This is a genomic window from uncultured Bacteroides sp., from assembly GCF_958445495.1.
In the GTDB taxonomy this organism is placed as follows: Bacteria; Bacteroidota; Bacteroidia; order Bacteroidales; family Bacteroidaceae; genus Bacteroides.
This window is the reverse complement of sequence record NZ_CAUCSQ010000037.1, coordinates 1-45,203: the sequence shown is the minus strand read 5'-3', so window position 1 is coordinate 45,203 and position 45,203 is coordinate 1. Positions and strand designations below refer to the sequence as shown.

Sequence of the window (45,203 nt, the reverse complement as noted above, 5' to 3'; positions counted from 1 at the left end):
CTTTCAAGAATGAAAATCTTGCGTCCTAACCGATAGACGAACGGGCCATCCTTTTATTGCATTTCTGCGGTTTGCTTTCTTGAATCAGTGTTTGTTTCTCGATTGCGGATGCAAAGGTAGTAACTTTTTTGAAATTGGCAAACATTTGGGCAAAGAAAATTCGATTTTTTACAAAATATTTTTCTCCGTTCTTCGCTATGTATTGATTTCCAGAAATATATGTTCTTTGAAATTTTGCGTTTCATTTCCGTTTCCGGGCGACGGCATAAACAGTTTTTCTTATACCTTATTATATTAGGAACTGGATTCGGACGGGAGGATATTTATATATCAGCCGGATATGACGCAGACAGGCGTCTTTTTTCTTCTCTCCGTTTGCAAGGCAATAAAAAAGTGCATCCGTTCCACGCCTGGAAAAGATGCACTCTACACAAACAAAACAAACAATTTTAATAAAACGCCTTTTTAAGGGAAATGTCGTTTTATAAAATCGACATGTAGTGGGAAACATTACATGTGTTAGGGGGGCCTTACAGCCCGCTAGGATACTTCACAGTAGCCTTTTTCAAACATCTCACCAAAATACCGTAAGAAGCCCTAGTATCGGGATTCCAGCTCGGAATTGTTCAGACGCACAATCCAACCGTTTACTTTCATTTTCGTACATATCTGCGGGACTCCTGTTGTCGACGGCTTGACGAAGAATAAAAGCGTATATGAGTCTTGGCGGTCAAGGTATTCCTGATCATCCATTTCACCGATGTAGTTGTTGGACAACAGTAAATATGAGGTAAGCGGGATGCTCAGGATGTCTTGTCCGCTGGGTATATGCTTTATCGACAACTTCGTCTGGTCTCCTTTCATGAGACGTAATGTACTGAGCCTGGCGTGAACGACAGGAGTCTGGTCGGATGCGATAGCTTCTTCCTGCCGGTAAGGGCGGTAATAAACCAAATCGTTACCGACCGGGGTGTTCGTGTAGTCTATCACACCGTTGGCGGATTCCAGAGTGAAGGCGAAGTCTTCCTGCCGGAGAGGTACATTCGTCTCATCTTGAAGTATGCATGAAAAATAATTGGTATTCTTTGTCAGGCTGGCGGTGAATACCCGGTACTCTTGGCTAATGGCAATATTTTCAAGGCTACCGTAGAAAAGAGCGTTCAGCCTTTTGCTTGACTGGTTCCCATTATCGCATATCAGTGACATATTCAGGGATTTCCGTTCCGTTTGTCCGGTCTTGAGATTCGGGAACCGATATGTACGGTCGGAAGCCCCTCCCCATACCAGTAAATGATAATTGCCTTCGGGAAACGGTAGTCTTACCATACAGTAGCCTTGATGTAATGTAACGCTATCCACGTCTAGCCGGTCCACATACTTGTCATTCTCGTCGAAGGCGAGAACGGTGATGTCTCCTACTTGTGTGGAGGCTGCATCCACATCCAGTATATTATAGGTATACGAAATCTTCAGCCAGGTCCCGGAAGGACAGTCTGATAAATCATCATTTACCCAATTACAGGATGAGAACAGGGTAATAACACAGATAGTATATAGTAAAAATGGACGCATCTATAATGGATTTAGTTCTGTCGTTTGTTATTCAAGCGCTACATCTTGATCACGTACGACCCAAGGAAGAACATTGATATCAATGTTCATTTCAGCTTTGTATTCGTCCGGTTGTTCCGGTTCGATGAAAGGATCACCGCTACCGAGTCCGGCGATTTTGTTAACGGACAGCCTGTATATGTTGTTACGCACAATACCGAATTCCATTACGCCCATCTCCGTCGGTTGCTGGTTGTCTTCGTGTTTAATCCAGTAATTATAGTAGCATGAGAAATTTTCCGATTTCATGAAACGTTTGATGTTGTAATTGGAAAGCTCTTCTGTCGTTGAATCGTCGTTGATTTCAGGAGGCAAGTTGTTGAGGGCATGCTTTCTGACCGCTTCTACGCTGGTATAGAAGTTATAGTTGAAATAGAACATTTTGTTCGGCCAGTTGGACGGATCGTCCACAACTTCTTTATCTTCGTTGAAAACACGGTCGGTTGCGATATTCATATTGGCTCTGAACATTACTCCCGTGCTGTATGCATTCAACTGGGCAGGACGGTACATACAGTTTTCCAGACAGTAGATATAAGACCAACTGTTAGCTTCTGCCATGCCGGCCCAATTACTGTCGTTTATGTTCAGATCTACCAATGCCTGCGTATAGAATCCATCACTGTTTGTAAAGTCAGCGGCGCCTTCTACGGTTTTCTTGAAGAAGTAAGGGTCGATGACATAACCGTTGGTCGGATTGATATCGCCGAAATTCACATCAGTATATGAACCGGGTTCCTGAAAATCATCCAATACGGCGGTGTGGCGGAAAGTATAAAATTTGGTTGCAAGGTTCAGCATTCTGAAATTATTGAGCTTGATTGTACAGTAAAGCTTTCCGTGGGGATCGAGCAACGGAAATGTTTCCTGTGTCTGTGTCAACTCAACCTTTGCAACGACACGTTCCAGGTTGATGAACACATTCGTTACTTTATCAGAACCTACAGGGTCTTTTACTTCGATATTCAGGTTGGCGGAACCGCGGTTGCTCATGACAAAACCACCGTCCGGCACGTTTGTGATTTTCCCTTGGCTGTAAGTAACGGCATCGATTGCACCCAGGAAATCATCCTGTGTAGTGATGTTGCTTGCGACAGCTTGTCCGTTGGCAATGGCAAAAATGTTGTAAGTACCCGGATTTACGACAATTCTATCGGCAGTGTACTGTATGGTCTGACCGTTGGAAACTGCTTGGCTGATGTTCTTCAAATCTTGTTTGTCTACAAATGTCTTGGTCTTGGCATCGAACAAATAAACCGTAAGGCTCTTCACTTTGTACTCATCCTTTGAGCCGGTTTCGGTAACGCCGGACGATTCGGCACTTCGCGTATTGCTTACGTTAGGTATTACGAAAGATAAAGCCAGATTCCCGTTAGAGTCCTCTGTCTGGGTTCCGGACATCACTGCGTCTACGTCAGTGTCATTGATACAACTGTACTGCGTAATTGTTGCAAGTAAAAGCAACGGCATCAATTTTTTTAATCTTTTCATTGTACATAAAGTTTTAGTTGAATAATTTATTTTAATTCCAGGATTTGTTTTAAGTTTATGTCTGCTTGCGGTAATCCCGCCTCTTTAGCTTGCTGGAATAATTTTTCCGCTTCTTCGTAATTGCGTTGAAGGAGATGTAAGACTCCTTTTGCCAATATTGTTTCCGGCATTTCCGGCGCTTTCTCCAGATAGACCGCCGCCGTTTGGGTGTCTTTTTGCATCAGGGCTATACATGCGGCATTCAGATTCGCTACGGGATTGTCCGGGAATAGCTGTACGGCAGTCAGGAAGATTCTGTTATAAGTCTCGCTTCCCGGTGTGCAGGTAAGCGCAAGGCGGAACATCTCTTCAAGGCTCAGGTTCTTGGGGTTGGTCTCGAATACTTTCCGCGATTCCTCCAGGGTGAACGGGCGTACACGATACTCGATTGTATAATCGGAATGTCTTAACAGGATAAACCAATGATCCAGTACGAAACGGTAAAATGCGGGAAATCTTTTTTTAAGCCTGTATTCTTTGCTGTCCGGATGGATGTTGCTTGTCACGATTTTCATGACAGCCTCTTTCTGCCGGAAAGCCGTGTCGGTGAGCAAAGCCTCAAATCCTTCCCAGTCTTCAGGCGTATGTGATGTATGAATATGCTCCTTGTCAAATGCGTATAATCGGCATACATATTCTTTCAAAGCCTGTGTGCGTTCGCGTGCCAGTCTTTCATTGAGCTTGTAGGGGCCGTCGGGCGACGCATAACCGTGTATGTTGATGTGTGTGATGCTTGCGTTAGTGTCATTCTTGATGGTGTTGATTGTCTCGATAATTTTATCCAATTCCGCAGTGTTGTTGCTGTATGCCGTGTCGATAACGGTTACATTTACGGGGAAATCGATAAACGCGCTTCCTTTTTCACTTCTGATTTTGGATGCTTCTACTTGCGGGGCCAGGAAGGCGAGTTGTGGAACCGCTATCGGTTGCGGGTGTAAGCGGGCGATGCATGTGAAATTTTCTTCGCCGGGGATTCCGCATCCGCAATCCTTCTCCGTGAGTGACAGTGCGGCGTTATTCATCCATTTCTCAAAAGGTATGGAATGTAGGTAATGCATCATCTGACGGCTTCCGTTTTTTCTTAACAATGCCCGTGCCTCCTTTTCTTTCCTGCCGGTTTCGCGGGCAAACATGATGTGCTGCTTCCGCCCGTTGATATAAATCAGCGGTAACTCCACTTGATGTCCGAGACTGTCGCTGACAACAGGCGCCAGTACCAGTGACTCATTGGGCAATAAGTCCCGGGTGATGTCCAGTGAAATGGAAATCACCAGTTCTTTCCCCGCCTTATACAGATTGGAAGAGGCGGCGCGCACGTTGCCAGAGTCTTCCATTATAGCTGTCTGGGCTTGTAGTGAAAGAGATAGGATGACTGCAATGATAAAAGCTCCTGTTTTCATCGTTATAATAAATTTAGTCTTTCTTCTTACCACGGATAAATCTGGGAGATGACTCCGCATTCTTGCAGTTCCTGCAATATTTTCACATCCTTTTTGGATTTAGCTATCCCTCCGTGCCCCAAACGATATACTTTCCATGGGGTAGTTCGGTATTGCCGTGCAATACGCATGTAAATATTTCTTCTTCTGGAGAACCAGACTTTCCACAAATTCTTCATCTTATTCCTTTTTAAAATAGATAAACTAAACTTATCGATATTTTATTGGGTCCTATATAATGATAATCACCTTCGTCACGCAAGCCTGCACATTTCTTAACGCAGTTGTACTGTTTATAGCGGATGAAGTCATATCCTATTCCTACTCCTGTTTCTATGTTCCAATGGTCGTTCAGCATCCAGTGGTAACCGCAACTGATACCGCCTCCTACCAGCCAACCTTCATACCGGTACTTTTTCAGTCCGGAGAAAAGACCGAAAGGAAGATGTTTCCCTCCGATGTTGAACTGCGCCCCGTTGAGATACCCTCCCCAGAAGAAACCATTGAACTTCTGGCAAGTCCAGTATTTATATTCCGGTTGTATTACCCAATAACGGTTTACATAGGTTTCCCTCCGTTTCCAGGGACGCAGGCTTCCCGTCAATTCGACAGTGCTCTTATTTCCCAGGCTATATGAGACTCCTCCCCCGAAAGCTCCGTCAATCGCCGGAAGCGCGTTAAGTCTGACCGCTACTTTTTGTGCGCGGCAGGTCAGGCAACCGAATACCAACAGAAGGAATATAAAGTATCTCATTGTATCATCTATCTGGATTAAGGACGTTTGCTATTCTCAAAAAATACATTCAGATTGTACGACGCTTCTTCGGAACCTTCCGCCTTGGCTGCTTTCAGCATCCGGATGCCTTCGTAAGTATTTCCGGTCATCAACTCGTACACACCCCGGCAGTTTTTGTAGGCAAGTCCTTCATGAAGAGCCATCGAAAGGAATTTGCCTACCGCTTTCGTATCTCCTTGTTCTATGGCTGCCGCCGCCGCATTCAAGTTGGCGATGGGATGTACCGGATATAACTTGACGCTGGTATTGATGATTTGGTAGAACTTGGCCTTGTCCTCCGCGTATGACAGTGCTACGGTGTAGAGTTCGCGCAGGGACAACATCTGCGGGTTGATATCCGCCATGATTTTAGCTTCTTCGAGGTTGAAGTTCAGTTCTTTCTGGTTACGGGTGTCTATGTCGTCTGTTGCGGGAGATACATAAGCACCTTTGTATTTCATTTTCGTAGCGCCCGGCATTGGAGAGGAAGAGGGAAGCCCGGCGTAGACAGGTTCCTTTTCTTGAACCGGTTTTTCATCGAAAAACGGCGTATAGCTGTTCTGTTGCTGCGTTATGATGAGCGTGTCTTTCAGGGAATGTTCTCCGTCAGGTTTGACAACGGTTCTCCTTAGATAAAGGGAAGCTTCGTTCATCCAGCTTTCTGCCGGCAGAGAAGTACGGTAAGCGATGTTCTGAGAATGGCCTTCCTCGACACCGAGAACCAAATAAGCCTTATTACCGTCATTGGTCCCGTTCTTTTTGCGCAGTATTTGGCTGCGTAAATATAATTTATGCTTTTGTTTACCGTTTAGCTGGACCGGCGGCAATAACACTCTCCGTTCCTGGCTGGTCAGCACAGGTGTCAGCATGACGGCGTTTTTAGACCCCATGTCTTCTACATTTACCAGCATGTCCATGGAAAGGAACAGAGAATCTGCCCGTACCTCCATGAAATGAGGTTTGATATCCAGTTTTATGTTTTGTGCCGGAAGCAAATTGCATATCAGTAAACTCAGAAATATGAATGCGTTCGTTTTCATTTTATAGGGTTATTAGTTTGATTTATCGGATAAAGTAGACGACTGATATTCCTATTTGGGTAGGTCCCCAATAGTTGCAATGAGATTTCTCCAGCAAAGCTGCCTTTTCAGGTTGTCCGTAGCGTTTGTAGTTGAGATGGGCATATCCCAATGCGATTCCTGCTTCTAAGTTCCATTGCGGGCTAATCAGCCATTGGTAACCATAAGAGATGCCGAAACCTGCCAGGTTCCCCTGATATCGGTTATTGATGATTTGTTTGTTCTCGATTCCGAACATTTTCCCATCGCTGAATCCCCAAGGAAGCATTCCTCCGAAGTTGAACGCGGCATAATGCAGTTGAAAGCCGATAAAGCTTCCTGCGAATGCTTCATTAAACCATTTGCGGTATTCCGGCTGTATCAGAAAATGTTTCATTTTCTTGTTCCCTCCGAACTCCCACGGGTTGTAACTGAGGGAAAGGTTAAATGTATGCGTATCGTCACACCGTATTTCTCCTCCTATGCTGATTGAGGTGGTGAGGTCATAAAGCAAGTTGCTTTTAAGGGCTATATTTTGTCCGCGAAGTTCCGAAACCGCCAAGCAGCACATAACAAGGAGAATGGCGACCGACCAAGTTCTAATCGCACATCCCTGCTTTTTGCCGGCAGGCAATTTCCTTTCGGGGGTGATATTCGGTTTGTGTGTCATAATTTCTTATTTATGAATATCCGTTACTTCTTAGGTAACGGAACTTCTGTCTTATGACTGTATTATGGAAAAAAAGTGGAAAAAGACGGCGGTCTTTTAATATCAAAATGTTTCTGAAAGCTTTCGGACGAAACTTAGTCCGATAATTGCGCCAATAGATGGTTGGAACATGAAATTCGCATCATTCATGTTCTTGCTTTCTATTTTATTTTTTCAAAAGAAAAAAATAAAATAAAGTCCGATTAATTTGGAATGTGATGTTATTTTTATATACCTTTGTGCAAAAATTATATCTGTTACCTAAGAAGTAATGGAAAAGTTAAATAGTTTATATTTAGATATTTATCTCTTGCGGTTTATTCGTGCTATAAGATTTTACGTAAAAACAATTTATCTTGTTAGCCTCCGTTCTTTTTTCCAATCCGAAGCCTTTTAAATAAGTTTGTGTCGTTTTAATTGATTTGTGTCCCAGAGATTCGCTAATCATTTCGATGGGGATACCGTGGTATTTGGCATTGGTAGCCCAAGAATGCCGTATGGTGTATGAACTGACGGGCGATTTCAAGTGCAGTTCTCTTGAGAGGCTTTTCAGTTGGTTGTTGAACCGCCGGAGAGCCGACTGGTATTCCTTGTATTCCCTTTCCTCTTTCCGTTTCTTGTCGCCTTTCAGGATGTCGAACAGGTAGTCCGGACAGTCTTCTGCCGGTGTTTTGCCGTTATACAACTCGTTCATCTCTTTTTGGGCGGCATCCAATATCTCGATACTCATCGGCGTGCCGGTTTTGATACGTTTATATCTGAGTATTCCGTTTTTCAGCGCCGACTTTTCCATATGTGCGAAATCGGAGAAAGGCATTCCACAGAACTGGAACATCAGCCGGGCAATCATTTGTGTCCGCCGGAGTTGCCGGGACTGGGGAACCTTGTAGAGAAGTGCGTGCAGTTCATCGATAGGCAACGCTTTTTTTTGCCGTACGTCCACTCCTGTGAATACGTCGCGGAACAGCCGCGGGATAAAACGGGCGATACCGGTTTCGACACCCCGGTTGTAGATGCTACGTAACATGCGCATATACGTCGATACGGTGTTGGGCTTTAATCCGCATTCGAAAAGATATTGCCCGTACCGCCGGAGGCTGTCGCGGTTAATCTGACCGAATGCGATGTCCGGCGTACCGCAGAACTTCGTAAATGAAAAGATTGCATTCTTATACACATGTGCCGTTGAATAGCGGCCTTCTTCCTGTAAATTCCGGATATACGCTTTGGCACATCCGGTGAATCCGTTTTTATTGCTTTTTCGTTTCATAAGTTTTGTTTATCTTTACTTGTTAGTCATGGACTATAACAAAAGTAGCCATCTTTTTTGTTGTTAATCCTCCTAAAAAGTGGCGGATTATCCCGTATTTTTGTAGTTTTGTTCCGGATTTGGAAATGAAGTGAACCGGTTATGCTGCAGAAAACGAAAGGAATAGTTCTTCATACGCTTAAATACAATGATACGTCTATCATTGTCGATATGTATACGGAGTTGTCCGGAAGGGCTTCTTTCTTGGTGTCGGTCCCCCGTTCACGGAAGGCGACGGTAAAGTCCGTCCTGTTCCAACCTTTGTCTTTTATCGAATTTGAGGCGGATTACCGGCCCAACACGTCTATTTACCGTATCCGGGATGCGAAATCTTTTTATCCCTTTTCCTCTATCCCTTATGATCCGTACAAGTCTTCGATGGCGCTTTTCCTTTCCGAATTTCTTTATCGGGCAGTTCGGGAAGAGGCTGAAAATCGTTCGTTGTTCGCTTATTTGCAGCACTCAATCGTCTGGCTGGACGAATGTCCGGAAGGGTTTTCCAATTTTCATCTGGTTTTCCTGATGCGGCTTTCCCGTTTCCTGGGTCTTTATCCTAATCTGGACGATTATCATACGGGTGATTATTTTGATATGCTGAATGCCTGTTTTACTTCCGTCCGCCCCCAGATGCATTCCTCTTATATCAATCCTGAAGAGGCGGGACGTCTCCGTCAATTGATGCGTATGAATTATGAAACGATGCATCTTTTCGCGATGAGCCGGGCGGAACGCGCCCGTTGTCTGACGATAATGAATGATTATTACCGTTTGCATCTGCCTGATTTTCCGGTATTGAAGTCGTTGGAAGTCTTGAAGGAGTTGTTCGATTAGGCTTATCGCCGAATGCAAAGAAGAAATTGTTTCAGCCTGGAGATTGAAAGTTGGAAATCTTATGGATTCAATTTTAAAAGGAGAAATCTCCGCTATTATAGCCTTCACTTGTTAGAAATACGAGGTAGGAATCGCGGAGATTCTTATGTTACAGTTTATAAATTATAAGGAAGGCTGTCCCATTTTTTATTTTAGGACAGCCTTTATAAATGTATTGCTGATGGTTAATCTCTTATCTCGATTTTACGAGTAATGAGAAATAAAAAACAAAAAATACTTCTGGTAGAAGAGAAAGACGTTTATCCCAAAAGTTCTTTTACTTTGGCGGAAATGGCACGGCCTTCGGCAAGTCCCGCCAGTTTTTTGGAAGCGACTCCCATTACTTTACCCATATCCTTACCGCTGGTGGCTCCCGTTTCGGCGATGATTTCCTTTAGTGCGGCTTCCAGTTCTTCGGCAGACATTTGTTTCGGCAGGTATTTTTCCATGACTACCACTTGCGCCAGTTCCGTATCCGCAAGGTCCTGACGTCCTTGTCCGACGTAAATTTCGGCTGCGTCTTTTCCTTGTTTAACCAGTTTCTGAATGATTTTCAGAGCTGCGTCATCCGTCAATGTATCGTTTACTCCCTGAGCGGTTTTGGCTTCGAGGAAAACCTTTTTCACATTTCTCAAAGTTTCGAGGGCTACTTTGTCTTTCGCCTTCATTGCGTTTTTAATGTCTTCGCTGACCCGGTCAAATAAATCCATACTTTTATAATTACAGGTTATACTAACTATAAATGATATTCTTTAGAAAATTTCAATTAGAATGTAATGACGCCGTTGTCGTCCATTGCCTCTTCCGCAGCCACTTCTTCTTCAAGAGCCGCCTTTGTCCTGATTTTGGTAAGGGTCGTCTTGTCACGCTGGTAAGTGGGCGAGTCTTCTACCATGGCGATGATGTCGTCGTTGTCCAAGTCTTCCGAGTTGAACAGGTAGATGTGGCGGCGTTTGCGGAAACTCTTGCTTCCGATGCCGCTGGCACTTTCTCCGTAGGCTTTCCGGATACGCTCTTTATTCTTTTCTTTTTCTTCTTCAAGTTGCAACTGGCGTTCTTCTTCTTCCTGACTGCGTGCTGCATGCAGGCTGTCCATGCCGGGCACGTCTTCTACGCCGAAACCGGTTGCCAGTACGGTAATCTTGACTTTCGTATCCAGTGTGTTGTCTATGGCTACGCCCCAGATTACTTCCACGCCTTCCCGGAATTTGCTCATGAACTCATGTATTTCGTTCATTTCTTCCATCATCAGTTCGGACGACGGGCAGAAAGAAACGTTCAACATGACTTTCTTGGCGTTAAAGATATCGTTGTTGTTGAGCAACGGAGAGTGCAAGGCATCGTCAATTGCTTTGGTTACCCGGTTTTCTCCTTCTCCGAATCCGGTACTCATGATGGCTACGCCACCGTCTTTCAGAATCGTTTTTACGTCGGCGAAGTCCAGGTTGACCGTGCCGCGCATGGTGATGATTTCAGCGATACTCTTGGCGGCGATGGAAAGCGTATCGTCGGCTTTACCAAAAGCGTTCATGAAGGTCAGGTCGGCATATATCTCACGCAGGCGCTCATTGTTGATAACTAATAAAGCGTCTACGTGCTGGGCGATACGTTCTACACCGTCCAATGCCTGGATGATTTTCTTTTCTCCTTCGAAGATGAATGGGATGGTGACAATACCGACAGTCAGGATATCCATTTCCTTCGCGATACGGGCAATGACAGGGGCGGCTCCGGTTCCGGTTCCTCCTCCCATTCCGGCAGTGATGAATACCATTTTAGTCCCGTCATTCAACTGGTTCCGGATGTCTTCTATACTTTCTTCAGCAGCCTCGCGCGCCCGTTCGGGACGGTTACCGGCTCCAAGACCTTGTGTGATGTTACGGCCCAGTTGCAGCTTCACCGGAACGGGTGATTCGGCCAGCGCCTGGTTGTCCGTATTACAAAGAACGAACGTCACGTCATGTATGCCTTCCCGGTACATGTGGTTTACGGCATTGCCGCCACCTCCACCTACGCCAATCACTTTGATGATTTTCGGTGAATCCGTCGGGAAATCGAATTGTACTATCTCGTCCATGTTATGTGATTTTTGATTTTATAACTCATTTCATATCGTCGTCGGAGAAAATCTCTTTCGTCAGCGAATCAATCTTACGCTGAATCCAACTGGGACCGGATTCTTTTTTCCGTCTTTCCTTCTCTTCCTTTTCTTTCTGTTTACGCAACCTCTCCGCCTCTTTTGCTGCTATCTTGGCTTCTTTCTCTTCTTTTTCTTTCTTGAGTTGGGCGATGCGCGCCTGCTCTTTCAGCTCCTGGTCGTCTGCGAATATGTCGGCCGTCTTGTGCGTTTCCGTTTCCGGCTTGGAAGTAACGGGGATTTGCGGGGCGGTTTCCGTCAGGCAGCAGTTCTGGTTTCCTTCAAACAGAAGTCCGAAAAGGGTGTTTTGCGAACCGTCTTTTTTCAGGATGTCACTTGGAGCATGCACTGTGTTGCGCGGCAGTTTGGCTGTCCGGAGCTTTTCTATCTTGCTGCGTTTGCGCAACATTTCGTCCAGGTTTTTCAGGTTGGCGGCTCCTCCTGTCAGAACGATTCCCGCCAGCAGTTTGTCCTCGTAGCCGGATAGTTGAATCTGGTTCCATACGTTGGCGATGATTTCTTCGGCACGTGCCTCGATGATGTTGTTCAGGTCGGCTATCTTGATGGCACGGCTGTCATCGTCCAGTTGGCAGGTCGCGGCTTCCTCCTGTTCTTCTTCCTCGTAGAGGACATCGCCGTATTCCTTTTTCAGGCGTTCCGCTTCTTCTTCCTCCATTTGCAAGGTAGTAATATCGCGGGTGATGCTGTTGCCTCCCAATGGCAACACGGTCAGGAAGCGGAGAATGTTGTTTTTGTAGACGGAAATGGTGGTGGTATCCGCCCCGAAGTCAATCAACGCACAACCCGAACGGCGTTCGCTTTCGGTCAGCACGGCATTGGCCGTTACCAACGGGGCTATCAGTTGTTCGGCAATGTCGATTTTGGCTTGTTCGAAACAGTGTTCCAGATTCTTCCGGACGGAAGTGCGGGCTATGATATTGAGAAAACGTCCTTCGATATGGCTTCCTACGAGTCCTACCGGATTGGCTTGCAGGTTATTGCCTACTTTATACTCCTGCGGGGCTACATCCAGTATGTCCATATCGACCACCGGAACGGCAACATTTTCGTCGCCGATGGAGCTGACGAGTTCTTCCGATATGATGGCTTCTTCTTCCAAATCGCGGCTGACTACGTTGCGGACTGTACGGAGTGACTGTCCGCCTATGCCTACATATACTTTGGCAATTGAGTTTTTCAACTCACCTTCCAGTCTGTTAATGATGGAAGTCAGGCTTTGCGCCGTTTTGTCCAGATTGAAGATTACTCCTTTGCGGATGAACGTAGAGGAGTCTTCCTGGGCATACGCTAGTATCTGCATGCTTCCGTCACTGTTCTTTTTTCCGGCCACACCGGTTATCTTCGATGAACCAAGTTCAATAGCGGCGATAAATTCTGTTGTTGCCATAGGGTTATTTTATTTACTATTTTACTATTTACAATTTACTATATAGAGAGACTGTTTACTTATCATCTATCACTTATCAACTACTCTCGTTTTGTACAGATAATCTGGTTGCTGAATTCGAGATTGATACGTGAATATTTGTTCCAGCCTACCCGGTTGAGTCCTTTTTTGTAGAACTCCTTCAAACGTGCCAGTTTATCTTCAAAGTTCTCCAGTTTTCCGAGATAGACCAGATGGTCTCCCACACGCGGCACCAATTCGATGTTCTGGTCGGGCAACACATGGATCTGCTCTATCTGGGCGTCCCAGAATTTATTATTATGCAAAAATACACCAAACTTATATAAATCCTTCATTGCAAACGACTTTTCTACGTTTCCGGTGACAATTATCCGGTGGGCGACGCATTTTGCCTCCGGCGGCATGATGTTTCCTTTGTTGTCAAGGTAGTAATTCTCACCGTTGGAACTCATTACCCGGAGGATGGGGATGCGTTGCGTGACTTCCACGCAGATTTTACCGCTGGGAGTCTTGTAACATTCTGCTTCGTCAATCAGCGGATGCCTGCTCAGTTCGCGTTCCAGCGTTTTGGTGGAAATGCGCTCCATCTTTCTTCCGATGGGATAAATTCCTTTGTGCTGGAGGATACCTTTCAGTTCGTCTTTGGTGATAAAGCCGGCATAAGCGGTATCCTTGATAACCAGTTCCATGTCACGGCAGGTCTGGTCGGCAGGCTTGCGGTTGAAGGCAGTGATAGCTACTATGAGGTAGGCTATGAGTACCAACATGACGATGGACAGAAGGATTCTTTTTACCATAATGTTTTATTGATTAACATTGTTCTTCATTTCCAGTATTTTTTGTATTTCGGGGACATAGTTGTCTATATCACCCGCTCCCAGAACGATTAATACTTCAATGTCTTTTTCTTTCAGAATGTTCGGTATCTCTTCCTTTTTACACAGGCTTTTTTCGATGCCCGGACGGAGGTTGTCGTAAATCAGCCTGCTGCTGACACCCGGAATCGGTGTTTCGCGTGCCGGGTAGATGTCGGCGAGAATCACTTCATCGAGTAATGAGAGGCTGTCGGCAAATTCTTGGTAGAAGTCGCGTGTACGGGTGTAGAGGTGAGGCTGGAAGACGGCTGTAATTTTTCTGTCTTTATAGAGCTCGCGTATGGACAGTACGCTCTGCCTGATTTCAGACGGATGATGGGCATAGTCGCTGAGGAAGACAGTGCGCTCGTTCTTGATTTTAAAATCGAACCGGCGGTCTACTCCACGGAAGCTTTCCATTCCTCTTTTGATTTCTTCGTCAGTCACTCCGTTCAGATGCGCCAATGCCATGGCCGCCACTCCGTTTTCGATGTTAATGCTTACCGGGACTCCCAACCGGATATCGTTGATTCGTGTGTCCGGAGTGATGAAGTCTATCTGTATCTCGCCGTTGCCGATGCGGATGTTTTCTGCATGGAAATCGCCCTCGTCACGTGAGTATGTGTAGATGCGTACGCCGGGTTGTACTTTCGGTTGCAGGGAGATTCCCTTTCGGATAATCAATGCGCCGCCCGGTTGGATGAGTGTGGTGTAGTGTTCGAAACTTTCCAGGTATGCTTGTTCTGTCCCGTAGATGTCCAGGTGGTCGGGGTCTGTGGCGGTGATAACTGACATATAAGGAGACAGCCAATGGAAGGAGCGGTCGAACTCATCCGCTTCAATAACTGTATAGGGACTCTTTGGGGAGAGCAGCAGGTTGCTCCCGTAGTTCTTGGAGATTCCTCCGAGAAAAGCGGTGCATTCTACGTGCGACTGGTGGAGCAAGTGGGCAGTCATGACGGAGGTGGTGGTTTTCCCGTGGGTTCCCGCTACACACAGGCTTTTGCTTGAGCGGGTAATCGTGCCCAGTACTTGAGCGCGTTTCTGTATCTCGAATCCGTTGTTGCGGAAGTAGGCGAGTTCTTCGTGTTCCTGCGGGACGGCAGGGGTGAATATGACGAGTGTGCTTTCCTTGTCTTTGCAGGCTTCGGGAATCAGGGAGGCATTCTCTTCAAAGTGTATTTGTGCGCCTTCGGCTATCAGGGAATCTGTCAAAGGGGTGGGAGTGCGGTCATAGCCCGCTACTGTTTTCCCCTTGAACAGGAAATAGCGCACGAGCGCACTCATGCCGATGCCGCCGGCGCCTATGAAATAGACTGATTTTATCGTTTCAATATTCATTTTTTCGTTTTTTTGATTTCAGACAGGGATTACATGCCGGAAGTTCTGTCCGGCTTGCAGGAGGTAATTCCTGGCTGTGTTGACCTTATTATTCTGTTTATCTGTATTCATTCGTTTCCATTTCCGCCAGTTTGATGACTTCCCGGGCAATTATCCTTGCCGAGTCGGGTAGGGCTAACTTGGCGATATGCTCGCTTAGTTCTTTCAATTTTTTCTCATCGTTGACTGTGGACAGAGCTATATCCAGCAATAGGGTTTCCGCTTCGCTGTCTTTTATGTAAATGGCAGCCTGCTTGTCTGCCAGAGCCAGCGCGTTTTTGGTCTGATGGTCTTCCGCCACATTGGGCGAAGGGATTAGGATGACCGGTTTGCGTAAAAGACAGAACTCGGAGATGGAGCCTGCACCTGCACGGGAGATAACGAGATCGGCTGCGGCATAGGCTGCCGCCATGTCTTTAATGAAAGCTGTTACGTACAGGTTCGGGATTTCTCCGGCAGATTTCACCGTTTCCGATATTTGCGGGTAATAGTAAGCGCCTGTTTGCCAGATAAACTGCACGTCACTGTTCTTTTTGATGATGTCCAGCCCGGCCGCCAGTGTCCGGTTGATAGTGCCTGCCCCCAGGCTTCCGCCTACAATCAGGATGGTTTTCCGGTCTGTCTGCAGCTTGAAGGAACGCAGTGCTTCTTCTTGGGAAGGCATGTCTTTTGTCAGGTTCTGGCGGACGGGATTGCCTGTCATGATGATTTTGTCGGCGGGGAAGAATTTTTCCATTCCGTCATAGGCTACGCAAATTGTTTTTGCCTTTTGCGCCAATAGTTTGTTGGTAACTCCCGCATAGGAATTCTGTTCCTGGATTAAGGTCGGAATCCCCATCATGCCGGCTGTTTTCAGGGTAGGTCCGCTGGCGTATCCGCCTACTCCGACAGCCACTTGCGGACGGAAGTCTTTGATAATTTTACGTGCCTTCCATTGGCTGTGCGCCAGCTTGACGAGTACCGTCACGTTTTTCCACAGGTGTTTGCGGTCGAAGCCTGCAACCGGCAATCCTATGATTTCATAGCCTGCATCGGGCACTCGTTGCATCTCCATACGTCCTTCGGCTCCTACAAAGAGTATTTTTGCGTCAGGGCGTATCTCTTTTATGGCGTTTGCAATGGAAATGGCCGGGAAGATGTGCCCTCCCGTGCCTCCACCGCTGATAATGATTCGAAGTTCCTTTTTCATAATAGTCTTTTCTTCTGTCCTTTTTTCATTGTTGTCCGTTCATCGTCTCTTGTCCGTCTTCATGCTGTAATCTGTTTTATGCCGTTATCCGGCATACGTTGTTATTTTTCTTTATTGATGTCGTTTTCATCCTCGAATTTGGCATCGCTGTTCAGAATCCGGGCTGTCGGTTCTGCTGCCGCCTGCGCTTCGGAGTCTCCCGGATTCATCTCTATTTGTAGCTGAATCTGGGCATCGTGGGCTTTCTGTTCTTCCAGATGGGCTGTGTACCGGCTTACGCTTAGTATCATTCCGATGTAGGCGCAGTTGATTAGCGTGCTTGTCCCTCCTTTGCTGACTAAGGGCAACGGTTGTCCCGTGACGGGGAACAATCCTACGGCGACCATCATGTTCAGTATGGCTTGGGATACCAGCAGCAAAGCGATACCCATGACGAGGAAAGCGGGAAAGGTACGCTCGCATTTCTGGGCGATCCGTCCTGCCCGCATTAACAGGCACAGGTAGAGGAACACTACGAATATGCCTCCTATCAGTCCCATTTCTTCAATGACGATGGCGAAGATGAAATCGGAGAATGCCTGGCTCAGGAAGTCGCGCTGAATGGAGTTGCCCGGTCCTTTGCCGACTATGTTGCTGGTAGCGATGGCTATGCGTGCATGTGCGACTTGTGCGTCTTTGTCAATGTCGAATTTGGAGGCGGGTACTTCTTCTTTGTCGAAGAAACCGGAAACGCGGTTCTGCCAGGTTTCAAAACGGTGGAGACCCGGAGTGTTGTGCAGTGTCTTTGCCGGAACGGCCATCAGCACTCCTACGCCCATTCCGCCTATGAGTATCAGTACTCCCAACATGCCGAACAGTTTTTTGGCGGATACCCGCCCGATGAACATCATCATGCATACCACTCCGAAGAGCAGCATGGCCGTTGACAGGTTTTCGGGCGCGATGAGAAGGAAAACCAACCCGGTAAGGAACATGATATATTTAAAGGCTTTGGGGTTGGCACCGTCTTCATCCTGTTTTTTGGACAGGATGAAAGAAACGGCGATGATTACGGCCATCTTGGCTAGTTCCGAGGGTTGGAACTGTAATCCCATAAAGGTCATCCAGCGGGCTGCCCCATTGACACGGTCGCCTGTGATGATACCCATCAATGTGACGAATGCCAGCAAGACCAGGGAGACCGGATACAGAAATACCGGAAATACCTGGAACCATTTGTAGGGTACGTTGTGCAGGAATACGACTACTACGGCGCCTACCATCAAGATAATCGAGTGTTGTGTAATCGGTCCCCAGTGGTCTCCGCTTTTGTAGGTCAGTGTTGATGCTGCCGAGAACACTTCGATAATCGAAATGAGGCAGAGACAGAGAAAGATAATCCAGATTACCTTATCGCCTTTGAATATGTTCTTTAATAAATCCACTTTATAATAGGTAATTTACAGTTTTACAGTTCTCTTACATATTTTTTAAACTGCTCGCCACGGTCTTCGTAACTCTTGAATAAGTCGAAGGAGGCGCAACAGGGGCTTAATAGTACGGTTTCGCCTTTTTGGGCTAGTTTATAGGCTGCTTCTACGGCGTCTTTCATACCGGTTTGTATGTCGGCTACGGGGAGTCCGAGGCGGTCGAAGAAGTGATGGAGTTTCTCGTTATGGAGTCCCAGATATACCAGGGCGGAACATTTCTCACGCACCAGGTCTTCGATTTCCGTGTAGTCGTTGCCTTTGTCTTTGCCGCCGAGAATCAGCACTGTTTTGGTAGTCATGCTCTGAAGGGCATACCAGCAGGAATTGACATTGGTGGCTTTTGAGTCATTGATGAAGTCGATTCCGCGGACACGCGCTACTTTCTCCAGCCGGTGTTCCACTCCCTTAAAGTCAGAGAGGGCTTTACGGATGTTCTCTTTGGTGATACCGGCGAGGTTGGCTGAGATACCGGCTGCCAGAGAGTTATATAGGTTGTGTTGTCCTGTCAGGGCAAGCTCTTCCTGTTCCATGTTGAAGGCAATCGGCTCGGTGATTTTTACTTCATGGTCTTCTACGTAGGCGATGGCTCCGTCTTCTTTGACGGCGGCGAAAGGATACAGGTGGGCTTTCAGGCCGTGTTTTGCCAGCTCGTGCTTGATAATCGGGTCGTCATTCCAGAAAATGAAGGCATCGTCCGGTGTCTGGTTCTGCGTGATGCGGAACTTGGCGTCGATGTAGTTTTGCATGCAGTGGTCGTAACGGTCCAAATGGTCCGGTGTGATGTTCATCAATACAGCGATATTGGCACGGAAGTTATACATGTTGTCCAGTTGGAAAGAGCTGAGTTCGATGATATAATAATCATGGTGGTCCTCAGCTACCTGCAAGGCGAGGCTTTTGCCGATATTGCCGGCTAATCCTACGTTCAGGCCCGCACTCTTGAAGATATGGTAGATAAGCGAGGTGGTAGTCGTCTTTCCGTTCGAACCGGTGATACAAATCATTTTGGCATTGGTGTAGCGTCCGGCGAATTCAATCTCTGAGATGACCGGCGTACCTTGAGCTTTCAGTTTCAGGATGAGCGGGGCGTCATTCGGGATGCCGGGACTTTTGATTACTTCGTCGGCATTCAGAATGAGTTCTTCGGTGTGACGGCCTTCTTCCCAGGCAATCTGATGGTTGCCGAGAAGTTCCTTATACTTGTCCTTGATAACGGACATGTCCGAAACAAATGTCTCAAATCCTTTGACTTTAGCGAGTACGGCTGCACCTGAACCGCTTTCGCCAGCTCCTAAAATTACAATTCTTTTCATTTACGGTAATGTGCTCTTATTTGCCCGAAATATTGTTGGCTTGTCGGACGGGCACATCTTTTAAAAGTTAATAATCGGGTTAATACTCTCAATATATATACGGCTGCCGTATCTTTTGCCCGGTGATACGGCGGTCGGCTGTTATCTTATCTTTAATGTGATAATCGTTATTGCTGCCAGCACAATCGTTACAATCCAGAAACGGACGGTAATTTTTGATTCGTGAAACAATTGGTCGGGTTTGGTGAATTTCACGGTACATCCCGGTTCTATCAGGTTCATGGAAGTACGGAAGTGGTCGTGAATCGGAGCCCGCTTGAACAACCGTTGTTTTACTCCTTTCCGTTTTCCCGCCTTGTAGTAAACCCGTTGCAGGATGGCTGACAGGTTCTCTACCAAGAATACGCCGCAAAGAATCGGTATCAGTAATTCTTTGTGGATGATGATGGCGAATACCGCAATAATACCGCCTATGGTCAGACTGCCCGTATCTCCCATAAATACTTGTGCCGGATAAGCATTGTACCACAGGAAACCAATCAGTGCGCCGATGAAGGCGCAGATGTAGATAACCAGTTCTTCCGATCCGGGGATGTACATGATGTTCAGGTAGCTTGCGAATTCCATATGTGACGATACGTATGCCAGGATGCCCAGTGTGGCGCCGATAATGGCGGAGTTACCTGCGGCCATTCCGTCCATTCCGTCATTCAGGTTGGCTCCGTTGGATACGGAAGTCACCACGAAGATGGTGATAATGACGAACAGCACCCACCCTGCCGCCTGTGCGTGGTCGCCCATGAAGGCTACGAGGTCGGCGTAGTCGAGGTTGTTACTTTTGAAGAAAGGGATGGTCGTTTGGGTTGACTTTACGTTGTTTGTTCCGTGTATCACTTCCATCTCTTGTCCGGGAGTATGCACTTCGATGTTTTCGCGGATAACGACGTCAGGGCTTAGGTACAGGGTAAGTCCGACAATCAGCCCCAGTCCTACCTGGCCGATAATCTTGAACTTTCCGTGCAATCCTTCTTTGTCTTTTTTGAAGATTTTGATGTAGTCATCGGCAAAGCCGAGTGACCCTAACCATACGGTTGTTATCAGCATCAGTATCATATATATGTTATGCAGTTTCCCCAGTAAGAGACAGGGTATCAGGATAGCTACGATAATGATGACGCCTCCCATGCTCGGTACGCCCACTTTGTTGACGCCGAACGGGTCTGTCTTTTCATCGCGCTGCGTTTCTGTAATTTGCTTTTTCTTCAACAGGTTGATAAACCTGTCTCCCCAGATACTTGAGATAAGCAATGCAATGATGACGGCCATCAAGGCGCGGAACGAGGTGTAACCGAACATGCCCGCTCCGGGGAAATTTAGTTTATGCAACCACTCAAATAGATAATATAACATAAATAATTGTCTGTTTATCCATGTCCCGGTATGCCGTCGGTTCTCTGGTCCGTTTTACCTGTCGGCCGGCATATCGGCACATTGTCCGTTATTTAAAAATTTCTTTTAATATTTCTTTGTCATCAAAATGATACTTCACTCCTTTTATCTCCTGATAGTTCTCATGGCCTTTTCCGGCTACGAGTATCACGTCTCCTTTTTCTGCCAGCATGCAGGCAGTACGTATCGCTTCCTTGCGGTCGGCGATGCTCAGGGTCTTTTTCATGTCTTCCGCATCGAGTCCTGCCAGCATGTCGTTGATGATGTCCTGCGGTTCTTCAAAACGCGGGTTATCCGAGGTGATGATAACACGGTCACTGGCTTTGGCCGCCTCTTTTGCCATGATGGGGCGTTTGCCTTTGTCGCGGTTGCCTCCTGCACCGACTACTGTGATTACTTTTCCTTTTCCTTCGAGTATTCCGTGTATGGCGTTCAGCACATTTGCCAATGCATCCGGCGTGTGGGCGTAATCGACAATTGCGGTAACTCCTTTCGGAGAACGGATGGAGTCGAAACGTCCGGCTACCGGGTGGAGAGTGCTGAGAGCTATGAGCACGTCTTCTTCTTTTTTACCGAGCAACACGGCAGTTCCGAATACAGCCAGCAGATTGGAGGCGTTGAATTTCCCAATGAACCGGACTGCCAGTTCACGGTTGTTGAAGTCGAGCAGCATTCCTTCGAAATGCGATTCCAGTACCCGGCCTTTAAAGTCGCTAAGGCTTCTTAGCGAGTATGTGTAGACTTTGGAGCGCGTATTCTGTGTCATTACCAATCCGTTCTTGTCGTCGAGGTTGGTCAGGCTGAATGCGCTTTTCGGCAAATCGTCGAAGAATTTCTTTTTTGCTTTCAGATAGTTCTCTACTGTCTTATGGTAGTCGAGGTGATCGCGGGTGAGGTTAGTGAAAATACCTCCTGCAAATTTCAGTCCGCTGATTCGTTTTTGGGCGATGGAATGAGAACTGACTTCCATGAATGCGTATTTGCATCCTTCATCTGCCATTCGTCCCAGCAGCCGGTTGAGTGTGATCGGGTCGGGGGTGGTGTGTTCCGTCGGAATCGCTTCGTCGTCGATATAATTGCAGACGGTGGAAACAAGTCCTACTTTGTATCCGAAGTAACGGAAGGTATTATATAATAAGGTGGCGATTGTCGTTTTTCCGTTTGTTCCGGTAACGCCGACCAGTTCCATTTTGGAGGTGGGATCGCCGTAGAAGGTCGTGGCGATTTTTCCTACGGCGTCTTCGCTGTCTTTTACTTGTATGTAGGTGATACCTTCTGCGGGCTGTTCCGGCATGTCTTCACAAAGGATGGCAGTCGCGCCTTTCCCGATGGCGGCAGGTATATAGGCATGGCCGTCTGTTTGCGTACCACGCATAGCCATGAAGAGTTGTCCGGCTTCTACCAGACGGGAATCGATGTTGATTCCGGTGATTTCTATGTTTGAATCTCCGGTTATTTGTACCGGCTGGATTGCTTTCAGTAATTTGTTTAATAACATTGTTTCTTCTATATAATGTATTTGTTTCTATTTCCGGTTCATTGTGAGGGTAATCGTCTGTCCCTTCTTTATAATGGTTCCGTTGGCTATCGATTGGCTTTTGACTTTGCCTACTCCGACCAGGTTGACTTTTAGTCCTCTGCTTTCCAGTAGATAGACTGCATCTTTGGCTCCCATGCCGATAACGCTCGGCACAAAGTCCTGCATGATTCCCCGGCTTTCCAAAACCACGGCTTTCGGAGCGGAATGAGTGCTCCCCCATACTTCTTTCCCCGAATCGGTGATTTTCCCTTGTATGTGGATGTCCAGCTCTTCCAGTACCCGTTGGGTTTGCCTCATTTCTCCAGCCATTACGTGGGGAATGACTACGGTATTGGTGTCAATTGCATTGGTGAGCGGCAGCCGCAGGTCTTTAGCGTAGACTCTTTCTGCTATCTTGCTGAACACGCTGCCGGCCATCAGTCCGCCGGAAGCGGGTAATCCCGGTTTTTGAATGGAGACAATCATGCTGTATTTAGGCGCTTCCGATGGAAAGTAACCGCAGAAACTTACCAGATAATTGGTCCTTCCGGTCTTATATCCGGCCGCTCCTTGTGAAATCTGTGCCGTCCCGGTCTTTCCCGAAACGTGAAACTGTTTGCTTCCGGCAGGTTTGGCTAGTCCTTCGCTGACCACTTTTTGGAGAATCTCGCGAATTTGAGCCAGTGTCTTTTCCGAGCAAATCTTGGGATTGATGATTTCCGTCGGATATTCTTTTACGGTTTCTCCGTCTTTTACTGCCGCTTTTACGAATTTCGGGCGCACCATCACTCCGTTGTTGGCTATTCCGTTATAGAATGTCAGAATATTGATTGGCGGGACTTGTGTTTCGTAACCGATGCTCATCCACGGTAAGGTGGTTTTTGAGAAGTAACGTTCTTTCGGGCCGCGTATATTCGGTTTGCCTTCTCCTGCGATTTGCAGATGGAGGGGTTGGTCGATACTCATCCGTTTTAGACCGTCCACGAATTTTTGCGGATTGCTGCCGTAAAAATGTTCTATGATGTAGGATGTACCGACGTTGGAGGAGACTCCCAAGATTTGGGTGACGGTGAGTTTTCCATATCCTCCGCGATGCCAGTTATGGTCTTTCATGACTCGTCCGTGCATCGGCATTTGTCCGTTTCCGGTATCCACAACGTAGTCCGGAGTAATTTTGCCATCTTCGAGGGCTACCATGATGGATGCTGTTTTGAAGGTGGAACCCGGTTCGAGCATATCGCTAATCGCATTGTTGCGCATTTCATAATATTCGCCGTCTTTGCCCTGTGTCATATTGACGATGGCTTTCACTTCTCCGGTGGCTACTTCCATCAGCACGACTACGCCTACGCTGGCATTCAACTCTTTCAGCTTGTCTACCAGCGCTTTCTCGCATATATCCTGCATGCCGACATCGATGGTGGTAATCAAGTCGCATCCGTCCACCGGCGGTACGTCGACAATGTTCAGGTATTTATTCATCACTTTCTGGCGGTGAGTCAGCCCGTTCTTTCCACGTAGGAGCGTATCAAAGGCAAGCTCTATACCGTTTCTGGCTCCTTTGGCCGTATCGGCGTACACGTCTCCCAATGTACGCGCAGCCAGCGAGCCGAAGGGCTTTTTACGCTGGTTATAAGCCAGTTCCTTGAATCCGCCTTTGTAACGGTTCAAACAGAAAACAGGCAGTTTTTTAACTTCTTTGTATTGTATGTAGGAAATGCGTTTCGGATAAATCAGATAGTTACGGCTTTTAGCCCGGCGGCCTTTCCTAAGATGTGCCTTGAATTGGGCCGCACTCTTGTCAGGAAATATCCTGTGGAGTCCGGCACAAATGGAATCCATGTTTGCGTTGAGGATGGAGTCGCGACGTGCCTGGTCTTTCTTTCTCCGTTTCTCGTCTTTTTCGCCGGACATGAAATCCATGTATATCCGGTATTCGGGCAAAGAGCTTGCCATTAGTTTCCCGTCGGAAGAAATGATGTTTCCACGATTGGGCTTTACTGTTACGTTCTCTTTTACGAAACGATCGGCTACATCCTGCCAGTATTGCCGTTCGGCAAACATCGTAATGCCTGCCTTTACGACAATTGCTACTCCTATCAGCGCCATCAGCAGGATGACGAAGAAGTAACGGGTCATTATGTTTTTTTTATTTACTGCCACAGTATTTACTCTTTTAAAACTCTCAACTCTCGGTTTTCAACTCTCTCGGCTTATTTAATAAGGTAAGGCGGATTGGTAGAGGTCTGCAAATCGCTTTCCTTATTTGAAATATAATCTTCGATGCGTGACTGGCGGCTTTTTTCCATTAACTCCGAGCTGCGGGTCAGCGCATCATATTTAATATCTGTCAGTTCTTTTTTCAACCGGTCTATTTCAATCTGCTGTTGCTGGCTGGCATAGCGGTTGTGGATGTAGAAGATGATGAACACCATGATAAGTACCAGCAGTTTCGTCTGGCGACGGAAAAAGTCGGTAGCCAGGATGTCTCCGCCCAGGATACTTTTCAGTGAAGTGCGTTTTTTCTTCTTTTTCCCTTCTTCTTTTTCCTCTTCTGCCGCTTTCTTCTTTATTGCTTCTTCTTCCATAGGTTCTCTCTTGTTATTTCTTCTCTGCAATCCGTAATTTGGCGCTTCTTGACCGTGGGTTTCTCTCTATTTCCGCCTGGTCGGGGACAATGACTTTGTTGTTGACGGGGCGAAGGGGAGTTTGCAGGTTCCCGAAAAAGTCACTGACAGGTTTGCCTTCTACGTTGCCTGTCTTCATGATGTTCTTTACCATACGGTCTTCCAGCGAATGATAGGTGATTACAACCAGCCGTCCGCCGGGTTTTAACGCTTCGGTTGCAGCTTGTAGCATTTCTTTCAATGCTTCCATCTCTTGGTTTACTTCGATTCGTAATGCCTGGAATACTTTTGCCAGCTCTTTCTTTTCGCGTTCGCGCCCGAAGAGCGGTTTGACGGTTTCCAAAAAATCTCCGATGGTCCGGATGGATTGGCTGTTTCTGGCTTTTACGATGACTGATGCCAGTTTACGGCTGTTCTTCAGTTCACCGTATAGGTAAAAGATATCCGCCAGGCGTTCTTCTTCATAGGTATTCAGGATGTCTGCCGCCGTAAGTCCTGCCCGTTTATTCATACGCATGTCCAAGGCTCCGTCGAAGCGGAAGGAAAAACCGCGTTCACTGTCGTCGAAGTGGTGGGACGATACTCCTAAATCGGCTAAAACCGCATCTACCTGTTCGATGTCATGATAACGCAGGAAGTTATGGAGATAACGGAAATTACTGCGTACGAATGTGAAATGAGTGTCATTGACTATGTTTCGCTCCGCATCTTCGTCTTGGTCGAAGGCGAGCAGTCGTCCTCCTTCCCCAAGCCGTGAGAGAATCTCGCGTGAATGGCCTCCTCCTCCGAACGTTACGTCTACATATGTTCCGTTCGGACGAATTTTCATTCCGTCAACACTTTCTTTGAGCAATACGGGTATGTGGTATGTCAGTTCATCTTTCTCCATCTTATCTGTTTTCATCATTCATAATTTCTTCTAGTGCCGCACCGAACTCTTCGGGAGACATGAAAGGTTGTTCTGTCCGTTCTTTCGCCCAGATTTCTATCTTGTTGTCGACACCGATGAAGCGTATGTCTCCATGTATGCTGCATATCTGTAAATACCGTTTAGGAATTAATATACGCCCGTTATTGTCGGGGGCTACTATCTCTACATCGCTCACGAACTGCCTGAATATGAGTTGATGCTTGCCGTTCCATTTGTTGAGTCTGCTTCTCAATTCATTTAATTCCTCGTTCCACACGCTCTCAGGGTACAGAGTCAGGCAGTCCTGAAATACGTCTTTACGCATGATGAGCCTTTCTTCAGAAGCGGCCTGTAACTGCTTTCTGAAGGTCGCGGGTATGAATACCCTTCCTTTGGCATCTGCCCTGGCTTCAATATTACCTAAAAAACGTATCATTACCTTATTATAATAAGCGACCGTAAAAGTATGAATTTCCCCACAATTCCCCACAATTTTCCCGAAAAAACTTTTGGAGAAGTTTTCAACCGAATGTTAAATGTCTATTTGCTTGAAAATGACGCTTCTTCCGGAAGGCGTCTCCGGTGGGGGAATATAAGTGTGAATCCTGAATATTTTGTCTGTATAAAGGAAGTTGGGATTGGAAAGTAATTTGAGTGGGGAAATTTTATGCAGATGTCGGGAATGTTTATTTTCCGGCCGGCTGACGATTGGCGGGAGGGATAGAACATGGGAAGAAGAACTGTCTGCAATCGTCAGTTCCTCGATTTTAAAACTTACAGTCTGTAAGTCCATAAAGAATATCATTCGATAAGCTTGAAACTATTATTGTTCGTGAAGAAATAAAGGAATCTCGAGTCTTTTATTCTTTTACAGTAACTAATAACAAGGGGTTGTCCGAAAAACCGGACAACCCCTTGCTTACTGGCATAACTTAATCTGCATAAAAAAATAATTCCGGAATTTGTAAACTATTGTAGTTAAGGTTTATTTAGCGAAAATCTTTCAGTTCCTCCTGCAACTTCTGGCGGGTGAAAAAAATACGGCTTTTGACTGTACCCAGCGGCAGGTTTAACTTCTCTGCAATTTCCCGATATTTGAAACCGGAAATGTGCATTGCGAAGGGAACTCTGTATTCTTTGGGAAGCTTGTTGACTATGCGGTGCATCTCTTTCAGGTCATAAGCCTTTTCCGTGCTCTCAAAACAGGAGTCCTGCGGCAGGTTCAGGTGGTAGAGGTTATCGGTATGGTCGATAAACGTCTGGTCACGAACTACTTTACGGTAGTTGTTTATAAATATATTACGCATGATGGTGTACATCCATCCTTTGAAATTCGTATCGGGGGTGTATTTGTCTTCGTTATCCAATGCTTTTAATGATGTTTCTTGCAACAAATCGTTTGCTTCTTCACGATCGGTTGTCAGTTTATATGCAAAACGGAGTAATTCATCCTGTACTCCTACCAGGTCTTTTCTGAAGCTTAAACTTTTCATATGCGTTGTTTTTTAGATTGTGAATATTCGTTGTGAAAATTTTGATGTTGCAAGTTTACGGCGTTTTTTGAACCCGGACGGGGGAGAATCCGACTTTATTTAGGGGGAAAACTATCCACGGATAGTTTTTAGGTCTTATTTGATAGTTTTCGGGTGTTGTTTTTACCCGATGTGAACTTAAATCCTGCATTTTCTACCAAATTATTGCGATTAATAAAAAAGAACCGTTAATTTTGTGCCATCATTTTTATTTGAAAAGAATGACTGATGACTCTTTATTTTTGATTGATGTCGATAAGATACTTCGGACGAAGGCTTCGAAGCATTATAAGTACATCCCTAAATTTGTGATTTCTTATTTGAAACGGATTGTTCATCAGGATGAGATAAACGTGTTCCTGAATGAATCGAAGGATAAGGTAGGGGTAGACTTTTTGGAGGCATGTATGGGGTTTCTGGATGCGAAAGTGGATGTGAAAGGGCTTGAAAATCTGCCTGAAAACGGTTTGTTCACTTTTGTTTCCAATCATCCGCTGGGCGGACAGGATGGCGTGGCACTTGGTTATGTGCTGGGACGTCATTACGGAGGAAAAGTGAAATATCTGGTGAATGACTTATTGATGAATTTGCACGGGCTTGCTCCGCTATGTATTCCTATCAATAAAACGGGAAAGCAGGCGAAGGATTTCCCGAAAATGGTGGAAGCGGGTTTTCAATCTGACGACCAGTTGATTATGTTTCCTGCCGGATTGTGTTCGCGCCGCCAGGATGGGGTAATCCGTGATTTGGAATGGAAAAAAACTTTTGTGGTAAAGAGCGTACAGACAAAACGCGATGTGATACCGGTACACTTTGGGGGGAGGAATTCTGATTTTTTCTACAATCTGGCGAATATTTGTAAAACATTGGGCATTAAGTTTAACATCGCTATGTTGTATCTGGCGGATGAAATGTTTAAAAACCGCCATAAAACTTTTACTGTCACTTTCGGCAAACCGATTCCTTGGCAAACTTTTGATAAATCGAAGACTCCTGCACAGTGGGCTGAGTACGTGAAGGATATTGTATATAAACTGTAACTGATAGAACAACTATAACAAGAAATATGGAAGAGATTATTAAACCGGTAAGCAAGGAATTGCTGAAAGCTGAATTGACGGAAGACAAACGCTTGCGGATGACGAACAAAAGTAATAATCAGATTTATATTATTACTCACCAGAATGCTCCTAACGTAATGAGAGAAATCGGCCGCTTGCGTGAGATAGCTTTTCGTGCTGCCGGTGGGGGAACCGGTATGTCTATGGATATCGATGAATACGACACGATGGAACATCCTTATAAGCAGTTAATCGTGTGGAATCCTGAAGCCGAAGAAATCTTGGGAGGTTACCGGTATCTGCTCGGAACGGATGTGCGTTTTGACGAAAAGGGAACCCCGATTCTGGCTACTTCCCATATGTTCCATTTTTCGGATACGTTTATCAGGGAATATTTGCCGCAGACCATCGAGCTGGGACGTTCGTTCGTGACGCTTGAGTATCAGTCTACCCGTGCCGGCAGCAAGGGCTTGTTTGCGTTGGATAATTTGTGGGATGGTTTGGGAGCGTTGACTGTCGTGATGCCGAATGTGAAATATTTCTTTGGCAAGGTGACTATGTATCCCAGTTATCACCGTCGGGGCCGCGATATGATTCTTTATTTCCTTAAAAAGCATTTTTGGGACAAAGAGCATCTTGTCACTCCGATGGAACCTCTGAAATCCGAGACTTCCGAAGAGGAACTGGCTGCTTTGTTCTGTAAAAATACGTTCAAGGAAGATTATAAAATCCTGAATTGTGAGATTCGCAAACTGGGGTATAATATTCCGCCGTTGGTGAATGCTTATATGAGCTTAAGTCCTACCATGCGGATGTTCGGGACGGCTATCAATTATGATTTCGGTGATGTGGAAGAGACCGGAATCCTGATTGCTGTGGATGAAATATTAGAGGAAAAGCGTATCCGTCACATCCAGACATTTATCGAGAGCCATCCGGATGCGTTGAATATGCCTTGTGAGAAAGATGAGGCGTTTACTCCTAAAGTTGTTACACAGCAGGCAGACTGTTGCCGTTGATTTTGCGGTAAAGGTCGAGAGCAAAAACATCAGTCATTCCTGAGATATAGTCAAGTACCGCCTGTATTCTTTCGTAGAGTACGGGCGCTTTTATATTATACTGGCTGGAAACCCGGTTGATTAAAAGTTCGGAGTAAGCTTTTCCGGGAGAAGTTACAGCGTCTATCATTAGTTCGAGCAGTGTGCTGATAACCCGGAAACCGGCTAATTCGATATCCAATACGTCCCGTGAGCGGTAAATCTTTTTTATGGATACTTCGGAACACTGTTTATAGGCCTTTGCCGGACGTTCGGAAATATGTTTGATAAGGGTTCCTTCAAATATTCCGGATAGTATTTCCTGTTCGTGGTCTAGAAATACGCGGGTACATTCTCTTATTAATAAGCCGATGACGGAGGAACGTAAATAAGCGATTTGTTCGTTTACGTCGTTGACGATGTGAAATGTTTTTCTTATATGTTCCTGCCGTTTTTCATCGAAATAAGACATTAACAGAGCTTTTGTCTCTTCAGTAGTAAGAATCTTTAGTTTGTGGGCATCTTCGATATCCATCATCTGGTAACAGATATCATCGGCAGCTTCCACCAGATATACCAATGGATGGCGTGCATATTTCAGCGGATGCCCGTTGAGTAATGTTAAGCCCAGTTCTGTGGCAATCTTCCGGAAGCTCTCTTCTTCGCTGACAAAGAAACCGAATTTCGACTTTGTTCCTGCAAGGCTTGATGAAAAAGGATATTTCACGATGGAGGCCAGAGTGGTGTAGGTCATGGCGAATCCTCCTTTCCGGCGTCCTTCAAATTGGTGGGTAAGTAGACGGAATGCGTTTGCGTTTCCTTCGAAGTGTGTCAAATCTTCCCACTCAACCGGGGATAATTGTTCTCCTGTCGGTTGTTTCTCTTTTAGAAATTGTCCTTTCCCTTCAGAAAAAAAGGTCGATATGGCCCGCTCGCCGGAGTGTCCGAAAGGAGGATTGCCGAGGTCATGTGCCAAACAGGCGGCGGATACGATGGAACCGATTTCCGGCAAAAAAGAATCCCGGAGTTCGGGCTGACGTTCAAGAATTGCCTTGGCGACATCATTACCCAGTGAGCGTCCCACGCAGGATACTTCGAGGCTGTGCGTAAGTCGGTTGTGTACGAAAATACTGCCCGGCAGGGGGAATACCTGCGTTTTGTTCTGCAACCGGCGGAAAGGGGCGGAGAATATGAGCCGGTCGTAATCTCGTTGAAATTCCGAGCGGTTTTCCTGGCGTTCTTCGTGGAATTCTTCCATTCCGAAACGTTTTGCGGATATCAGTTGGTTCCAATTCATGGTGTCTAATTTTTCAATGTACAAGCAAGCCGATGTACCAGTACGTATATTCTGTTCTTGCAAGGCTATCGGCAAATTGGGTCATTATTTATTATTTAACTGCAAACTTAACTATTTTTCAGTTCAAAATGTGTATTTTCGCCCGTTAAATAGTAAACATGTACTTATGAATATCCAAGTTATCAATAAATCGAAGCATCCGCTTCCGGCCTATGCCACCGAATGTTCTGCAGGGATGGATATCCGTGCCAATCTTTCCGAACCTGTCATTCTGGAGCCTTTGCAGCGCTGCCTGATTCCTACCGGGCTGTATATCGCTCTTCCGAAAGGGTTCGAGGCCCAAGTGCGGCCACGTAGCGGGCTAGCCGTTAAGAAAGGAATTACCGTACTTAATTCTCCCGGAACGATTGATGCGGATTATCGGGGAGAGATTTGTATCATTCTGGTCAATCTTTCATCTGAAGCCTTTGTGATTGAAGATGGAGAACGTATTGCCCAGATGGTAATAGCAAAGCATGAACAAGCCGTATGGCAAGAGGTGGAAGTGCTGGATGAAACAGAACGTGGAGCCGGAGGCTTCGGACATACAGGAAAGAAATGAAAACAAGAGTCGTATTATTTTTATTGTTGGTTATATGTTTGCAGACTTTCTGTAGAGCGGCACAAGTGACCGGTGCTGTAGTGGGAGGGACAGCGGTTGTGTCAGGGTATGCCATCGGTACGAAGGCATTGATAGAGAAAGCGAAAAAGAAGAAAGATAAGAAGAAAAAGCCTGTAGCGTGCGAAACTCCGGAACAACAGCTTTCTGCAGAAGAACAGCGGAAATATGATTATTTCTTCTTAGAAGCGATGCGGATGAAGGAGAAAAAAGAATATGATACGGCTTTCGGTTTGTTGCAGCATTGCTTGGGCATCCATCCGAATGCATCTTCCGCACTGTATGAAATCTCCCAATATTACATGTTTCTTCGCCAAGTTCCCCAAGGACAGGCCGCATTGGAGAAAGCTGTAGCTTATGCCCCTGATAATTACTGGTATAGTCAGGGGTTGGCTAGTTTATATTTGCAGCAAAACGAGTTAGACAAGGCTGTGGCCTTGCTTGAAGAAATGGTGGTCCGCTTCCCGGCCAAACAAGATCCTTTGTTTAATCTTCTTGATATTTATAACCGCCAGGAAAAGTATAATGATGTGATTTCAACGCTGGACCGTTTGGAAAAACGTCTGGGAAAGAATGAACAGTTGTCTATGGAGAAATTTCGTATTTATCTCCAGATGAAAGACGATAAAAAGGCATTTCGGGAGATTGAAAGCCTGGTACAGGAATATCCGATGGATTTGCGCTACCAAGTGATATTGGGAGACGTGTATCTTCAGAATGGAAAAGAACAAGAAGCTTATGAAACATATCAGAAGGTTTTAGCTGCCGAACCGGATAATCCGATGGCGCTGTTCTCTATGGCATCTTACTATCAACAGACAGGCCAGAAAGAATTGTATCAGCAACAGTTGGATACCTTATTGCTGAATAAGAAGGTTACTCCGGAGACGAAAGTCAATGTCATGCGGCAGATTATTGTGGAAAATGAACAATCGTCAACGAAAGACAGTACAGAGGTAGTTTCTTTGTTTGCCCGGATAATGGAGCAAGACCAGGACGACCCTCAGATACCGATGCTTTATGCACAATATCTGTTGTCGAAGAATATGGAAGCCGAGGCTGTTCCGGTATTGGAACTGGTGGTCGATTTGGACCCGACTAATAAAGCTGCCCGTTTGATGCTGGTTAGCGCGGCCGTGAAAAAAGAAGACTACAAGCAGATTATAAAAGTTTGCGAGCCGGGGATTGAAGCTACTCCGGATGCTTTGGAACTTTATTATTATCTGGCAATTGCATATCATCAAGCAGAACAGTCAGACAGTGTACTGAGCGTTTGTAGCAAGGCGTTGGAACATGTCACTGCCGATACCAAGAAGGAAATCGTTTCGGATTTCTATTTGATTATGGGGGATATCTATCATACCAAGAAACAAATGCAAGAGGCTTATGCCGCTTATGATTCGGCTTTAGTGTATAATCCTTCTAATATAGGTGCGTTGAATAATTATGCCTACTATCTGTCTGTGGAACGTCGCGATTTGGACAAAGCAGAGGAGATGAGTTATAAGACAGTGAAAGCCGAACCCAACAATTCTACTTATCTGGATACGTATGCCTGGATTCTTTTCGAAAAAGGAAATTATGCGGAAGCGCGTATCTATATTGATAATGCAATGAAAAATGAGGGAGAGAAGAGTGATGTGGTCGTTGAACATTGCGGAGATATCTATTTTATGACCGGTGACGTGGAAGGTGCGGTAAAGTATTGGAAAAAGGCACTGGAGATGGGCAGTGAGTCGAAAACGCTGAAAGAGAAGATAGACAAGAAAAAATACATTGCAGAATGAAAAGGGCCGTTTATCTATTGTTGGTTGTGATAGTGGCACTGTCCGGCTGTAAGAGCTCGAAACGTTTGGTGATTTCGGAAACGTCGGAAACGAAGGCACGGACATCCGGTTATCTGACTTCCAGGCTTCAACTGACTGTTCCCGGTAAGAAAGGAAGCATGTCTGTTGGAGGAATGATGAAGATGAAGACCCGTGAACGGGTACAGATTTCCTTGTTAATGCCTATATTGCGCACCGAGATAGCCCGGGTGGAGATAACTCCTGATGAAGTATTGTTGGTAGACCGGATGAACAAACGTTTTGTCCGTGCAAGCAGAGATGAATTAAAGAATGTACTACCGAAGAATGCGGAATTTTCCCGGTTGGAAAAGATATTGATAGACGCCTCTTTACCTGGCGGGAAAACCGAGTTGTCCGGAAAGGACATCGGGATTCCTTCGTTGGAAAAAGCCAAAGTGCAGCTTTATGAATTCTCGACTAAGGAGTTTTCAATGACTCCTACTGAACTCACTTCCAGATATCGGCAAGTCCCTTGGGAAGAATTGGTTAAAATGTTGGCAGCTTTGTTATGATGAAACGTGTCTTTGTAATTCTGATTGGTTGTTTGTGGTTGGCAATCCCTCTTTCCGCTCAGTCGAATAAGTTGATTCGTGAGCTGGAGAGTAAGCGTGGTGCATTACAGAAACAGATATCCGAAACGGAATCAATCTTAAAGAATACAAAGAAGGATGTGGGAAGCCAGTTGAACAGCCTGGCGGTGTTGACCGGGCAGATTGAGGAGCGGAAACGTTATATCCTTGCCATAAACAATGATGTGGAGGCAATCGAACGGGAACTGGCCTCTTTACAGCGGCAGTTGAACAAACTGCAAAAAGATTTAAAGGATAAGAAAAAGAAATATGAAGCTTCCGTGCAGTATTTGTATAGGAACAAGTCGATAGAGGAGAAACTGATGTTTATCTTTTCAGCTAAAAATCTTAGCCAGACTTACCGCCGAATGCGTTATGTTCGTGAATACGCTACTTATCAAAGGTTGCAGGGAGAGGAAATCTTGAAAAAACAGGAACAGATACGAAAGAAGAAGGCTGAACGTGAACAGGTGAAGTCTGCTAAAGAAAATCTGTTGAAAGAGCGTGAAAATGAAAAAGTAAAGCTGGAAGCGCAAGAGAAGGAAAAAAGAACCTTGGTTGCCAGTCTGCAAAAAAAACAGAGAGGATTACAGAGCGAGATAAACAAGAAACGGCGAGAAGCCAACCAGTTGAATGCCCGTATCGATAAATTGATTGCGGAGGAGATAGAACGTGCTCGTAAGCGTGCTGAAGAAGAAGCCCGTCGGGAAGCTGCCGCACGTAGAAAAGCAGAAGGTAAAGGGAGCAATCCGGGGAAAGCGGAGAGGGCGGCAAATTCGAAATCAAGGCCGTTGGAAGCTTATACAATGAGTAAGGCAGACCGGGAATTGTCCGGCAATTTTGCCGCTAACCGAGGAAAACTGCCGATGCCTATATCCGGTCCTTACATTATAACCAGTCATTACGGACAATATGCGGTAGAAGGATTGCGCAATGTGAAACTGGACAATAAAGGGATTGACATTCAAGGAAAGCCCGGAGCGCAGGCACGTGCTATTTTTAATGGAAAGGTGGCGGCGGTATTCCAGTTGAACGGGCTATTTAATGTTCTTATCCGGCATGGCAACTACATTTCCGTCTACTGTAACTTGTCTTCTGCTTCTGTGAAATCCGGTGATACGGTGACGACTAAGCAGTCTATCGGACAGGTTTTCTCCGATGGTACGGACAATGGAAGAACCGTATTGCATTTCCAGTTACGTCGTGAGAAAGAAAAACTGAATCCGGAACCGTGGTTAAACCGGTAGTCTGTATTTATAAAAACACATGATAATGAAATTGGCTAAAATCATACTATTTTTATTGATTGTAGGGGTAGAAACCATATCTGCTTCTCCTTATTTTTCATTTAAGAAATATCAGGTTGAAGATGGGTTGTCACATAATACGGTGTGGTGTGCACTTCAAGATAGTTATGGTTTCATTTGGCTGGGTACTAGCGACGGATTGAACCGGTATGACGGCAGAGGAAATAAAGTCTATCGGAATGTATTGAATGACAAATTTTCATTAGAGAATAATTTTGTAGAAGCCTTGATAGAGGTGGAACAGAATATATGGGTTGGGACCAATTCCGGACTTTACATTTATGACCGTGCTACTGACAGGTTCTCTTATTTTAATAAAACGACGGAATACGGAGTCTATATAAGTAGTGAGATTAAAAAGATAATTAAAACTAAAAACGGACTTCTCTGGATTGCCACTCTAGGACAGGGGTTCTTTATTTATGACCCGAAAACCGATATGCTGACACAGAATAGTATTCAGACTTCTTTTGTGTGGGACATTTGCGAGAGTCATGACCAGACGAGAGTCTATATTTCTTCTTTACAGGAAGGACTTCTTTGTTTTGATGAAAACGGTGCTTTTTTGAAGTCGTATAGAGTCTCTCCGGATGTGAACGCTTCAGATAGTTACCGGATTAATTGTATCCGGAGCGTGAAAGGAGATATTTGGGTAGGTGCGGGGAGCAACCTGTTAAGCCGGATACATGAGGAGGACGGAACAGTTGAGAATTATGCCGCTTCATCACTGAATTTGGGAACTATCCGTTGTCTGTTGGAATATACGGAGAAGGAATTGCTGGTCGGTACGGACAACGGACTTTATCTGTTCGACTGCACGACCCATGCTTTTCTGCGTGTGGACAATCCGGCAGACCCCAGAAGTCTGAGCGATCAGACTGTAAACGATATGATGTGGGATGCCGAAGGCGCTCTTTGGGTACAAACCAATCTGGGCGGGGTTAATTATATGTCTAAACAGACTAAACATTTTGATTATTATTCACCGGCTTATTTGCTTGGATCGCCGGCCGCCGGTGAAGTGGTAGGTCCGTTTTGTGAAAATAAGGACGGCAATATATGGATTGGCACCCAGAATGGCCTGTATTTTTTTAATGTTTCTACTCGTGAACTTTACGAATATTCTATTGGCGGAGTTAAATATCAGAAATATGATATCCGTTCTTTATTGTTGGATGGAGATTATTTATGGGTAGGCACTTATGCCGAAGGCATACGGGTCATTAATTTGCGTACTGGGGCGGTAAAGGCTTATATGCATTCACGTGAAATTCCCAATACGATTTGCAGTAATGATGTATTGTCTATCTATAAGAATAGGAAAGGAAACATTTTTGTGGGAACAAGTTCAGGGTTATGCCAATATGACCCCGTTGTTGATAATTTCCGTACAATGACAAATGTAGGATACATGATTTCAGTTGTAGATATTCACGAGGATATGTATAATAATCTTTGGGTTGCTACATCTAAGAGTGGAGTCTTTTTATATAATACCCAAAATGCACATTGGAAACATTTTCGTCATGAACGTTCAGATTCGACCACAATAACAAGTAATTCTATAATTACTTTGTTTGAAGATATGAGAGGTGTTATGTGGTTTGGAACAAATGGAGGAGGACTTTGCTCTTTTGATTCTAAAACGGAAACATTTATAGATTTTGATGCAGAGAATGTCTTATTGCCTAATAAAGTGATTTATTCTATAGAACAGGACCAGACCGGTGATTTTTGGATTTCTTGTAACGCTGGTATTTTTAAGATAAATCCAGTGACCAAAAATCATTTCCGTCAATTCACTATGAGTGATGGATTACAGGGAAATCAATTTATGTCTCGTTCTTCGTTGAAGTCATCTAAAGGGTATTTTTATTTTGGAGGAATTAATGGTTTTAATGTTTTTCAACCGGATCGGTTTGTTGATAATAAATACATTCCCCCAGTTTATGTTACAGATATTCGCTTACCTTATCAAACAACAGACAAACAAGTGATGAAAAAAATATTTGAATTAGGTGAACCACTCTATTTGGCGGATAAAGTAACATTATCTTATAAAAATAACAGTTTTACAATCCGTTTTATAGCTCTCAGTTTTGAAGATCCGACAAAAAATCGTTATTCTTATATATTAGAAGGAGTGGATAAAGAATGGATCATAAATGTTAATAATAATACTGTCTCTTATACGAATTTACCTCCAGGTGAATATGAATTTAAAGTACAAGCATCTAACAATGACCATCAATGGAATGAAAAAGCTACCACGTTGTTAATAGAAATTACTCCCCCCTGGTGGCGTAGTAATTTGGCCTATGTAATTTATGTCCTTTTGTTGTTAAGCTGGGTTGCATGGTTAGCTTGGAGATGGAATCTTCGTGTTAAACATAAATATAGACGACGGATGGAAAAGTTTCAGATAGCTAAGGAGCAAGAAGTATATAGGTCGAAAATTAATTTCTTTATTAATCTGGTACATGAAATACGTACGCCGCTTAGTTTAATTCGGCTTCCTTTAGAAAAACTGCAAGAAGAAATTAAAAAAGAAGAAGAGAGTAAATATTTGTCAGTTATTGATAAGAATGTAAATTATTTGTTAGGTATTACTAATGAGTTGCTCGATTTCCAGAAAATGGAAAGCGGAACTTTTTATTTGAATTTAAAAAATTGCGATATTAAAGGGCTTATCCGAGATGTATATAATCAGTTTACAGGGCCTGCAGAACTGAAAGGTATTCATTTTACTTTAACGTTTCCGGAATGTGAATTAATATCAATGGCGGATAAAGATAAATTAAGTAAGATTCTTGTTAATTTAGTTGGAAATGCCATTAAATATGCCCGTAAAAATATTGAAATAAAGCTTGTTGTAAATAATGCGGAATATGAGATACAGGTAAATGATGATGGACCGGGAGTTCCAGATACTCAAAAACAAAAAATCTTTGAAGCTTTTTATCAGCTTCCAGATGATGAGATAGCGTCGAAAGCAGGTACGGGAATTGGTTTAGCATTTGCGAAATCTTTGGCAGAAGCTCATCAAGGAAGTTTGTACTTAGTGGATAATCCGTCTGGTGGTGCCTCATTTGTACTGACCCTTCCGATACGAGAATGGCAAGAGGAAAAAATAATAGATACAGATTCAGTAAACCTAGAGGGAGTAAGAGGGGAAGTTTCAGAATTTTCTGGAAAGAAATTTACCATACTATTGGTTGAAGATAATATTGAATTATTAAATCTGACACGAGATTCGTTGTCTAAATGGTTTCGTGTATTAAAAGCTTCTAATGGCTATAGAGCGCTAGAAGTACTTACACAAGAAAGTGTAGATGTCATCATCAGTGATATTATGATGCCTGAAATGGATGGTTTGGAGTTTTGTAATAAAGTAAAGTCTGATATTAATTATTCACATATTCCAGTCATTTTGTTAACGGCAAAGACAACTTTGGAGTCTAAGGTAGAAGGGCTCGAGTGTGGTGCAGATGTATATGTTGAAAAACCGTTTTCCATTAAGCAACTTCATATTCAAATTGAAAATTTGTTGAAGTTGAGGCAAGCCTTTCATAAGTTTATGGTTGGATTAGCCAACGAAAAAGTGGCTGTTTCTGCCACAGAATTCGTTATGTCCCAAAGAGACTGTGAATTTATAGAAAAAATCCAAAATATAATTGCAGAACAACTTGCAGATGAAAATTTTTCTGTAGATGCCCTTGCAGAGCAGTTGAATATGAGTCGTTCTAATTTCTATAGGAAAATAAAAGCTTTATCCGGAATGTCACCTAATGATTATTTGAAAACACTCAGAATGAACAAAGCTGCTGAATTAATTATGCAAGGCACGCGGATTTCGGAAGTTGCCGTGCAAGTCGGATTTACATCATCTTCTTATTTTGCCAAATGTTTTAAAGCACGATATGGTGTGCTTCCTAAAGAATATGTAGGGCAGCCACCGATATCTTAGAAGATTTTAAGGAATATTGTTGTAAAGTATTTGAGTAATAATTATTGAAAAAAAGAATAATTATTGCTCAATTGCTTTATATTACCTCTTTACCTTGTCTGGGAATTTGGTTATAATAATAAGAAAGAATAGATTTTGTCCTTTCTTGAATGGATATTTTCCTAATTTTTGTTATTTATTTCATTAATTTGCCATGTCTTTAAATGGAAATATTGTGAAAATAATACGTGTTCGGGAACTATAACCTGGTACAATGTAATGATTCGACAGTACTGATTTCTATATATAGGATGAAAATTGTAACAGAAAGGGTCTAAAGTGTAAAGACGGGATAGTCTATAATTTAAGGTAAAAGATGAAATAAGGATTGTAAGGAGATAGAGATTAGTTTTTCTGAAAATAAATATGATTGTTGAACGGATAACCTTAAAATAGTAAATTATTTAAAAACAAATACTTATGAAGACATTACTAACAATAGCAGTTTTCTTATGGGGGTTACTTGCTAATGCCCAAAGTACAGACTTGTTTAAACCGGTAAAAGAAGTAGCACTGCGTGCTCCGTCAGTACCTATTATTGTTTCAGACCCTTATTTTTCAATCTGGTCTCCCTATGATAAGTTGATGGAAGGAATTACAGAACATTGGACGAATGCAAAGAAACCATTGTTAGGTGCTTTACGTGTGGATGGGAAGGTGTATCGTTTCATGGGAAAAGACAAAATCAATTTAGTACCTATTGCTCCCATGACTAATGTTGAACATTGGGAAGCAGTATATACCAATAGTCAACCTGATGATGACTGGAAAGAATCTCAATTTGATGACAATGGGTGGAAAAAAGGTAAAGCAGCCTTTGGAAGTCATGAAATGAAGCGTGTCCATACGGAATGGAAAGGAGAAAATACAGACATTTATATTCGCCGTACATTTGAGTTGAATGATTGGGAAAAAGGAGAGAAGATTTATTTAGTCTATTCTCACGACGATGTATTTGAACTTTATTTGAATGGGGAAAAAATAGTTTCCACAGGTCTTGTCTGGAAAAATGATGTTTATTTGGAACTCTCAAATGATGTAAAGAAAAAGCTACGTAATGGAAAGAATGTGATAGCAGTTCATTGTCATAATACTACAGGAGGTTCTTATGTTGATTTCGGATTATACCGCGAAAAGGAAAATGCGGTGAAATTCACAGATGAGGCTATTCAGAAATCAGTAAATGTGTTAGCGACCTCTACCTATTATACTTTTGCATGTGGTCCTGTAGAATTAGATGTTGTGTTTACGGCTCCACAATTGATGGATGACTTGGATTTACTGTCAACTCCTATCAATTATGTTTCCTATCGCGTACGTTCTTTAGATAAAAAGCAACATGATGTACAGTTCTATATAGAGACAACTCCCGAACTGACTGTCAATGAAAGTAACCAGCCGACAGTTGCCCGTACTTTATCGAAGAATGGTATTAGTTATGTCGAAGCCGGTTCGATAGATCAACCTATATGTGACCGCAGAGGCGATTTAATTTGTGCAGATTGGGGATATGTATACCTTGCCGGAATAAATGGAGTGGGGAAATCGGTAAGCCTGGGTGATTATTTTAAGATGAAAGAGTCATTTATCAAATATGGTACATTGGCTTTTGCAAAAAATAAATGGATAACCCGTAAAGAAGAGAATAATCCTGCTATGGCCTATGTACACAATTTAGGAAATGTATCTCAAAATGGCAGTTCTGGTTTCATGATGCTTGGTTATGATGATATTTATTCTGTGGAATATATGTATGAGAGACGCATGGGATATTGGAAACATGACGGTAAAATTAGTATTTTCGATGCTTTTGAGAATATGCGTGACAATTATTTTTCCATAATGGAACGTTGTCGTGCATTTGATGAGATGATTTATGACGATGCTGAAAAAGTGGGTGGAAAGAAATATGCTGAGATTTGTTCTGCTGCATATCGTCAAGTAATTTCCGCTCATAAACTTTTTAAAGACAAACAAGGGAACTTACTGTTTTTCTCTAAAGAAAACAATAGCAATGGTTGCATTAATACTGTTGATTTAACCTATCCCTCTGCCCCTCTTTTCTTAGCCTATAATCCAGAATTATTAAAAGGAATGATGACTAGCATTTTTGAGTACAGCGCCAGTGGACGTTGGAATAAACCCTTTGCCGCACACGATATTGGTACTTATCCGGTTGCTAATGGACAAGTCTACGGTGGTGATATGCCGATTGAAGAAAGCGGTAATATGGTAATTCTAACAGCAGCTATTGCAAAAATAGAAGGAACTGCTGATTATGCAAAAAAATATTGGGACATATTGACCACGTGGACCGACTATTTGGTAGAACATGGGCAAGACCCGGCCAACCAACTTTGTACCGATGATTTTGCAGGACATTGGGCACATAATGCCAACCTTTCGGTAAAAGCAATAATGGGAGTCGCAGGATATGCCGAACTAGCCCGTATGCTCGGTATGGATGAAATAGCTGAAAAGTATATGACGATAGCTCGGAAGATGGCATTGAAGTGGGAGACCATGGCAAATGAAGGAGATCATTATCGTTTAGCTTTTGACCGTGAAAATACTTGGAGCCAGAAGTATAATATGGTATGGGACAAAATGTGGAAATTGAATATTTTCCCGAATGATGTAATGGAAAAAGAAATAAAATATTACTTGTCCAAACAAAACCTTTATGGACTGCCATTAGATTCTCGGAAAGAATATACTAAGTCCGACTGGATTATGTGGACGGCATCTATGACATCTGATCAAGCAACATTTGAGAGATTCATCAATCCCCTTTATAAATATGTAAATGAAATGGTATCACGTGTTCCTATCAGTGACTGGCATTATACAGACAGCGGGCAGTGGGTCGGTTTTAGGGCTCGTTCGGTAATTGGCGGATACTGGATGCAAGTACTTATGCAAAAGATGTTGACGGATAATAAATAACGGTTTTATTTAAACAATGGATTAAAATGAGAAACATGCAATGTAGAACAATGAGAAAAGTAATGCAGGAGTGCCGATGGATATTACTGGCATTATGCACTATTTGTTTTTGGAGTTGCAAAGACGACGAAGAAAGCGGTTCAACCGCTTTACCGTATGATCCCAGCAAGCCGGTGGAAATTACAGACTTTACACCAGATTCTGGTGGTGGAAATTCATTTATTGTAATATATGGGAAGAATTTCGGAGTTGATAAATCAGCAGTTAAACTTACCATTGGGGGGAAAAATGCAGTTGTGATCAATGTACTTGGTGATTGCATGTATGCCATTGTACCTCAAAAAGCTTTTAAAGGAAATTTCGTGTTGACAGTCGGTAATGGCGAACAAGCGCAGACAGTAGAAGCGGAAAAAAAATTTAATTACACACGCTCAATGGTTGTTTCTACATTGTGCGGCAAAAAAGAAGAAAATGGTTCTTATGAGGTAAAGAATGGTCCTTTTGATGACTGTGGCGGCATTGACAAGCCTACCTGGTTTTCATTTGACCCAGAAAATAAAGATATTCTTTATTTAGAGCAAGACCCGGAAAGTGGTGACCGTCCGTTACGTGTACTGGACTTAAAAAACAAATATATTTATACCAATACGAATGTCAACTTAAGTCGTCCTCGTACGATTACGTGGGCTTTAGGCAAGGGAGATGGACTAAAAGACACGATGATTATAGCGTGTGACAGAGGAGGAGATACAGATGTGAACAACTACTATTTAGTGCGAGATAGAAATAAAGCGGTTCATGAACAGTTCAATGTAACTCCTCAGCCGTTGATGGAAGGAAAAGCATGTAACGGTTCGGCAGTACATCCGGTTAATGGTGAACTATATTACAATAGTTACTCACAGGGACAAGTTTATAAATACAATTATCGCACAGCTTGGGATGAGTTGAAGCAAGAATTCGATTATAGTAAAAAGGTGCAATTATTTACTATTCAGGATGTCAACTGGGAATTTAACATTGTTATCCATCCAACTGGACGTTATGCATATATTGTCGTGGTAAATCAACACTATATCATGCGTACAGATTATAATCCGACCAAAAAGAAATTTGGTGTTCCCTATTTGTTCTGTGGTTCTGTCGGTGGTGCCGATTGGGTAGACGGTACAGGTGACAAAGCACGTTTGAATACACCCTATCAAGGCGTATTTGTGAAAAATAAGGAATATGAAGCAGAAGGGAAAGAAGATATTTATGATTTCTATTTTACAGACAAGATGAACCATTGTATCCGTATTCTTACTCCGGAAGGCAGTGTGACAACCTTTGCTGGTCGAGGTAGTTCTGCACTCAATTCCAATCCTTATGGAAACATAGATGGAGAGTTGAGAGAAAAGGCACGTTTTGATCGCCCGGCCGCATTAGCATATGACGAAAAAACGGAAACGTTTTATGTAGGAGACGTGGAGAACCATTCCATTCGTACCATTGCATTGGAAGAAGGAGATGAAGATACGGCAGAAGAAGCAAATTTTAAGTAAATGACGATAAACGCAGAAATATGAAAAAGATTCTGATAACATTTCTTTGGTTGTTCTGCTATGCTTTAGGCATGCAAGCACAAGAGACCATCGAAGTAACAGGAATTGTTACAGATAGCAATAAGGAACCGATGATTGGTGTAAATATAACCGTACGTGATGCTGCTGGCTTAGGGACCATTACAGATATAGACGGACGTTTCAAGATAAAGATGGAACCTTACCATCGCCTGATATTTTCATACATCGGTTTTGATAAAGTGGAAATACTGGTAAAAGAACAACGAGTGGTGAATGTCGTCATGAAAGAGTCAGAAGCCAGTGTGATTGACGAAGTTGTGATTACCGGTACGGGAGTCCAAAAGAAACTGACGGTAACTGGTGCTATCACAACCGTGAATATCAACGACTTAAAATCTAATCCGACAGGAAATCTGTCCAATGCATTAGCTGGTAATGTTGCCGGAGTATTGGCGATGCAGACCTCTGGTCAGCCGGGGCAGAATACCTCAGAGTTTTGGATTCGCGGTATTTCAACTTTTGGAGCCAGTAACTCCGCATTAGTATTGGTTGATGGATTTGAACGTAACCTGGACGAAATCAATGTAGAAGATATTGAATCGTTTACAGTATTGAAAGATGCGTCTACTACCGCTATCTACGGTTCACGGGGAGCCAATGGCGTAGTACTGATTACAACCAAGCATGGTAAAGCCGGTAAAATAAATATTGATGCAAAGGTCGAGACCTCGTATAATACCCGTACTGTCACTCCCTCTTTCGTAGATGGTTATACGTATGCCGAGATGTTAAACGAAGCCCGTATTACACGTGCCCAAGAACCTCTCTACCAGCCTTACGAGTTGGAGATACTTCGTTTAGGATTAGATCCAGACCTTTATCCGAATGTGAATTGGAAAGATATACTGATGAAAGATGGGGCAATGAGCTACCGTGCTACTGTAAACATGAATGGTGGCGGTAATACTGCCCGTTATTTCGTGTCTGCCAGTTATATAGAAGAGCAGGGAATGTACAAAACAGACAGTAATTTGAAAAAAGACTATAATACCAATGCAAACTCCAAGCGTTGGAACTACCGTTTGAATACAGATATTGACATCACTAAAACCACTCTGCTTAAAGTAGGAGTATCCGGTTCTTTGAAAAAAGTGAATGAACCCGGATTAGGCGGTGATATTTGGCATTCCATTATGGGACAGACACCTATTAGTATCCCTCTGATGTATTCTAACGGCTATGTGCCTGCCTATGGGACAGGAAATCAGACAAACCCGTGGGTACTTGCCACACAAACCGGATACAACGAAACATGGGAAAATAATATTCAGACAAACGTTACTTTAGAACAAAAATTAGATTTTATAACAAAAGGTCTGAGTTTCGTCGGACGTTTTGGATATGATACGAATAACAGCAGTTATATCAAACGTACGAAATGGCCGGAACAATGGAAAGCGGAAAAATACCGAAATGAGGCTGGAGAGCTTGTCTTTAATCGTGTATCGACAGAGCAGAAAATGAAACAGGAAAGTGGTGGTGACGGCGACCGGACGGAATTTTTTGAAGCTATATTGCAATATGAGAGAGCATTTAAGAATCATCATCTCGGCGGGACACTCAAATATAATCAGGATTCGAGAATACAGACACAAAATATTGGAGATGATATCAAAAATGGGATTTCGCGACGTCATCAAGGCGTAGCCGGACGAGTAAGTTATAATTGGAATTATCGTTATTTATCAGATTTATAAAGTAAAGCCCTAAAATGAAAACAAGAGCTAAACAAGTGCAAATA

34 protein-coding genes and 1 pseudogene are annotated in these 45,203 nt (G+C 44.0%); 11 read left to right on the top strand and 24 right to left on the bottom strand.

All coding sequences use genetic code 11. From position 1 onward, the window contains the following. Positions 1-597: 597 nt before the first annotated feature. From Q5076_RS12870 to Q5076_RS12835, 8 genes are all read right to left on the bottom strand, one after another. Positions 598-1,572: a FimB/Mfa2 family fimbrial subunit gene (locus Q5076_RS12870; protein ID WP_303013920.1), complete on the bottom strand. Its 975-nt coding sequence runs from the start codon at positions 1,570-1,572 to the stop codon at positions 598-600. Between the two features lie 27 nt (positions 1,573-1,599). After that, positions 1,600-3,102, bottom strand: coding sequence for an Mfa1 family fimbria major subunit (locus tag Q5076_RS12865; protein WP_303013919.1), 1,503 nt, complete (start codon positions 3,100-3,102; stop codon positions 1,600-1,602). A 26-nt stretch (positions 3,103-3,128) separates the two neighbouring features. Continuing rightward, positions 3,129-4,541: a DUF3868 domain-containing protein gene (locus tag Q5076_RS12860; RefSeq protein ID WP_303013917.1), complete on the bottom strand. Its 1,413-nt coding sequence runs from the start codon at positions 4,539-4,541 to the stop codon at positions 3,129-3,131. 26 nt (positions 4,542-4,567) lie between these two features. Beyond that, positions 4,568-4,759, bottom strand: coding sequence for a hypothetical protein (locus tag Q5076_RS12855; protein ID WP_303013916.1), 192 nt, complete (start codon positions 4,757-4,759; stop codon positions 4,568-4,570). An 11-nt stretch (positions 4,760-4,770) separates the two neighbouring features. Beyond that, entirely contained in the window at positions 4,771-5,334 is a 564-nt protein-coding gene (locus Q5076_RS12850; RefSeq protein ID WP_303013914.1) for a DUF3575 domain-containing protein, read from the bottom strand. Between the two features lie 17 nt (positions 5,335-5,351). Then, entirely contained in the window at positions 5,352-6,395 is a 1,044-nt protein-coding gene (locus tag Q5076_RS12845; protein ID WP_303013913.1) for a DUF3868 domain-containing protein, read from the bottom strand. A 22-nt stretch (positions 6,396-6,417) separates the two neighbouring features. Continuing rightward, positions 6,418-6,984: a DUF3575 domain-containing protein gene (locus tag Q5076_RS12840; RefSeq protein ID WP_303013923.1), complete on the bottom strand. Its 567-nt coding sequence runs from the start codon at positions 6,982-6,984 to the stop codon at positions 6,418-6,420. Positions 6,985-7,417: 433 nt separating this feature from the next. Further along, complete coding sequence (locus Q5076_RS12835) at positions 7,418-8,392, bottom strand: tyrosine-type DNA invertase cluster 3b (protein WP_303013911.1); 975 nt, start codon at positions 8,390-8,392, stop codon at positions 7,418-7,420. Positions 8,393-8,533: 141 nt separating this feature from the next. Here Q5076_RS12835 and recO point away from each other — a divergent pair, with 141 nt between their 5' ends. After that, on the top strand, positions 8,534-9,262 hold the full coding sequence (gene recO / locus Q5076_RS12830; RefSeq protein ID WP_303013910.1) for a DNA repair protein RecO: 729 nt from the start codon (positions 8,534-8,536) through the stop codon (positions 9,260-9,262). A 299-nt stretch (positions 9,263-9,561) separates the two neighbouring features. Here the strand turns inward: recO and Q5076_RS12825 are convergent, their stop codons facing one another. The 15 genes from Q5076_RS12825 to Q5076_RS12755 all read right to left on the bottom strand — a co-directional run bounded on the left by Q5076_RS12825 (position 9,562) and on the right by Q5076_RS12755 (position 27,070). Further along, positions 9,562-10,011, bottom strand: a complete 450-nt coding sequence (locus tag Q5076_RS12825) for a GatB/YqeY domain-containing protein (RefSeq protein ID WP_303013908.1) — start codon at positions 10,009-10,011, stop codon at positions 9,562-9,564. A gap of 56 nt (positions 10,012-10,067) precedes the next feature. Then, positions 10,068-11,378: a cell division protein FtsZ gene (gene ftsZ / locus Q5076_RS12820; RefSeq protein ID WP_303013906.1), complete on the bottom strand. Its 1,311-nt coding sequence runs from the start codon at positions 11,376-11,378 to the stop codon at positions 10,068-10,070. A gap of 25 nt (positions 11,379-11,403) precedes the next feature. Further along, positions 11,404-12,846: a cell division protein FtsA gene (gene ftsA / locus Q5076_RS12815; protein WP_303013905.1), complete on the bottom strand. Its 1,443-nt coding sequence runs from the start codon at positions 12,844-12,846 to the stop codon at positions 11,404-11,406. Positions 12,847-12,926: 80 nt separating this feature from the next. After that, entirely contained in the window at positions 12,927-13,664 is a 738-nt protein-coding gene (locus Q5076_RS12810) for a cell division protein FtsQ/DivIB (protein WP_303013903.1), read from the bottom strand. A 6-nt stretch (positions 13,665-13,670) separates the two neighbouring features. After that, positions 13,671-15,062 carry a UDP-N-acetylmuramate--L-alanine ligase gene (murC, locus tag Q5076_RS12805; protein WP_303013901.1) on the bottom strand — a complete coding sequence of 464 codons (1,392 nt, stop codon included), beginning with the start codon at positions 15,060-15,062 and terminating at the stop codon, positions 13,671-13,673. Between the two features lie 97 nt (positions 15,063-15,159). Beyond that, positions 15,160-16,290 (bottom strand): undecaprenyldiphospho-muramoylpentapeptide beta-N-acetylglucosaminyltransferase, encoded by a 1,131-nt coding sequence (gene murG / locus Q5076_RS12800; protein ID WP_303013899.1) that lies wholly within the window; start codon positions 16,288-16,290, stop codon positions 15,160-15,162. A gap of 101 nt (positions 16,291-16,391) precedes the next feature. Next, positions 16,392-17,714: an FtsW/RodA/SpoVE family cell cycle protein gene (locus Q5076_RS12795; protein WP_303013898.1), complete on the bottom strand. Its 1,323-nt coding sequence runs from the start codon at positions 17,712-17,714 to the stop codon at positions 16,392-16,394. A gap of 23 nt (positions 17,715-17,737) precedes the next feature. Further along, positions 17,738-19,072, bottom strand: coding sequence for a UDP-N-acetylmuramoyl-L-alanine--D-glutamate ligase (gene murD, locus Q5076_RS12790; protein WP_303013896.1), 1,335 nt, complete (start codon positions 19,070-19,072; stop codon positions 17,738-17,740). Between the two features lie 141 nt (positions 19,073-19,213). After that, positions 19,214-20,482: a phospho-N-acetylmuramoyl-pentapeptide-transferase gene (gene mraY, locus Q5076_RS12785; protein ID WP_303013894.1), complete on the bottom strand. Its 1,269-nt coding sequence runs from the start codon at positions 20,480-20,482 to the stop codon at positions 19,214-19,216. A gap of 88 nt (positions 20,483-20,570) precedes the next feature. Further along, on the bottom strand, positions 20,571-22,019 hold the full coding sequence (locus Q5076_RS12780) for a UDP-N-acetylmuramoyl-L-alanyl-D-glutamate--2,6-diaminopimelate ligase (RefSeq protein WP_303013893.1): 1,449 nt from the start codon (positions 22,017-22,019) through the stop codon (positions 20,571-20,573). A 27-nt stretch (positions 22,020-22,046) separates the two neighbouring features. After that, positions 22,047-24,179 carry a penicillin-binding protein gene (locus Q5076_RS12775; protein ID WP_303013922.1) on the bottom strand — a complete coding sequence of 711 codons (2,133 nt, stop codon included), beginning with the start codon at positions 24,177-24,179 and terminating at the stop codon, positions 22,047-22,049. Between the two features lie 74 nt (positions 24,180-24,253). Next, positions 24,254-24,628, bottom strand: coding sequence for an FtsL-like putative cell division protein (locus tag Q5076_RS12770; RefSeq protein ID WP_303013892.1), 375 nt, complete (start codon positions 24,626-24,628; stop codon positions 24,254-24,256). 13 nt (positions 24,629-24,641) lie between these two features. Further along, entirely contained in the window at positions 24,642-25,556 is a 915-nt protein-coding gene (gene rsmH, locus Q5076_RS12765; protein WP_303013921.1) for a 16S rRNA (cytosine(1402)-N(4))-methyltransferase RsmH, read from the bottom strand. Position 25,557: 1 nt separating this feature from the next. Continuing rightward, positions 25,558-26,013 carry a division/cell wall cluster transcriptional repressor MraZ gene (gene mraZ / locus Q5076_RS12760; protein WP_303013890.1) on the bottom strand — a complete coding sequence of 152 codons (456 nt, stop codon included), beginning with the start codon at positions 26,011-26,013 and terminating at the stop codon, positions 25,558-25,560. Between the two features lie 553 nt (positions 26,014-26,566). Next, a complete protein-coding gene (locus Q5076_RS12755; protein WP_303013888.1) occupies positions 26,567-27,070 on the bottom strand; it encodes an RNA polymerase sigma factor in 504 nt (167 codons plus the stop codon). A 260-nt stretch (positions 27,071-27,330) separates the two neighbouring features. Here Q5076_RS12755 and Q5076_RS12750 point away from each other — a divergent pair, with 260 nt between their 5' ends. Beyond that, positions 27,331-28,149, top strand: a complete 819-nt coding sequence (locus Q5076_RS12750; protein ID WP_303013886.1) for a 1-acyl-sn-glycerol-3-phosphate acyltransferase — start codon at positions 27,331-27,333, stop codon at positions 28,147-28,149. Positions 28,150-28,175: 26 nt separating this feature from the next. Continuing rightward, complete coding sequence (locus tag Q5076_RS12745; RefSeq protein ID WP_303013884.1) at positions 28,176-29,189, top strand: GNAT family N-acetyltransferase; 1,014 nt, start codon at positions 28,176-28,178, stop codon at positions 29,187-29,189. Here Q5076_RS12745 and Q5076_RS12740 read toward each other — a convergent pair. Beyond that, positions 29,161-30,504 (bottom strand): deoxyguanosinetriphosphate triphosphohydrolase, encoded by a 1,344-nt coding sequence (locus tag Q5076_RS12740; RefSeq protein ID WP_303013882.1) that lies wholly within the window; start codon positions 30,502-30,504, stop codon positions 29,161-29,163. The two genes, Q5076_RS12745 and Q5076_RS12740, sit on opposite strands and share 29 nt — an antisense overlap. Before the next feature lie 166 nt (positions 30,505-30,670). Between Q5076_RS12740 and dut the strand changes: the two genes are divergently transcribed. From dut to Q5076_RS12700, 8 genes and pseudogenes are all read left to right on the top strand, one after another. After that, complete coding sequence (gene dut, locus Q5076_RS12735; RefSeq protein WP_303013881.1) at positions 30,671-31,105, top strand: dUTP diphosphatase; 435 nt, start codon at positions 30,671-30,673, stop codon at positions 31,103-31,105. Then, positions 31,102-32,949, top strand: a complete 1,848-nt coding sequence (locus Q5076_RS12730; protein WP_303013880.1) for a tetratricopeptide repeat protein — start codon at positions 31,102-31,104, stop codon at positions 32,947-32,949. Before dut ends, Q5076_RS12730 begins: the two co-directional genes overlap by 4 nt. Next, complete coding sequence (locus tag Q5076_RS12725) at positions 32,946-33,521, top strand: DUF4292 domain-containing protein (protein WP_303013879.1); 576 nt, start codon at positions 32,946-32,948, stop codon at positions 33,519-33,521. Before Q5076_RS12730 ends, Q5076_RS12725 begins: the two co-directional genes overlap by 4 nt. Then, positions 33,518-34,825, top strand: a complete 1,308-nt coding sequence (locus tag Q5076_RS12720; protein WP_303013878.1) for a murein hydrolase activator EnvC — start codon at positions 33,518-33,520, stop codon at positions 34,823-34,825. The genes Q5076_RS12725 and Q5076_RS12720 overlap by 4 nt, the downstream gene beginning before the upstream one ends. Positions 34,826-34,850: 25 nt before the next feature. After that, positions 34,851-38,852 (top strand): hybrid sensor histidine kinase/response regulator transcription factor, encoded by a 4,002-nt coding sequence (locus tag Q5076_RS12715; RefSeq protein ID WP_303013876.1) that lies wholly within the window; start codon positions 34,851-34,853, stop codon positions 38,850-38,852. Between the two features lie 459 nt (positions 38,853-39,311). Continuing rightward, positions 39,312-41,837 carry a DUF4965 domain-containing protein gene (locus Q5076_RS12710; protein WP_303013874.1) on the top strand — a complete coding sequence of 842 codons (2,526 nt, stop codon included), beginning with the start codon at positions 39,312-39,314 and terminating at the stop codon, positions 41,835-41,837. Between the two features lie 50 nt (positions 41,838-41,887). Continuing rightward, the gene (locus Q5076_RS12705) at positions 41,888-43,381 is read left to right on the top strand and encodes an IPT/TIG domain-containing protein (protein WP_303013873.1); all 1,494 of its coding nucleotides are present in this window, start codon (positions 41,888-41,890) and stop codon (positions 43,379-43,381) included. 20 nt (positions 43,382-43,401) lie between these two features. Beyond that, a pseudogene (locus Q5076_RS12700) lies at positions 43,402-45,153 on the top strand (SusC/RagA family TonB-linked outer membrane protein); the annotation flags it as partial. Positions 45,154-45,203 lie beyond the last annotated feature (50 nt).

Coding starts and splice junctions, on each gene's coding strand:
- Q5076_RS12870 (WP_303013920.1), bottom strand. CDS start 1,572: ATGCGTCCATTTTTACTATATACTATCTGTGTTATTACCCTGTTCTCA.
- Q5076_RS12865 (WP_303013919.1), bottom strand. CDS start 3,102: ATGAAAAGATTAAAAAAATTGATGCCGTTGCTTTTACTTGCAACAATT.
- Q5076_RS12860 (WP_303013917.1), bottom strand. CDS start 4,541: ATGAAAACAGGAGCTTTTATCATTGCAGTCATCCTATCTCTTTCACTA.
- Q5076_RS12855 (WP_303013916.1), bottom strand. CDS start 4,759: ATGAAGAATTTGTGGAAAGTCTGGTTCTCCAGAAGAAGAAATATTTAC.
- Q5076_RS12850 (WP_303013914.1), bottom strand. CDS start 5,334: ATGAGATACTTTATATTCCTTCTGTTGGTATTCGGTTGCCTGACCTGC.
- Q5076_RS12845 (WP_303013913.1), bottom strand. CDS start 6,395: ATGAAAACGAACGCATTCATATTTCTGAGTTTACTGATATGCAATTTG.
- Q5076_RS12840 (WP_303013923.1), bottom strand. CDS start 6,984: ATGTGCTGCTTGGCGGTTTCGGAACTTCGCGGACAAAATATAGCCCTT.
- Q5076_RS12835 (WP_303013911.1), bottom strand. CDS start 8,392: ATGAAACGAAAAAGCAATAAAAACGGATTCACCGGATGTGCCAAAGCG.
- recO (WP_303013910.1), top strand. CDS start 8,534: ATGCTGCAGAAAACGAAAGGAATAGTTCTTCATACGCTTAAATACAAT.
- Q5076_RS12825 (WP_303013908.1), bottom strand. CDS start 10,011: ATGGATTTATTTGACCGGGTCAGCGAAGACATTAAAAACGCAATGAAG.
- ftsZ (WP_303013906.1), bottom strand. CDS start 11,378: ATGGACGAGATAGTACAATTCGATTTCCCGACGGATTCACCGAAAATC.
- ftsA (WP_303013905.1), bottom strand. CDS start 12,846: ATGGCAACAACAGAATTTATCGCCGCTATTGAACTTGGTTCATCGAAG.
- Q5076_RS12810 (WP_303013903.1), bottom strand. CDS start 13,664: ATGGTAAAAAGAATCCTTCTGTCCATCGTCATGTTGGTACTCATAGCC.
- murC (WP_303013901.1), bottom strand. CDS start 15,062: ATGAATATTGAAACGATAAAATCAGTCTATTTCATAGGCGCCGGCGGC.
- murG (WP_303013899.1), bottom strand. CDS start 16,290: ATGAAAAAGGAACTTCGAATCATTATCAGCGGTGGAGGCACGGGAGGG.
- murD (WP_303013896.1), bottom strand. CDS start 19,072: ATGAAAAGAATTGTAATTTTAGGAGCTGGCGAAAGCGGTTCAGGTGCA.
- mraY (WP_303013894.1), bottom strand. CDS start 20,482: ATGTTATATTATCTATTTGAGTGGTTGCATAAACTAAATTTCCCCGGA.
- Q5076_RS12780 (WP_303013893.1), bottom strand. CDS start 22,019: ATGTTATTAAACAAATTACTGAAAGCAATCCAGCCGGTACAAATAACC.
- Q5076_RS12775 (WP_303013922.1), bottom strand. CDS start 24,179: ATGACCCGTTACTTCTTCGTCATCCTGCTGATGGCGCTGATAGGAGTA.
- Q5076_RS12770 (WP_303013892.1), bottom strand. CDS start 24,628: ATGGAAGAAGAAGCAATAAAGAAGAAAGCGGCAGAAGAGGAAAAAGAA.
- rsmH (WP_303013921.1), bottom strand. CDS start 25,556: ATGGAGAAAGATGAACTGACATACCACATACCCGTATTGCTCAAAGAA.
- mraZ (WP_303013890.1), bottom strand. CDS start 26,013: ATGATACGTTTTTTAGGTAATATTGAAGCCAGGGCAGATGCCAAAGGA.
- Q5076_RS12755 (WP_303013888.1), bottom strand. CDS start 27,070: ATGAAAAGTTTAAGCTTCAGAAAAGACCTGGTAGGAGTACAGGATGAA.
- Q5076_RS12750 (WP_303013886.1), top strand. CDS start 27,331: ATGACTGATGACTCTTTATTTTTGATTGATGTCGATAAGATACTTCGG.
- Q5076_RS12745 (WP_303013884.1), top strand. CDS start 28,176: ATGGAAGAGATTATTAAACCGGTAAGCAAGGAATTGCTGAAAGCTGAA.
- Q5076_RS12740 (WP_303013882.1), bottom strand. CDS start 30,504: ATGAATTGGAACCAACTGATATCCGCAAAACGTTTCGGAATGGAAGAA.
- dut (WP_303013881.1), top strand. CDS start 30,671: ATGAATATCCAAGTTATCAATAAATCGAAGCATCCGCTTCCGGCCTAT.
- Q5076_RS12730 (WP_303013880.1), top strand. CDS start 31,102: ATGAAAACAAGAGTCGTATTATTTTTATTGTTGGTTATATGTTTGCAG.
- Q5076_RS12725 (WP_303013879.1), top strand. CDS start 32,946: ATGAAAAGGGCCGTTTATCTATTGTTGGTTGTGATAGTGGCACTGTCC.
- Q5076_RS12720 (WP_303013878.1), top strand. CDS start 33,518: ATGATGAAACGTGTCTTTGTAATTCTGATTGGTTGTTTGTGGTTGGCA.
- Q5076_RS12715 (WP_303013876.1), top strand. CDS start 34,851: ATGAAATTGGCTAAAATCATACTATTTTTATTGATTGTAGGGGTAGAA.
- Q5076_RS12710 (WP_303013874.1), top strand. CDS start 39,312: ATGAAGACATTACTAACAATAGCAGTTTTCTTATGGGGGTTACTTGCT.
- Q5076_RS12705 (WP_303013873.1), top strand. CDS start 41,888: ATGAGAAAAGTAATGCAGGAGTGCCGATGGATATTACTGGCATTATGC.